General features: G+C 64.4%; 53 protein-coding genes and 3 tRNA genes (1 of these 56 running past the window's edge). 48 read left to right on the top strand and 8 right to left on the bottom strand.

The genetic code is table 11. The features are described from left to right. The 4 genes from AC3LB0_RS00550 to aspS form a co-directional block, all read left to right on the top strand. On the top strand, positions 1–1,389 hold a 1,389-nt coding region (locus AC3LB0_RS00550), incomplete at its 5' end, for a Mur ligase family protein (RefSeq protein WP_488649230.1). Then, on the top strand, positions 1,386–3,641 hold the full coding sequence (locus AC3LB0_RS00555; protein ID WP_488649231.1) for a RelA/SpoT family protein: 2,256 nt from the start codon (positions 1,386–1,388) through the stop codon (positions 3,639–3,641). The genes AC3LB0_RS00550 and AC3LB0_RS00555, both read left to right, overlap by 4 nt. Then, positions 3,638–4,912: a histidine--tRNA ligase gene (gene hisS, locus AC3LB0_RS00560; RefSeq protein ID WP_488649232.1), complete on the top strand. Its 1,275-nt coding sequence runs from the start codon at positions 3,638–3,640 to the stop codon at positions 4,910–4,912. Before AC3LB0_RS00555 ends, hisS begins: the two co-directional genes overlap by 4 nt. 1 nt (position 4,913) lies before the next feature. After that, entirely contained in the window at positions 4,914–6,770 is a 1,857-nt protein-coding gene (gene aspS / locus AC3LB0_RS00565) for an aspartate--tRNA ligase (RefSeq protein ID WP_488649233.1), read from the top strand. Here the strand turns inward: aspS and AC3LB0_RS00570 are convergent. Then, positions 6,767–7,297: a hypothetical protein gene (locus AC3LB0_RS00570; protein WP_488649234.1), complete on the bottom strand. Its 531-nt coding sequence runs from the start codon at positions 7,295–7,297 to the stop codon at positions 6,767–6,769. The genes aspS and AC3LB0_RS00570 overlap by 4 nt on opposite strands. Before the next feature lie 43 nt (positions 7,298–7,340). On the opposite strand from AC3LB0_RS00570, the gene typA reads away from it, so the two are divergent. The 25 genes from typA (at position 7,341) to AC3LB0_RS00695 (ending at position 32,947) form a co-directional block, all read left to right on the top strand. Beyond that, a complete protein-coding gene (gene typA / locus AC3LB0_RS00575) occupies positions 7,341–9,203 on the top strand; it encodes a translational GTPase TypA (RefSeq protein ID WP_488649235.1) in 1,863 nt (620 codons plus the stop codon). A gap of 10 nt (positions 9,204–9,213) precedes the next feature. Beyond that, a complete protein-coding gene (locus tag AC3LB0_RS00580; protein ID WP_488649236.1) occupies positions 9,214–10,368 on the top strand; it encodes an aminotransferase class V-fold PLP-dependent enzyme in 1,155 nt (384 codons plus the stop codon). Between the two features lie 2 nt (positions 10,369–10,370). Beyond that, positions 10,371–11,525: a tRNA 2-thiouridine(34) synthase MnmA gene (gene mnmA / locus AC3LB0_RS00585; protein WP_488649237.1), complete on the top strand. Its 1,155-nt coding sequence runs from the start codon at positions 10,371–10,373 to the stop codon at positions 11,523–11,525. Then, positions 11,522–11,791, top strand: a complete 270-nt coding sequence (locus tag AC3LB0_RS00590; RefSeq protein ID WP_488649238.1) for a hypothetical protein — start codon at positions 11,522–11,524, stop codon at positions 11,789–11,791. The genes mnmA and AC3LB0_RS00590 overlap by 4 nt, the downstream gene beginning before the upstream one ends. A gap of 30 nt (positions 11,792–11,821) precedes the next feature. Next, positions 11,822–14,551 (top strand): alanine--tRNA ligase, encoded by a 2,730-nt coding sequence (alaS, locus tag AC3LB0_RS00595; protein ID WP_488649239.1) that lies wholly within the window; start codon positions 11,822–11,824, stop codon positions 14,549–14,551. Continuing rightward, a complete protein-coding gene (gene ruvX, locus AC3LB0_RS00600) occupies positions 14,548–15,054 on the top strand; it encodes a Holliday junction resolvase RuvX (protein WP_488649240.1) in 507 nt (168 codons plus the stop codon). The genes alaS and ruvX overlap by 4 nt, the downstream gene beginning before the upstream one ends. Next, positions 15,051–16,238 carry an endolytic transglycosylase MltG gene (gene mltG / locus AC3LB0_RS00605; RefSeq protein WP_488649241.1) on the top strand — a complete coding sequence of 396 codons (1,188 nt, stop codon included), beginning with the start codon at positions 15,051–15,053 and terminating at the stop codon, positions 16,236–16,238. The genes ruvX and mltG overlap by 4 nt, the downstream gene beginning before the upstream one ends. Then, positions 16,238–17,458, top strand: coding sequence for a M24 family metallopeptidase (locus tag AC3LB0_RS00610; RefSeq protein WP_488649242.1), 1,221 nt, complete (start codon positions 16,238–16,240; stop codon positions 17,456–17,458). Before mltG ends, AC3LB0_RS00610 begins: the two co-directional genes overlap by 1 nt. Positions 17,459–17,521: 63 nt before the next feature. Then, positions 17,522–18,079 (top strand): elongation factor P, encoded by a 558-nt coding sequence (efp, locus tag AC3LB0_RS00615; protein ID WP_488649243.1) that lies wholly within the window; start codon positions 17,522–17,524, stop codon positions 18,077–18,079. Then, entirely contained in the window at positions 18,076–19,347 is a 1,272-nt protein-coding gene (xseA, locus tag AC3LB0_RS00620) for an exodeoxyribonuclease VII large subunit (protein WP_488649425.1), read from the top strand. The genes efp and xseA overlap by 4 nt, the downstream gene beginning before the upstream one ends. Then, positions 19,334–19,621 carry an exodeoxyribonuclease VII small subunit gene (xseB, locus tag AC3LB0_RS00625; RefSeq protein WP_488649244.1) on the top strand — a complete coding sequence of 96 codons (288 nt, stop codon included), beginning with the start codon at positions 19,334–19,336 and terminating at the stop codon, positions 19,619–19,621. The genes xseA and xseB overlap by 14 nt, the downstream gene beginning before the upstream one ends. Beyond that, on the top strand, positions 19,614–21,584 hold the full coding sequence (gene dxs / locus AC3LB0_RS00630; protein ID WP_488649245.1) for a 1-deoxy-D-xylulose-5-phosphate synthase: 1,971 nt from the start codon (positions 19,614–19,616) through the stop codon (positions 21,582–21,584). Before xseB ends, dxs begins: the two co-directional genes overlap by 8 nt. A gap of 57 nt (positions 21,585–21,641) precedes the next feature. Continuing rightward, positions 21,642–22,493: an NAD(+)/NADH kinase gene (locus AC3LB0_RS00635; protein WP_488649246.1), complete on the top strand. Its 852-nt coding sequence runs from the start codon at positions 21,642–21,644 to the stop codon at positions 22,491–22,493. Further along, positions 22,490–24,166: a DNA repair protein RecN gene (locus tag AC3LB0_RS00640; protein ID WP_488649247.1), complete on the top strand. Its 1,677-nt coding sequence runs from the start codon at positions 22,490–22,492 to the stop codon at positions 24,164–24,166. Before AC3LB0_RS00635 ends, AC3LB0_RS00640 begins: the two co-directional genes overlap by 4 nt. Continuing rightward, positions 24,166–25,104: a tyrosine-type recombinase/integrase gene (locus AC3LB0_RS00645; RefSeq protein ID WP_488649248.1), complete on the top strand. Its 939-nt coding sequence runs from the start codon at positions 24,166–24,168 to the stop codon at positions 25,102–25,104. The genes AC3LB0_RS00640 and AC3LB0_RS00645 overlap by 1 nt, the downstream gene beginning before the upstream one ends. Positions 25,105–25,132: 28 nt before the next feature. Further along, positions 25,133–25,690, top strand: coding sequence for a hypothetical protein (locus AC3LB0_RS00650; RefSeq protein WP_488649249.1), 558 nt, complete (start codon positions 25,133–25,135; stop codon positions 25,688–25,690). Beyond that, entirely contained in the window at positions 25,687–26,544 is an 858-nt protein-coding gene (locus AC3LB0_RS00655; RefSeq protein ID WP_488649250.1) for a segregation and condensation protein A, read from the top strand. Before AC3LB0_RS00650 ends, AC3LB0_RS00655 begins: the two co-directional genes overlap by 4 nt. Further along, positions 26,541–27,200, top strand: coding sequence for an SMC-Scp complex subunit ScpB (gene scpB / locus AC3LB0_RS00660; protein ID WP_488649251.1), 660 nt, complete (start codon positions 26,541–26,543; stop codon positions 27,198–27,200). Before AC3LB0_RS00655 ends, scpB begins: the two co-directional genes overlap by 4 nt. Further along, the gene (locus AC3LB0_RS00665; protein ID WP_488649252.1) at positions 27,145–28,041 is read left to right on the top strand and encodes a pseudouridine synthase; all 897 of its coding nucleotides are present in this window, start codon (positions 27,145–27,147) and stop codon (positions 28,039–28,041) included. Before scpB ends, AC3LB0_RS00665 begins: the two co-directional genes overlap by 56 nt. After that, positions 28,041–28,742: a (d)CMP kinase gene (gene cmk / locus AC3LB0_RS00670; RefSeq protein ID WP_488649253.1), complete on the top strand. Its 702-nt coding sequence runs from the start codon at positions 28,041–28,043 to the stop codon at positions 28,740–28,742. Before AC3LB0_RS00665 ends, cmk begins: the two co-directional genes overlap by 1 nt. Then, positions 28,739–29,389, top strand: a complete 651-nt coding sequence (locus AC3LB0_RS00675) for a lysophospholipid acyltransferase family protein (RefSeq protein WP_488649254.1) — start codon at positions 28,739–28,741, stop codon at positions 29,387–29,389. The genes cmk and AC3LB0_RS00675 overlap by 4 nt, the downstream gene beginning before the upstream one ends. 25 nt (positions 29,390–29,414) lie before the next feature. Further along, positions 29,415–30,371, top strand: coding sequence for a 4-hydroxy-3-methylbut-2-enyl diphosphate reductase (ispH, locus tag AC3LB0_RS00680; RefSeq protein ID WP_488649255.1), 957 nt, complete (start codon positions 29,415–29,417; stop codon positions 30,369–30,371). Further along, positions 30,368–31,825, top strand: coding sequence for a ribosome biogenesis GTPase Der (gene der / locus AC3LB0_RS00685; protein ID WP_488649256.1), 1,458 nt, complete (start codon positions 30,368–30,370; stop codon positions 31,823–31,825). Before ispH ends, der begins: the two co-directional genes overlap by 4 nt. Next, entirely contained in the window at positions 31,822–32,838 is a 1,017-nt protein-coding gene (locus AC3LB0_RS00690) for an NAD(P)H-dependent glycerol-3-phosphate dehydrogenase (RefSeq protein ID WP_488649257.1), read from the top strand. Before der ends, AC3LB0_RS00690 begins: the two co-directional genes overlap by 4 nt. A 35-nt stretch (positions 32,839–32,873) precedes the next feature. Next, positions 32,874–32,947, top strand: a tRNA-Pro gene (locus AC3LB0_RS00695). A gap of 83 nt (positions 32,948–33,030) precedes the next feature. On the opposite strand, the gene AC3LB0_RS00700 is transcribed toward AC3LB0_RS00695, so the two are convergent. Next, a complete protein-coding gene (locus AC3LB0_RS00700) occupies positions 33,031–33,768 on the bottom strand; it encodes a bacteriorhodopsin (RefSeq protein ID WP_488649258.1) in 738 nt (245 codons plus the stop codon). Between the two features lie 180 nt (positions 33,769–33,948). On the opposite strand from AC3LB0_RS00700, the gene AC3LB0_RS00705 reads away from it, so the two are divergent. The 7 genes from AC3LB0_RS00705 to AC3LB0_RS00735 all read left to right on the top strand — a co-directional run bounded on the left by AC3LB0_RS00705 (position 33,949) and on the right by AC3LB0_RS00735 (position 39,061). Further along, positions 33,949–34,338, top strand: a complete 390-nt coding sequence (locus tag AC3LB0_RS00705) for a DUF4332 domain-containing protein (RefSeq protein ID WP_488649259.1) — start codon at positions 33,949–33,951, stop codon at positions 34,336–34,338. Beyond that, positions 34,335–34,964: a lipoprotein intramolecular transacylase Lit gene (locus AC3LB0_RS00710; RefSeq protein ID WP_488649260.1), complete on the top strand. Its 630-nt coding sequence runs from the start codon at positions 34,335–34,337 to the stop codon at positions 34,962–34,964. The genes AC3LB0_RS00705 and AC3LB0_RS00710 overlap by 4 nt, the downstream gene beginning before the upstream one ends. Beyond that, a complete protein-coding gene (locus AC3LB0_RS00715) occupies positions 34,964–36,514 on the top strand; it encodes a prenyltransferase (RefSeq protein WP_488649426.1) in 1,551 nt (516 codons plus the stop codon). The genes AC3LB0_RS00710 and AC3LB0_RS00715 overlap by 1 nt, the downstream gene beginning before the upstream one ends. Positions 36,515–36,529: 15 nt before the next feature. Beyond that, positions 36,530–37,012, top strand: a complete 483-nt coding sequence (locus tag AC3LB0_RS00720; RefSeq protein ID WP_488649261.1) for a MogA/MoaB family molybdenum cofactor biosynthesis protein — start codon at positions 36,530–36,532, stop codon at positions 37,010–37,012. Positions 37,013–37,117: 105 nt separating this feature from the next. Then, complete coding sequence (nrdR, locus tag AC3LB0_RS00725) at positions 37,118–37,621, top strand: transcriptional regulator NrdR (protein ID WP_488649262.1); 504 nt, start codon at positions 37,118–37,120, stop codon at positions 37,619–37,621. Beyond that, complete coding sequence (gene dcd / locus AC3LB0_RS00730) at positions 37,618–38,232, top strand: dCTP deaminase (protein ID WP_488649263.1); 615 nt, start codon at positions 37,618–37,620, stop codon at positions 38,230–38,232. The genes nrdR and dcd overlap by 4 nt, the downstream gene beginning before the upstream one ends. Further along, the gene (locus AC3LB0_RS00735) at positions 38,225–39,061 is read left to right on the top strand and encodes an MBL fold metallo-hydrolase (RefSeq protein ID WP_488649264.1); all 837 of its coding nucleotides are present in this window, start codon (positions 38,225–38,227) and stop codon (positions 39,059–39,061) included. Before dcd ends, AC3LB0_RS00735 begins: the two co-directional genes overlap by 8 nt. On the opposite strand, the gene AC3LB0_RS00740 is transcribed toward AC3LB0_RS00735, so the two are convergent. Genes AC3LB0_RS00740 through AC3LB0_RS00750 form a run of 3 tightly spaced genes read right to left on the bottom strand, consistent with a single transcriptional unit; the run spans position 39,051 to position 40,586 of the window. Further along, positions 39,051–39,638, bottom strand: coding sequence for a TlpA family protein disulfide reductase (locus tag AC3LB0_RS00740; protein ID WP_488649265.1), 588 nt, complete (start codon positions 39,636–39,638; stop codon positions 39,051–39,053). The two genes, AC3LB0_RS00735 and AC3LB0_RS00740, sit on opposite strands and share 11 nt — an antisense overlap. Beyond that, complete coding sequence (locus AC3LB0_RS00745; protein WP_488649266.1) at positions 39,635–40,327, bottom strand: cytochrome c biogenesis CcdA family protein; 693 nt, start codon at positions 40,325–40,327, stop codon at positions 39,635–39,637. The genes AC3LB0_RS00740 and AC3LB0_RS00745 overlap by 4 nt, the downstream gene beginning before the upstream one ends. Continuing rightward, entirely contained in the window at positions 40,314–40,586 is a 273-nt protein-coding gene (locus AC3LB0_RS00750; protein WP_488649267.1) for a glutaredoxin family protein, read from the bottom strand. Before AC3LB0_RS00750 ends, AC3LB0_RS00745 begins: the two co-directional genes overlap by 14 nt. A 41-nt stretch (positions 40,587–40,627) precedes the next feature. Between AC3LB0_RS00750 and AC3LB0_RS00755 the strand changes: the two genes are divergently transcribed. Both AC3LB0_RS00755 and AC3LB0_RS00760 read left to right on the top strand, forming a co-directional pair. After that, a tRNA-Arg gene (locus tag AC3LB0_RS00755) sits at positions 40,628–40,703 on the top strand. 26 nt (positions 40,704–40,729) lie between these two features. Further along, the gene (locus tag AC3LB0_RS00760) at positions 40,730–42,070 is read left to right on the top strand and encodes an MFS transporter (RefSeq protein ID WP_488649268.1); all 1,341 of its coding nucleotides are present in this window, start codon (positions 40,730–40,732) and stop codon (positions 42,068–42,070) included. A 13-nt stretch (positions 42,071–42,083) separates the two neighbouring features. On the opposite strand, the gene AC3LB0_RS00765 is transcribed toward AC3LB0_RS00760, so the two are convergent. Both AC3LB0_RS00765 and AC3LB0_RS00770 read right to left on the bottom strand, forming a co-directional pair. Then, a complete protein-coding gene (locus AC3LB0_RS00765; RefSeq protein WP_488649269.1) occupies positions 42,084–42,986 on the bottom strand; it encodes a pseudouridine-5'-phosphate glycosidase in 903 nt (300 codons plus the stop codon). Beyond that, positions 42,983–43,888: a carbohydrate kinase family protein gene (locus AC3LB0_RS00770; RefSeq protein ID WP_488649270.1), complete on the bottom strand. Its 906-nt coding sequence runs from the start codon at positions 43,886–43,888 to the stop codon at positions 42,983–42,985. The genes AC3LB0_RS00765 and AC3LB0_RS00770 overlap by 4 nt, the downstream gene beginning before the upstream one ends. 34 nt (positions 43,889–43,922) lie before the next feature. Here AC3LB0_RS00770 and AC3LB0_RS00775 point away from each other — a divergent pair. The 9 genes from AC3LB0_RS00775 to AC3LB0_RS00815 all read left to right on the top strand — a co-directional run bounded on the left by AC3LB0_RS00775 (position 43,923) and on the right by AC3LB0_RS00815 (position 53,487). Continuing rightward, positions 43,923–43,999, top strand: a tRNA-Val gene (locus AC3LB0_RS00775). 31 nt (positions 44,000–44,030) lie between these two features. Next, positions 44,031–45,872, top strand: a complete 1,842-nt coding sequence (thrS, locus tag AC3LB0_RS00780; RefSeq protein ID WP_488649271.1) for a threonine--tRNA ligase — start codon at positions 44,031–44,033, stop codon at positions 45,870–45,872. Between the two features lie 88 nt (positions 45,873–45,960). After that, positions 45,961–46,521, top strand: a complete 561-nt coding sequence (gene infC, locus AC3LB0_RS00785) for a translation initiation factor IF-3 (protein ID WP_488648677.1) — start codon at positions 45,961–45,963, stop codon at positions 46,519–46,521. 2 nt (positions 46,522–46,523) lie between these two features. Further along, positions 46,524–46,724: a 50S ribosomal protein L35 gene (rpmI, locus tag AC3LB0_RS00790; protein WP_488649272.1), complete on the top strand. Its 201-nt coding sequence runs from the start codon at positions 46,524–46,526 to the stop codon at positions 46,722–46,724. 22 nt (positions 46,725–46,746) lie between these two features. Continuing rightward, positions 46,747–47,097, top strand: coding sequence for a 50S ribosomal protein L20 (gene rplT / locus AC3LB0_RS00795; RefSeq protein ID WP_488649273.1), 351 nt, complete (start codon positions 46,747–46,749; stop codon positions 47,095–47,097). 18 nt (positions 47,098–47,115) lie between these two features. Continuing rightward, a complete protein-coding gene (gene pheS / locus AC3LB0_RS00800; protein ID WP_488649274.1) occupies positions 47,116–48,129 on the top strand; it encodes a phenylalanine--tRNA ligase subunit alpha in 1,014 nt (337 codons plus the stop codon). Beyond that, positions 48,126–50,603: a phenylalanine--tRNA ligase subunit beta gene (gene pheT, locus AC3LB0_RS00805; protein WP_488649275.1), complete on the top strand. Its 2,478-nt coding sequence runs from the start codon at positions 48,126–48,128 to the stop codon at positions 50,601–50,603. The genes pheS and pheT overlap by 4 nt, the downstream gene beginning before the upstream one ends. Next, complete coding sequence (locus AC3LB0_RS00810; protein WP_488649276.1) at positions 50,600–51,151, top strand: CvpA family protein; 552 nt, start codon at positions 50,600–50,602, stop codon at positions 51,149–51,151. Before pheT ends, AC3LB0_RS00810 begins: the two co-directional genes overlap by 4 nt. Next, positions 51,148–53,487, top strand: coding sequence for an endonuclease MutS2 (locus AC3LB0_RS00815; protein ID WP_488649277.1), 2,340 nt, complete (start codon positions 51,148–51,150; stop codon positions 53,485–53,487). The genes AC3LB0_RS00810 and AC3LB0_RS00815 overlap by 4 nt, the downstream gene beginning before the upstream one ends. Before the next feature lie 5 nt (positions 53,488–53,492). On the opposite strand, the gene AC3LB0_RS00820 is transcribed toward AC3LB0_RS00815, so the two are convergent. Next, the gene (locus AC3LB0_RS00820) at positions 53,493–56,081 is read right to left on the bottom strand and encodes a transglycosylase domain-containing protein (protein WP_488649278.1); all 2,589 of its coding nucleotides are present in this window, start codon (positions 56,079–56,081) and stop codon (positions 53,493–53,495) included. Between the two features lie 24 nt (positions 56,082–56,105). On the opposite strand from AC3LB0_RS00820, the gene tyrS reads away from it, so the two are divergent. Then, positions 56,106–57,197: the 5' portion of a tyrosine--tRNA ligase gene (tyrS, locus tag AC3LB0_RS00825; RefSeq protein WP_488649279.1), read on the top strand. 216 nt of this gene lie beyond the right edge of the window; 1,092 of the gene's 1,308 nt are visible here — the first part of the coding sequence; its start codon is at positions 56,106–56,108; its stop codon lies off the right edge, out of view.

Below are 57,197 nucleotides of genomic sequence, written 5' to 3' on the forward strand. Positions count from 1 at the left end.
TCGCGGCTGGTCACGACTGGTGGCATCTTTGTTGCGATCCCTGGTCGCACCGCAGATGGCGCAACGTTTATCACGAGCGCTGCTGAGCGTGGCGCAGCCGCGGTGTTGAGTGAGCAAGAGGGTGTCGCGATCGTGCCGCTCGTCGTGGTTCGCGATGCTCGCGCCGCCCTTGCCGTTGCGGCGGCGTGGTGGGAGGGCGATCCGGCCGAAGAGCTCATTGCGATCGGCGTGACGGGAACCGACGGCAAGACCACCACGTCAACGTTCCTCTCAACCGCACTCACCGCCGCTGGGCTGCGCACTGGCCTGATCTCAACGGCGATCAGCCGCGTTGGTGGCACCCAGCGAGCGGCCGCTGCGCATCAGACCACGCCAGAGTCTCCCGCCTTGCAGCGCGCGCTGCGTGAGATGGTGGAGGCTGGCGATGAGGCGGCGGTCGTTGAGAGCACCAGTCACGGGTTGCAGCTAGAGCGCGTCGGCGCGATTAACTTCGCGTCAGCGATCTACACGACCTTCTCACCGGACCATCTCGACTTCCATGCGAGCCTCGATGCGTATCGCGCCGCCAAGGCGAAGCTCGTGGCGAGAACAGTGGGCAGCGCAGCGAGTCGCGCACGCCAACTGCCGCGTGTGGTGGTGGTGCATGCCAGCGACCCAGCGGTGCAGCCATTCGCCGATGCTGCTGCCGCTGCCGGGTTGCAGGTGGCCCGCTTCGATGCCTACTCGGATCACGAGGTGCTGATCAACGGCGTGAAGGCGGAGTTGCGCCTCATGATGCCTGGACGCATCAATGCCGCGAACGCGGCCGCAGCGCTCACCCTCGTCGCCGCATGGGGCCTGCCACTCCCCGCCGCGATTGCGGCGGTTGAGGCAGAGGTCGGACCCCCTGGCCGAAGCCAGCTGATTGGCGGCACGCAGCCGTTCCGCGTCATCGTTGATTTCGCCCATACGGGCCCGTCGCTGACAGCGTCGGTGGCGGTGGCGCGCGAGCTGTGCAGCCCCGAAGGGCGCCTGCTGCTCGTTACCGGTGCTGCAGGTGAGCGCGATCCTGGCCGACGTACGGCGGTCGGGCAAGCCGCAACGGATGCTGACTTGGTGTGGATCGCCGACGAAGACCCGCGGGGCGAGGATCCTGATCGCATCGCGGAAGCGATCCGGGCCGCGCTCCTTGCCGCCTCTCCGACCCCAGGTAGCAGCGTTGAGATCCTCCACGACCGGGCGGCCGCCATTCGTGCGGCGATCAGCGCTGCCCGGCCGGGCGACGTCGTGCTTCTGGCAGGGAAGGGGCATGAGCGAACGATTGAACGCCTCGGCGTTGACGAGGCCTGGGATGAGGCGGCGGCGGCACGTAGCGCGCTCTCGTCGCTCGGCTATTCTCCAAAACTATGAGCATTGAGCCGCAGCCAGTAGAGAAGACGCCTCGGGCCAAGCGCCCCGCCGCGGATCCGATCGCCAAGGTCCGCGCACTGGCGCGACCGGTCGAGTCACTCCGCGAGGCGCTGCGCGACAAGGTGGCCGCGGGGATCGGCACGGCGGAGGCGGCACGCCTTGTTGATGATGCCTTCCTCTTCGCCGTTGAGGCACACGGCGCACAGGTGCGTGCCTCAGGTGAGCCGTATGTGACCCACCCCGCTGAGGCGGCGCTGATTCTTGCCGACCTCGGCCTTGATGCGGCAACCCTCGTGGCCGCGCTACTCCATGACGTCCCAGAGGACACATCGGTCACCACCGCCGAGATCGCAGAGCGCTTCGGCGATGAGGTTGGCACCCTCGTTGATGGCGTCACCAAACTGAGCAAGTTCTCGGCAATGAGTGCCGAAGAGCAGCACGCCGAGAACATTCGCAAGATGTTCCTTGCCATGTCGCAAGACATCCGCGTGGTGCTGATCAAACTCGGCGATCGGCTACACAACATGCGAACGCTTGCTGCGCTCCCAGCAGAGAAGCAGCGCCGCATCGCCCGACAGACGCTTGAGATCTACGCGCCACTCGCAGAGCGTCTCGGTATCTGGCAGATGAAGTGGGAGCTCGAGGATCTCGCCTTCAAGGCGCTCGAGCCTGAGCGGTATCACGAACTGGCGAGCTTGGTTGAGCTGCGACGGGACTTGCGCGCTGACTATGTTGAGCGCGCGATCACAGTTCTTAAGCCAGAACTTGAACGCGCTGGGATTGAGGCGGAGTTCTCCGGCCGCGCGAAGCACCTCTACTCGATCCACAAGAAGATGGCGCGGCGATCAAGCGACTTCTCGGAGATCTATGACGTCTACGCCATTCGCGTGATTGTCGAGAACCTCCGCGATTGCTACGCCGCACTCGGTGCGGTCCATAGCGTGTGGCGACCGATTCCGAATCAATTCGACGACTACATCGCCGTGCCGAAGAACAACCTCTATCAGAGCCTCCACACTGCGGTCGTGGCGCTTGACGGGCGCCCACTTGAGGTGCAGATCCGCACTCGGTCGATGCATGAGGTCGCCGAGGTCGGCATTGCGGCGCACTGGCGTTATAAGGATGGAACGCAACCAGACGCCGCCTATGACGCAAAGCTCGCCTGGTTGCGCCAACTACTGGAGTGGCAGCGTGACGTTACCGACGCCTCAGAGTTCCTTGAGGGCGTCCGGCTTGATGTGTTCCAGGATCAGGTCTATGTCTTTACGCCGAAGGGTGACGTGAAAGAGCTTCCGGCCGGCGCAACGCCGCTCGACTTCGCCTATCTCGTGCATACCGACATCGGCCACCGCTGCATTGGTGCGAAGGTCAACAATCGCCTGGTGCCGCTAGAGTATCGATTGAAGTCGGGCGACATCATCGAGGTGGTGACGGCGCGCGGGAAGCATGGGCCGAGTCGCGACTGGCTCAATGTGGCCACTACGCGACAGGCGCGCAACAAGATTCGACAGTGGTTCAAGCACCAGGAGCGCGACGAGAACGTCCTGCACGGTCGTGAGTCCTTGGAGCGCGAGCTTCGCCGCCTCGCCCGCACCACCCTTGAGTCGATCGGCCGAGATCGCCTCGAGGAGGTCGCTAAGCAGATGAACCAGGGGAGCGTTGATGACCTGTACGCGGCGATCGGCTACGGCGCCGTTGGCCCACAGCAGGTGGTCTCACGGCTCGGCGTTGCCTCCGACGACGCGAAGTCACTCTTGCCGCTGAGCACGAGCGCCGCGGCGGTCGCCCCGGCTGAGCGAACCGGCGGGATCCGCGTAAAGGGTGTGCCCGACCTCTTGACGCGATTCGGTCGCTGCTGCCGCCCACTCCCGGGCGATCCCATTGTTGGCTTCATTACCCGTGGCAAGGGGGTCACCGTGCACCTCGCCAGCTGCGACGCCTCGACCTCCGCCCGAGAGGCATCGCGCCTCATCGATGTGGAGTGGGAGATGACGCCAGCCACCAAGGAGAGCTACCCAGTGACGATTCGCGTGGAGGGACTCGACCGCACCGGCCTCTTGACGGAGATCACCCAGGTGGTTGCGGAGCAGAAGGTGAACATCCTGTCCGCTACTGTTCAGACGACAGGCCAAACGAATGCGGAGATGTTGATGACCCTTGCCGTCGGCTCCATTAGCGAACTTGCCAGGCTGATGGCGCGACTTGAGCGCGTCCGCGGTGTTCGGAGCGTCTCGCGGGAGCAGCACCAGTGAGCGGCTTCCAGTCTCCTCGCGGACTTCGCGACCTGCTTGAGCCACTCGCGTCAGCGCACGGTTGGGTCACGGATCGCGCCTGGGCCGCCGCAGACGCCGCCGGGTACGCACGCATCGAGTTGCCGATCGCCGAGGAGAGCGCGCTCTTTGAACGCGCCGTTGGTGGCACCTCGGACATCGTCGCGAAAGAGCTCTATCGGCTAGAGCCTCGTGGTGACGATGCGATCACCTTGGCGCTTCGACCCGAGGCAACCGCCGGCGCCGTTCGGGCCTACATCCAACACGGCATGCGCTCTCAGCCGCAGCCCGTGCGCATTGCAACTGTTGCGCAGCTCTTCCGCTACGACCGTCCACAGAAGGGGCGCTATCGCCAGTTCACGCAATTTGATATTGAGGCCATCGGTGATGGTGGACCAGGGATTGACCTCGAGGTGATCGAGCTCGGCGCCGCGTACCTGCGTGAACTCGGCCTCACCGATGTGCAGGTGCATCTGAACTCTGTTGGCTGTGCCGCCTGCCGCCCGGCGTACGTCGAAACGTTGCGCGCCCACTTCACGCCGGTGTCCCAGGAGCTCAGCGCGGTGGATCAGTCACGACTCGCCACGAACCCGCTGCGCCTGCTCGACTCCAAAGAGTCAGCGGCGGTGAAGCGCGCAGCGAGCGCACCGGCCATTACCGATCACCTCTGCGTCGAGTGCGCGGCGCATTACGCGGCGGTCGCCGCGGGACTGGCAACGATCGGCACCACCGTTCTCCCTGAGCCGCGACTGGTACGCGGCCTCGACTACTACACCCGCACCGCGTGGGAGTACCTCCTCCCGGGGGAGCAGGGCCAGCAGGGGGCACTCGGCGGCGGTGGACGCTATGACGGACTCGTCGAACTGCTCGGCGGAACTCCCACACCTGCGATCGGTTTCGCCATCGGCATCGACCGTGTCGTGCTCGCGCTGGAGGCGCGCGGACTCTTGCCCGCAGTGTCGGGCGGCCCAGCAATTGTGGTCGCGGGCATTGAGCCCGATTCGGTGGCGAGCCGCGTGGCGATCGCCGGCGAACTGCGAGCTGCGGGGGCGAGCGCACGTGCCGACGTCAGCACACGCAAGATCGGCAAGCAGCTGGAGGGCGCCGTGCGCGATGGCGCGTTGGCGGTCATCATCGTTGAGCCAGATGGGCGCCTCACCTTGCGAGATCTTGTCAAGGCGAGTCAGGCGGAGCCAGCGGAGCGTGGCGGCGTGATCGCCGCGGCACTCCGCCTGGTGCAGAACGAGGGGTAGCATGACCGACGCGGCAAAGCTGACCACGAGCCTCCGGAGCGATGTCTGCGGCGCACTGCGCCCAAGCGACGTTGGTCGACGCGTACGGCTCGCCGGTTGGGTCCACCGCCGACGCGACCACGGCAGCCTCGTCTTCATCGACCTTCGCGATCGCTACGGCATCGTGCAGGTGGTCGTTGACGCCGCCGTCGCCCCCGAAGCGCATGCCGCCCTCACCGACGCCCGGAGTGAGTGGGTGATCGCCGTTGAGGGGAGCGTCGCAGCACGACGTGCCGGTACCGAGAACGAGAAGCTCGCCACCGGCGGCATTGAGGTCGTGGGTGAGAGCGTGACCGTGCTCTCACAGGCCAAGACCCCACCCTTCTATATCAATGACACCGAGGCCCCCGTGGACGAGAGCCTGCGGCTGAAGTACCGCTACCTTGACCTGCGCCGTGAGCCACTGCGCGACCGAATCCTTCTGCGCAGCACGATGGTGCAGGCGATCCGCGAAGTGCATCATGAACACGGCTTTGTTGAGGTGGAGACACCGATCCTGATCAAGTCGACCCCTGAGGGTGCGCGCGACTTCATCGTGCCGTCACGACTACAGCAGGGGAGCGTCTACGCCTTGCCGCAGTCGCCGCAGCAGATGAAGCAGCTCCTGATGGTCGCGGGCTTTGACCGCTACTTCCAGATCGCCCGCTGCTTCCGCGACGAGGACCTGCGCGGCGATCGTCAGCCAGAGTTCACCCAACTTGACATCGAGATGAGCTTCGTTGACGAGGCGAGCGTGCGCGCCTATGTCGAAGCGATGGTGATCCAGGTGACGAAGCGCATCCGACCCGATCGCCCAATTCAGCAGCTGCCCCTGCCAACCTTCACCTACGACGAGGCAATGGAGCGCTACGGCTCTGACAAGCCCGACATTCGCTTTGCGATGGAGTTGATCGATCTCGGTGCTGCGCTCTCTGAGAGCACCGGGTTCAAGGTGTTCGACGAGACGCGCGCCAGTGGTGGACGCATCCGTGCCATGCGTGTTGCCGGCCGCGGTGCGATCACTCGCTCAGACGTCGACGACCTGACCGAACGCTCCAAGCGCTACGGCGCGAATGGTCTTGTGTGGATCGCGTTGCAGCCGGATGGTGAGGTTCGTTCGCCGATTGCAAAGTTCCTCTCCCCAGAAGCGACGGCCGCGCTCTGGTCGGCAACGGGCGGCAAAGTAACGCATGCCGATGGTGACCTGCTCCTGATCGTCGCTGGTCCGCGCATCCTCTCTGCTGAGGTGCTCGGTCGCCTGCGCGTTGAGGTAGCGCTCGAGATGGGACTCGCCGATCCCGATGTGCTCGCCTTCTGCTGGGTGCACCGCTTCCCGATGTATCAGTGGGAGGCTGAGTCGGGTCGCTGGGATGCAACGCACAACCCGTTCTCCGCGCCTGTTCCCGAGCATCTCAACCTGCTCGCCACCACGTCGGGCGATCTTGCAAAGCGCAGTGAGGGCGATCCCGCTGCGGGAGCGCTCGCGCAGCAGTACGACATTGTGCTGAACGGTTGGGAGCTTGGTGGTGGCTCGATTCGCATCCACGACCGCGCGCTCCTTGAGCGTTCCTTCGCACTGATGGGCCACTCACTTGAAGATGCACGAGCCAAATTTGGCGCGCTGCTCGATGCGTTTGAATACGGCGCACCGCCACACGGCGGCATCGCCATCGGCGTTGAGCGCTGGGCGGCGCTGCTCGCCGGCCAGATCAACATTCGCGAAGTGATGGCCTTCCCGAAGACGCAGTCGGGGAGCGACCTGATGCTCGAAGCACCATCAGAGCCAGATGCGAAGCAGTGGGCCGAACTCGGCCTCTCGGTGCGCCCAGTTAAGAGCTAGCGCTCCTCGGCCTGGGAGCCGCGCTGCTCCCACGGGTCAACAGCGTTCGTATCTGCGGGCGGCGCTTCGTAGGCGAGTGATGCACGACCATCAGAGGGGCTAACCGCGCCTTCATCGCCGCACTCCAACTGGATTTCTGGTGCATCGGCGTGATCGATGGGTGTTAGACGAATCGGGCCAGCCTCGCCATTTCGCGATGCGACGAGTACCTGCTCGCTCTGTCGGCCATGCCCCGAAATGAGCGCTGTGATCGTCTCTGGGTCAACGCCCGCATGGCTCAGCGGCAGGGTGATGACGGCCGTCGTTCCTGCAACCTCACCGAACGCATCGGCAGCCACTGCGGCGAACTCCACCGAGGAGGTGGCACGGCTCAAGGTAGGTGCAACTTCGCCCGTCGTAAGGCCCGAAATAAGGATCGGATGTGCGCCGCCAGACCAGGCGGCCTCAACCAGTCGCGAGAGCTCTGGGCGGGCGACCCCAGGGGCTGCCGGAGGGCCTGAAATGATGATGTGCGCAGCAACGGTCATGCCCAGAAGTATACGGGTCGGCGAAGCGTGCGAGAATCTCTCGATGACCACAGTTAATCCACCCGCAGGTCTCGTCGCGCAAACCGGCATCCGCACGGTCGGTATCGTCGCGCACGTTGACCATGGCAAGACCACCCTGGTCGATAGCCTCCTTCGCCAGAACGGCGCCTTCCGGGCCAATGCAGAGCTCATTGAGCGCGTCATGGATAGCGGTGACCTTGAGCGCGAGAAGGGGATCACGATCCTCGCCAAGGAGACCGCCATCGACTTCAAGGGGGTCCGCGTGGTCATTGTCGACACCCCAGGGCACGCCGACTTCGGCGGAGAGGTGGAGCGAAGCCTTCTCGCCGTAGATGCCGTCCTCCTCTTGGTGGATGCCTCCGAGGGGCCACTCCCACAGACGCGCTACGTCCTCTCGAAGGCACTGGCACGATCGCTCCCCGTCATCCTCGTCATCAACAAGATCGACCGCCCCGATGCGCGCATCAAGGAGGTGATCGACGAGGTCTACGAGCTCTTCTTGGATCTCGGTGCGAACGAGCAGCAGATCGACTTCCCAATCGTCTATACGAATGCCCGTGCCGGTACCGCCACGCGTGACATGGAGCAGCCTGGCACCGACCTGATCCCACTCCTCGATTGCGTTCTCGTTACCGCCCCCGCACCGATGCACGAGCCAGGCCACCCACTGCAGGTGCTGATCACCAACCTCGCCGCCAACGACTTCGTCGGCCGTATCGCTGTCGGTCGCATTCGCAACGGTATTGTCCGCAAGGGTGCCAAGATCACCATCATTCGCGAGGGGAGCGCCGTCAGCGGCACCGTCACCAGCCTCACCCTGCCGCAGGGGATCGAGCGCGTCGAAGTGGCTGAGGCCGGCCCTGGCGAAATCGTTGGCATTGCCGGGCTCGCCGACGTTGAGATTGGTGAGACGATCACCGACCCAGCTGATCCGCGCCCACTTGAGCGACTCCACGTTGATCCGCCAACGCTGCAGATGACCTTCGGCGTCAATACGAGCCCGATCGGTGGCAAGGACGGAAAGTTCCTCACCTCACGACAGTTGAAGGCCCGACTCGAAAAAGAGGTGCTCGGCAACCCTGCGATTGAGGTCAGCCCTACCGACTCAGGCGAAGCATTCCAGGTGCGCGGCCGCGGCGAACTTCAGCTCGCGATCCTCGTTGAGCAGATGCGTCGCGAGGGATTTGAGGTCGAGGTCTCACGACCAGAGGTGCTGCTTCATCGAACCGAGAACGGCATTGAGGAGCCATTTGAGCAGCTCACGATCGACGTGCCAGTCGACTTCGTTGGTGTGATCACCGGCATCATGGCCGAGCGTCGTGCGCGCATGGAGAACATTTCACACGGTGCAGACAGTCGCGCCCGCGTCGACTTCTTGATTCCAACGCGCGGCCTGATCGGCGTACGCGGTCGCATCCTCACCGAGACGCGCGGCACCGCACTGATCCATCAGCTCTCCGCCGGCTACAAGCCGTGGGTTGGCGAGATCCCACATCGAACGAACGGCTGCCTGATCTCCGACCGCACAGGTATGACCACCGGCTATGCGCTCTATGGCATTCAGGAGCGCGGCGAACTCTTCGTCAATGAGGGCGAGCAGACCTATGAGGGGCAGATCATTGGCGAGAGCGCGAAGCCTGGCGACATGGATGTGAACGCGGTCCGCGAGAAGAAGCTCACCAACATGCGCACCCACTCGCACGACGAGGCGATTCGCTTGACCCCGCCGCGCCGCATGGCGCTGGAGAACGCCCTCGAGTTCATCGGCCCTGATGAGCTCATTGAGGTGACCCCTTCAGCGCTGCGCCTGCGCAAGCGCCTGTTGAACGAGAACGACCGACGCCGTGATGCGGGCCGCCGCGCCGAGATGCGGGAGTCTCAGTAGCCTTCGTCTGATGACGCCAACCCGACTCTTCTTGGATCACGCGGCGGGATCGCCGACGCTCCCAGAGGTCGTGGATTTAATGGCTGATCTGCAGCGCGCCGGCATCGGCAATCCGAATGGCGGACATATCGAGGCTCGTCGTGCACGAGCGATCCTTGACGACGCACGGGCTAGTCTCGCCGAGGATTTCAGCGTGGAGCCACGACAGATCACCTTCACGGCGACCGCCTCTGAGGCGCTCGCCCTCGGCCTCCACTCCGCCTTGACGCCGACCCTCACCCTCGTCACGACCGCGGGGGAGCACCGCGGATCCCGCGCCCTGGCGATGCAGCATGCTGCCGCGGGCGGCGCTGTGGAGCTGCTCGCCCTCGACGCCCACGGTGTGATGCAGGCTGCAGCGCTTCGCGCTGATCACCCTGGAGCGGTGGGGCTCTTCGCCCTCGCCTCGGGCGAGGTCGGCACGATCCAGCCGTGGGCGACTTTCGCTACCGCCTGGCGCACATCCGGCGGCGGCGCACTCGTGGTTGACGCGGTGCAGGCGGCATACCACCACGAACTGAACGCCCAAGCGACCGGAGCTGCGCATCTTGTTGTTGGCTCCGCTAAGGTCGGCGGACCGTTCGGCATCGCCGCGCTGATCAGTGCGGCAGATGCCAAGGTGCGACCACTTGTCGTTGGTGGCGGTCAGGAGCGCGGCCGTCGCGGTGGCACAGAGGCGGTTTTCCTTGCCGCCGGATTCGCCGCCGCGTATCGCGCGCACCGGCTCCACTCTGCACAGACACGCCAGCACCTCACCACCATCACAACCGCCTTCGATGATGCCCTCGGCTCACTCACTTCGCTCCGGTTGGTGCCGACTGGCACACCATTTTCCAGCGACACACGCCTCGCTGGGCATCGTTCGTATGCCGCCGACTGGGCGCTCGGCGATGACCTGGTTGCGGCACTTGACCATGCAGGGATCGCCGCTTCGACAGGTTCCGCGTGCATCAGCGGATCACGAGAACCATCTGAAGCACTCCGCGCCATGGGGCATAGCGAAGGTGAATCCCGTGGCGGTCTCCGCCTCACCTTTGGGCGCGCATCAACAGTGGAGGAGGCGCGCCATGCGGCAACGGTGGTGCGCTCGGTGCTAGAGCGTGTGCGCACGGCTGTGCCAGCATGACGGTGACAACAACACCGCTCGGCGATCTCCCGATCGGTTGGCAGGCGGCACCGGAGGCAACCGCACCAGAACGCGTGCTGGTTGCACTCTCAGGTGGCGTTGACTCATCGGTCGCCGCCGCACTCTTGGTTGAGGCCGGCCATGAAGTGGTGGGCGTGTGGATGCGACTGCACAGCGTGGCCGATCAGCGTGACGGACATCGCAAGAGCTGCTGCACCCTTGATGCCGCCGATGATGCGCGTCGCGTTGCCGACCACCTCGGCATCCCGTTCCATATTCAAAACCTAGAACAAGAGTTCGCCGATGCCGTCTTGGAGCCATTTGTGGCGGCGTATCAGAGCGGTGAGACGCCGAGCCCTTGCGTTGGCTGCAATACGGCGGTGAAGTTCGGCGCGCTCGTTGGCAAGGGGAGTGCGCTCTTTGGGTGTGACGCGGTTGCTACAGGGCACTATGCCCGCCGCGCCGTCTCTGATGATGGGCACTCCTGGCGACTGCGTGCCGCCGTCGACACTGAGAAGGACCAGACCTACTTCCTGCATGGACTCGACAGTGCCGCAATTGCGCGGGCGCGTTTCCCACTCGGTGGCATGACGAAGCCCGAAGTTCGTGAGGTAGCCCGATCACGCGGCCTCGTCACGGCAGAGAAGCCCGAGAGCCAAGAGATCTGCTTCGTGCCCGATGGTGACTACCGCAGCCTGCTGCGCGAACGCGGTGCCGCACGCGGCGAGGGTGACGTCGTTGACGAGTCGGGCGCCGTCGTCGGAACGCATGCCGGAAGCGAAGGGTTCACCATTGGGCAGCGCAGGGGTCTCCCAGGGAGTGGTGTCTCGGCGCGCTATGTCAGCTCGGTGGATCCTGTGACGAATCGCATCACCATTGCGCCACGTGCAGCGCTCGACGCGCGTAGCATTCCACTCGTAGAAGCGGCAACACCAGAGGGGCTCATCGCCCAGGGTGTGCAGGTGCAGGGCTTGGCGCGGATTCGACATCGCGGTGCCCTGGCCCAGGGCACGGTGACGGGCCTTGGTGGCGGTGTTGCAACGCTCGCGCTGAACGACCCGCTCTGGGCGCCGTCGCCAGGGCAGACGGTGGTGCTCTACGACGGGGAGACACTCGTCGCTGGCGCGCGCATTGCCCGGCCGCAACGTTCCGCATGATTGAGCCGGCGCCGCTCCTCATCGCCCTCTCTGTCGGGGTGGCACTGCTCACCGGGAGGCTCCTCTCCGCGCGCGCATCCCTCCCTGTCGGGCTCCTCGGTGCGGTCGTTGGCGCCCTGGTGCTGCAGGTGGCGGCGGAGCGCCTGCTGGGCGGCCTCTACCCCGTGGGTGGCACGGCGTGGCCAGCTCCGCTGATTGGTGCGCTCCTTGGCGAGCGGTTCACCGCACGGATTGCGACCGATTGGGAGCGAGGGCAGCGACCCTAAGGCGGCGATCCCCTCGGGTACACTCCGAGCGTGGAACGCGATCCTCGAATCCCAACGCAGAGCGCCGCCGACCTTCGGTCTCGGTTCGTGGCGTTCTTTGAGGCGCGTGGACACACCCAGGTGCCGAGCGCCTCGCTCGTCCCCGCTGGCGACGCGACCCTCCTCTTCACGAACTCGGGGATGGTGCAGTTCAAGGAGCTCTTCAGTGGTGCCGAGACTCGCTCGTATCGCCGCGCCGTCGACTATCAACGCTGCCTACGTGTTGCCGGCAAACACAACGACTTTGAAGAGGTCGGCCGAACACCACGGCACCACACCCTCTTTGAGATGCTCGGCTCCTGGTCGTTCGGGGACTACTTCAAGCGCGATGCGATCCTCTGGGCCTGGGAGTTCCTCACCGTCGAGGTCGGGATCCCCGCCGATCGCCTCGCCGTTACGGTCTACAGCGATGACGATGAGTCGGCCGACATCTGGCTGAAGGAGGTTGGCGTTCCCGCCGGTCGACTCGCGCGCTGGGGCGACGTTGACAAGGGGAACGATGCGAACTTCTGGCGCATGGCGGAGACGGGCCCATGCGGCCCCTGCTCCGAGATCCACTTCGATCGTGGCGCAGATCTCTCGTGCGGCGCCGACTGTCTCCCAGACCACTCCGAGCACTGCCCGCGTTGGCTGGAGGTGTGGAATCTCGTCTTCATGCAGTACGAGCAGCACCCTGATGGCCGACGCACCGAACTCCCATTCAAGAGCGTCGATACCGGCATGGGCCTGGAGCGCCTCGCCAGCGTCTCGCAGCAGGTGCTCTCCAACTACGACACCGACCTCTTCCTACCGATCCACGCGGCGATGCGCAAGATCACGAAGCACTCCATGGCCGAGTTCGACGTGCAGCGCTTCAGCTATCAGGTGATTGCCGATCACTCGCGCGCCGTCACCTTCTTGCTCGCCGACGGGGTGCGACCGGGGAATGAGGGGCGTGGCTACGTCTTGCGCCGCATCATTCGCCGCGCGGTGCGTCACGCACGTCTGCTCGGCATCACCAGGCCGTTCCTTGGCGCTATCGCTCACGAGGTTGTGGCAATCATGGGGCCTTCGTATCCGTACCTGCGTGATGGAGAGACGGCGATCCTCGAAGGGATCGAGCGGGAAGAGGCGCAGTTCGCACGAACGCTCGATGCCGGTTCGAGCCTGCTCGGCGATGCGCTCGCCGAACTTGGTGCAGGGGAGAGCGTCGTTGGCCGTCGCGCCGATGATCTACCCGCTGCAAGTCCAAGGCTCGGCGGCGAGATTGCCTTCAAGTTGCACGACACCTACGGCTTCCCGATTGATCTCACCGTTGAACTCGCCGCTGAGCGCGGCGTCGCCGTTGACCGCGCCGGTTTCGAGAGCGCTCTTGCCGAGCAGCGTGAACGCAGCCGCGGCGGCAAGAAGGCCGCCCTTGCGGAGATCGCCGTGACCACCGCCCTCTATGAAGAGATCCTGCGACGCCTAGGTGAGACGGAGTTCGTTGGCTACGAACAACTTGAGGCTGAGAGCACGATCTTGGCTCTCCTTTGCGACGGTGCCGAGGTCCCTGCGCTAGCGGCGGGCGACGAGGGGCAACTGATCGTTGGTCGCACCCCGTTCTACTCGGAGCGCGGCGGACAGGTTGGTGATGCGGGACAGATCCTTGATGCGCGCGGGAAGATCCTCGCCGAGGTGAGCGATACGCAGCGTCCAGTTGGCGCGCTCACCGTTCATACCGTTCGCGCCGCGGCACCCCTCAAGGTGGGAGATGCCGTCGCCATGCGCGTCGAGCCGGTGCGTCGCGCCGCCACGATGCGCAACCACACGGCGACGCACGTCCTCCACCGAGCGATTCGTATTGTTGCGGGGGCAGATGCGAAGCAGCGTGGCTCGCTCGTGCACCCCGACTACCTGCGCTTTGACTACCCCCTCGAGCGCTCACTCACACGAGATGAACGCGATCAGACGGAGGCCGAGGTGCGACGAGCCATCCGAGAGGATATGGCGGTTGTCGTCGCGCAGATGAGCATGGGCGAGGCGGTCAAGGCTGGCGCCGACGCCTTCTTCGATGAGAAGTACGGCGAAACTGTGCGCACCGTGCGCATGGAGGAGTACTCGCACGAGCTCTGTGGTGGCACCCACTGTCGCGCCACCGGTCAGATCGGGAGCTTCGTGATCACCAGCGAGCGGAGCATCGGCTCTGGGCTGCGCCGTATCGAGGCGCTCACCGGAGCAACCGCTGACGAATACCTGCGACAGCAGTCGCGCACCCTTGAGGCGAGCGCTGAGGCGGCAGGTGCCCAAGATGCCCACACGGTGCCGCAGCGCATTGCCGCCCTGCAGGTGGAGTTGAAAGAGGCGAAGCGTCGCGCGAAGGCTGGTGGCTCAGCCCGCATTGACCTCGCCGCTCTCGCAGCACAGGCGACCAAGCAGGGCGCGCTCTCGATGCTCGTTGCGATGCTTGATGTTGAAGATGATGAGGCCTTGAAGGAGGCGGCGAAGCAGCTCCGAAAGAAGATGGGTCCTGGTGTCCTTGCGCTCGTGCGCCCCGCCGAAAGCTCGGAGATCTTCGTCTCTGTTGAGGGGAGTACCGAGCATGACGCTGGCGCACTCGCCGCCGCTGCGGCAACCGCGCTCGGTGGGCGCGGAGGCGGACGACCAGCGATGGGGCAGGGTCGCGGCGCCGTTGGCAGCAGCGCTGACGAGGCGGCCAACGCACTCGCGAAGGCACTCGGCGTCGCGGTGACACGTTCATGAGCGCTACGCCGCCACGCCGCTCCCTCGGCATCGATCTCGGCGAACGGCGCATCGGCCTCGCCATTCGAGAAGATTCCGCGGCACCACGTGGGCTCCCAACGATGATGCGTCGCCCTACCGCGTCAGCTGACGCCGAACGACTACGCACCATCGCCGCTGAGGGGCGCGTGACGGAACTTGTGGTGGGCCTACCACTCAACAGTGATGGGAGCGTCGGTCCCCAGGCGACCGCGACCCTGCGCTGGGCGACCGAGGTGGCTCATGCGTTGCAGCTGCCGATCACCTTCGTTGATGAGCGCTACTCGTCTCAGCGCGCCGAGGCATCGCTCGGCCGAGCGGCACGGGGGAGCAACGGTGGCGCACCAGGCCCAGCCCGACGCGAGGCCCGCCGCGCCGCTGTCGACCGCGAAGCGGCGCGATTGATTCTTGAAGATGCTCTCAATCCAGAGCTGCTCGTCGATCCAACCACGCTGGCCGTTGACCTGAGTGAGTCAGCGACATGAAGCGCCCTGCCCTGGTGAAGATTGCAGCAGGGCTCGCGCTCACTCTCGTTCTACTCCGCGTTGTCGCCCCATCACTGATCGGTGACGCACTCGTCACAGCGGGCGTGCGCTCCCCAGGGATCGCCACGCTGCCGATCATCAGCGACATCATCCAGGAGCGCCTCGGCACCCGCACAACCGAACCTGCAGGAAGTGACACCACCTTGGTAACGGTGGAGATTGCCGCAGGAACGGGGACCGCCGCCATCGCCAGCCAGCTGCGCGATGCTGGGCTGATCGCTGACGAGGTTGGCTTTATCTATGCAGTGCGCGCCGCCGGTCTCGACGGAAAGCTACAGGCGGGAACCTTCAAGGTTGCAGCCTCCATGACCCCCACCGAGGTTGCCACCGCGCTGACGGATCCGTATCGTGAGCCAACGATTGGCGTCGATATTCGTGCCGGGCTTCGCATTGAGCAGATCGTTGCGAAGCTCACCACGCTCGAACTGCCGTTTGAGCCAGCAGATGTGCTGTCCATCCTGCGCACGCCGAGCGCCGCACTCATCGCTGATTACCCGTGGCTCGAACTGCCGAAGGGGGGAACCCTGGAGGGCCGCCTCGGCTCCGGCTCCTTGAGCGTTCCCGTATCGGCGTCCGCGGAGACGTTCGTGCGCATCCTGCTTGATCGCTTCGCAGAGCAGGTGCCCGAGCAGTATCGGGGGAGCTCTGGTGGTTACTCGTTTAACGAGATCCTGACGATCGCCTCTATCGTGGAGAAGGAGGCCGCCGTTGATGACGAGCGGCCGCGTATGGCCGGTGTGTACACCTATCGTCTGCAGCTCGGGCAGGGACTCTTTGCTGACCCGTCCATCATCTGGGTTGCCGACTCGGCGGCGCTGCGCAAACTAAATTTGTCAAAGTGGGCGAGTTACGAGTTCTGGAGGTTCCCAGCGAAGCCGTACTCGGGGCTGATTCCGCCGCGCGTCCCAGCAGATCTCGTGCCGTGGAACACGTTCGTGCGAGGGGGGGTTCCGCCAGCGCCGTTCTGTTCCCCAACGCTCGCCTCCATCATCGCGGCTCGAGAGCCCGATTCAAGCCGTAAGGAGCTCTACTTCGTGTTGATCCCAGATAGCGGCGGCCGACATGATTTCAGTAAGACCCTCGCCGAGCACGAGGCGAAGGCCCGAAACTACGGCTGGAAGTGATGCGCGCGCGCACAGCGCTGCCGCTGCCTGCAGAGTTTGCTCTGGCCCCAACAGCGCACGACCTTGAGCGATGGCGCGCGGCCGATCATGCGGCGCGACCTGGTCGGCTGACCACGCTCCGTGCCCGTGCCGCTGATGAGCGCCTCGATGCGCTGCTGCTGACCTCGCACGCCGATGCCCGCTACTTCTCGGGGATGGAGTTCGGGCCGAACGAGGAGCCCGTTTCCGGCTCTAGCGGCTGGCTCTTGGTGAGCGACGACGATCTCGCCGTGCTTGTTGACTCGCGCTACACGGTGCAGGCGCGACGCGAGGCTCCACTGGCGACCGCACTTGACTACGGCAGTGACGCGGGCGAAACAATTGGGCACTGGCTGGTGGCGCACGGCGTGCGACGCTGCGGGCTCGATCCACAGGCGGTGCGACACGCCGTCTGGGAGCGCATCGCTGCAACCGCATCTGGCGTAGAGCTGGTGCCTGTGAAGGGGTTCGGCGGCGTCCAGCGTGCGCGCAAGGAGCCAGCAGAGATCGAGCGAATCACCGCCGCCTGTGCCGTGGCTGACCGTGCGCTCGCTCGACTCTTGCCGCAGATTCAGCCCGGTGTCACCGAGGCGGCACTGGCGTGGTCACTGGAGCGCGGCATGCGCGAGGACGGCGCCGAGGCACTCGCATTCGACGTGGCTGCGCTGGCTGGCGGCAACGCCGCGCTGCCGCACGGGAGCCCAAGCGCACGTGCGCTAGCACGCGGCGAGGTGATCCTCTTTGATTTCGGCGCACAAGTGGGCGGCTATCGGAGCGACATGACCCGGACCCTCTTTGTGGGGGCCGCGAGTGATGCAGACCTCGCACTTTATGAGCAGGTACATCGTGGTCAGGCTGCAACCTTTGACCTGCTGCGCCGCGCCATCGCGGAGCCCAGCGCCGCCATGCCCTCCGGCCGCAGCTGCGACGAAGAGACGCGACGGGCCATGGGCTCTGGGGTCGGCATCTACGACCACGGCCTCGGCCACGGCATTGGGCTGCAGACGCACGAGGCCCCCAGCCTCTCCCGTGCCGCAAGCGCGGATCCGCTCCCGTCGCCAACGGTCTTCAGCGTTGAGCCTGGCATCTATCTCGAGGATCGGATCGGCATACGTATTGAAGACCTCGTTGCCGTTGATGCCACGAAGGGAACGCTGGAACTCCTGACGTGCTTCCCGTCCGATCCCATAGTCGTCGGCTGACGGCTAGAATGCAGAAGATGCACACGGCGCCGCAGCGTTCGGCCGAGTAGAGGGGAGTTCGACATGATCTCAACCGGTGAACTGAAGAAGGGCGTCGTGATTGAGCTTGAGGGTGACCTCTGGCAGATCCTTGACTATCACCACATCAAGATGGGGCGTGGCTCTGCGCAGGTTCGCATTAAGTTCCGCAACGTTCGCAAGCAGTCCATCGTTGAGAAGACCTTCCAGGCGGGCGAGAAGTTCCCGCGCGCCACGATGGAGCGCCGCACGGCACAGTTCCTCTTCTCCGAGGGCGACGACTACACCTTCATGGATACAGAGACCTACGACCAGTTCGTGATCACCGCTACGCAGCTTGGAGATGCCAAGGACTACATCAAGGACGGCCTGCAGCTCGACCGCATCAGCTACGAGGGCGAGACGCTCGGCGTTGAGCTGCCGATCAACCTTGATCTCAAGGTCGCGGAAACCGATCCCGGCTTCGCTGGCGACACGGCGACTGGCACACGAAAGCCGGCAACCCTCGAGACAGGTCTGGTCGTCCAGGTACCGCTCTTCGTTAGCGTGGGTGACGTCATTCGCGTTGATACACGAACGGGCGAGTACCAGACGCGCGTCTGAACCAGTTTGACGCTCCCGTCGAGGCGCTCAGCGTCTCCGATGTCGCCGCCCGCATTAAGGAGCGCATCAGCGCCGACCCGTCGTTAACCGATTGTGTTGTCGTTGGCGAGGTGCAGAGTGCCATGCGCAGCTCCGCTGGACATGAGTACCTCACCCTTCGAGATGAAGAGTCCACACTCGATGTAGTTCGCTTCCGCGGAGCGATTCGTCCCGGTGAAGAGACGCCAGCGGTCGGCGAGATTGTTGTTGTCCGTGGCCGCATCGATCTCTATAGCCCGCGGAGCCGCTATCAGCTGGTCGCCACAACCGTGGAGCGAGCGGGTGGGATGGGCCTCCTCTCGCGAGAGCTTGAGGCACTGAAGCGCACGCTGCAGGCAGAGGGCCTCTTTGATACGGCCCGTAAGCGGCCGATCCCGCATGCGCCACGCGGCATTGGTCTGATCACCTCCACCTCTGGCGCTGTGCTGCACGACGTGTTGCGGGTGCTACGCCGCGAGGCGCCACTGGCTCGCTTGGTCGTTGTGCACACCGCGGTGCAAGGGGCTGGCGCACCCGAAGAGATCGCCAAGGCGATCGCACGAATTGACGCCTGCGCTGTGAAGGAGCGACGCAGCGGTCGCCCCGACGCGATCAGCGTGCTGCTCTTGGCGCGTGGTGGCGGATCGAGTGACGATCTTGGTGCCTTCAATGTTGAGGGGGTGCTGCGTGCCATCGCCGCCGCTGCAACCCCAATCGTCTCTGCGGTCGGGCACGAATCGGATGTGACCCTTGCTGATCTGGTGGCGGATCTGCGCGCTGGCACACCGAGCATCGGCGCCGCCGCACTTTCGAGTGATCTGCTGCAGTCGCGGCATGACGTCGCGCGGCTGCGTGATCGCGGCGGTAGAGCGCTGGCGTTTGCTGTCGACCGTGCCGAGCGTCGCCTGCACGAGGTGGCGCGAGCCCTTGATGATGTCAGTCCGCTCGACCGGATCGAGCGAGCGCAAGAGCGCGTCGCGCAGCTCTCCGATGACCTGACGCGCGCAGCCCTCGCGAGCCTCCAGGGGTCGGCGAACGCTCTCGGGCAGCTGAACCTCCTTCTCGGTGCCCTCTCACCCCTGCGGGTTCTCGCACGCGGATACGCGATTGTGGCGGGGGATGGGGGAAGGGCGGTACGCTCTTGGCGAGATGCTCCCCTTGGGGCGTCGTTACATATCCGCCTGGCCAAGGGTGCCGTTCGGGCAACCGTGACAGAGCGAGCGAAGGGGGTGGCAGATGGCGAAGCGTAAGGTCACCCCAGCACGTGGCGCCCGCCATGCAGACGCGAACGCCGCGCTTCCGGCGACCTTCGAGGCGACCGTTGCGGAACTTCGCTCCATCGTTGATGATCTTGAGACGAAAGATGCAGATCTTGAGGCTGCAGTAGGGCAGTACGAACGGGGCGTCACGCTCCAGAAGCACGCTGAGGCGCAGTTGCAGGCTGCACGCCTGCGAGTCGAAGAGCTGCTCCCAGATGGATCAACGGCGCTGACTGATGACGAAGAGGAGGACGAGGATGCCTGACGAAGGGGTCGCACTGCGCGCCGTTGGCGCCGACTCACTGCTCGCTCGCCTCGACGGCCCCGCCGGACTCAAGTCGCTCTCAAGCGCAGAGCTCGACCAGATCGCAGAGCAGCTTCGCACCGCCATCATCGCCACGACCGCCGTTACGGGCGGACACCTCGGGCCGAGCCTCGGCGTTGTGGAATTGACGGTCGCCCTTCACCGGGTGATGAACTCGCCGGTGGACCGCATCGTCTTTGACACCGGACACCAGGCGTACCCACATAAGTTGCTGACTGGCCGCCTTGCGCGGTTCGGTACGCTGCGACAACTCGGCGGCATCGGTGGCTTCCCACGACGCACCGAGTCTCCACACGATGTGTTTGATGGCGGGCATGCTGGCACCGGAATTTCGATCGGCCAGGGGCTGGCGTTAGCGCGCGATGTTCGCGGCAGCAACGAGAAGGTCGCGGTCATCGTTGGCGACGCGGCACTGATGAGCGGCCTCAGCCTGGAGGCACTCAACGATATTGGCGATCGCGGCACACCGCTGCTGATCGTGCTCAACGACAACGAGATGTCCATCTCGCCAACCGTCGGGGCAATCTCCACCTATCTCTCAAAGGTGAAGCTCTCAGGACGTTGGCGCGAGAGTAAGGGCTGGTACGACCGCACCATCTCGCGCGTGCCGCTCGTTGGCACGCAACTTGCTGCATGGTCGAAGAGCCTGCGCCGCTCCGTCGTCTCCTTCGTGCAAGAGCCAGGGCGCCTCTTTGAAGACCTCGGTATCACCTACGTCGGCGTGCTTGATGGGCACAACCGAGCGCAACTCGAAGAGGCGTTCGCGAAGGCCTTCACCATGAACGGCCCAGTGATCGTGCATGTGCGCACGCAGAAGGGTCGCGGCTATCGCCCAGCGGAGGTCGATCCAATCACCTTCCACGGCGCAGCACTCCCCAAGGTTCCGGTTGGCGCCACCGATAGCTACGGCAAGGCGGGTGCGGATCCAATCGCGACGCCGGCCAAGGTACCGAACTACACCTCATTCTTCGCCGCTGAGGTGGTTGCCGCCGCTGCGACCGACCGGCGCATTGTGGCCATTACGGCAGGGATGCCGACGGGGACCGGGCTCGACAAGTTCGCCACCGCCTATCCAGATCGCTTCTACGACGTGGGCATTGCCGAGCAGCACGCAATTGCTGCGGCGACCGGTATTGCCATGGGTGGTGGTCGTCCGGTGGTCGCGATCTACTCAACCTTCCTGCAGCGAGCGTGGGACCAGATCGTGCACGACGTCTGCCAGAACGATCAGCCGGTGTTGATCGGGGTGGACCGTGCGGGCCTGGTTGGCGAAGATGGCACGAGCCATCAGGGCATGTTCATGCTTACCGCCCAGCGTCAGATTCCACGGCTCCTTGTTGCATCGCCGAAGGATGAGCAGCAGCTGCGCTCGCTTGTTCGCACCGCGCTGGCACAAGATCACCCATTCGCCCTGCACTACCCACGCGACAGCGTGGTGGGCGTTCCAGAGGTAGCGCCAACGATCCTGCCTGTTGGGGTTTCAGAGGTGCTCGAAGAGGGGAACCAGATCGCGATCATGGCCTTTGGGCCAATCATTCAGCGCGTCGCGCCGATCGCCGCACGCCTGCGCGCCGAGGGAATCTCCGTCGCGCTCGTGAACGCCATCTGGGCAAACCCGCTTGATCACGCAATGGTGCGCCGCTACGGCGAGACCGCTGACTTGATCGTGACGCTTGAAGAGAGCGTTGAGGCTGGTGGATTCGGTAGTGCCGTTGTGGAGTCGCTCGCAGCGCACGAAGCGGCAACTGGCCGCCGCGTCAAGGCTTCTATCGCCACGATCGGGATCCCGGCTGGCAGCTTCGTTGACCACGGCAGCGTTGCCGATCTCCGCACGCTGATCGGCCTCGACGAGGCTGGGATTGAGCGCCGTATTCGGGCCGCCTGGAGCGCGCGCAACCAGTAACCCCCGCCGTTCGCTGTGCCGAGTGGACCCCTGCAGGGAACGCGAACGCTGTTTCCCATGTGCGATGATGTAGCCATGCGCCGCTTCGGTTTTGTCTACAACCCGACCAACGACCTTGCCCAAGAGGCGTGGGATGAGGCCGCCGGTTGGTGTGCCGCAAACGGCGTTGAGTGCTGGGGGCACGCGGCCGAAGAGGTTGCCGCTGTACGGTCAGCGCTCCCTGGCACCGAGGTCCTGATCTCATTCGGTGGTGACGGTACCTTCTTGCGTGCCGCCTCTTCCGTTGCCGGTACCACCACCCCGCTGCTCGGCGTCAACCTTGGCAAGATCGGATTCCTTGCGCGCGCTGAGGCGTTTCAGATTGAGCCGACCCTCGACGCCCTCCATGCCAAGCGTTGGACGACGCAGCCCCGCATGGCACTCCGCGCGACCATTCACCATGGTGACGGTCGCACCGAACAGCTCGATGCCCTGAACGACGTGGTCGTCGCTCGCGGTCGCCTTCCACGCGTCCTTCGGCTCGATGTCGCCGTTGGTGAGAGCCACCTGGCCACCTACATCGCTGACGGCGTGATCGTCTCCTCGCCAACTGGCTCAACCGGCTACTCATTCTCAGCCGGCGGTCCAATCCTTGAGCCTACGAGTCGAAACCTCATCGTGACGCCGATTGCCGCGTATCTTGCAACGCTGCGCTCCGTCACCGTCTCTGCAACACAAACCGTAACTTGTACGGTGGTGCAGGGCGAAGATGCGGTGGTCTCTATTGACGGTTGGATCGATCAGCCACTCAAGATTGGCGATCGCGTCTCCGTGACTGAAGCAGAGCAGCCAATCAACTTTGTTGAACTGCAGGGCGCCGCCCCATTCTGGGATCTTGTCCGCCAGAAGGTCGACCTCCTCCCACGGTGAGTGCGCCGAAGGGTTCGCATATTCGCGAGCTTGGCGTGGCGGGCCTCGCGATCATCGATGCGGTTCGTGTGGAATTTGGGCTCGGCCTCACCGTGCTCACCGGCGAGACTGGGGCGGGGAAGTCACTCCTCGTTGACGCTCTCGCGCTCGCGCGCGGTGGCCGCGGAGACTCAGGGGCCGTACGCGCCGGATCCGACCGCCTCCGTGTCGATCTGCAAATTTCAGCGCAGGGTCGCGACCAGCTCGCCGTTCGTGAGGTGTACGCCGAGGGGCGCTCCGTTGCCCGCATTGACGACGAGTTGGTGACAATCGGCCGCCTCGCTGGCGAGATCGGCCCACTCATTGATATTCATGGCCAACATGACCAGCAGCGCCTCGGTGACCCTGGGCGGCAGCGCGAGCTGCTCGACCGATGGTCGAAGGCCGAGGGGCATCGTGCCGAGGTCGCCAGCCTCATTCAGCAGCGCGGCACCCTGCACGAGGAGCTCCAAGGCCTCGGTGGCGATGACGCGCGTCGTCTCGCCCTTTTGGAAGTTGCGCGCACGGAGCGAGACGATCTTGAGGCCGCCGAGGTTCGCGAGGGCGAAGAGGCGGAGCTCAAGGAGGAGTTGCGTCGCGCCTCAAATAGCGAGCGCATCTCTGCCTTGCATGACGAGCTACGGGAGGCGTTGAACGAGGACCGCAGCGGCTTGCGAGCCCGCGCGGCGATCGCTGAACGGATTGCGCGAGAGTTGGCTCGGCTTGATGGCGACGCCGCAGCGCTGCAAGAGCGGGTCAGCGCACTCTCCATTGAGATCGACGACCTTGGGCGCGAAGCGGCGGGACTCACACCCTTCGCGGGAGGTGCGCGCAGCCTGGGTGAGCTTGAAGACCGGCTAGCTCTCCTGCTGGCGCTGCAGCGACGCTTCCGCACCGACGAGGCGGGTCTCCTTGTCGCGCTCACGCGTGCACGCGAAGAGGTGTCGCGTCTCGATGGCGCAGAGGAGCGCCGGAGCGAGATTACCGAGCAGCTCACTGCGCTCAACGCACGCATCGGCGAGGCCGCCACCGCACTTCGAACGGTGCGACGGGCGGGCGCCGCAACGCTGGCATCGGCGGTGAACGCAGCACTGACTGCGCTCGACCTGCCGTCAAGCTTCGCGATCCCGCTTGCGCCCCGCGGCGGCACAGATGGCGATCCACTCGTTGAGGGGGTGCCATGCGCCGTCGATCAGGGCGGCGGAGACGACGTTTCGTTCATGTTTGCCCCGAATGCGGGCGAGCCAGCCGGCCCCATTGCCAAGATTGCCTCTGGCGGCGAGTTGAGTCGAGTCTCGCTCGCGATTGAAGAGGCGCTCAGTGATGCAAGTGAGGCGCGCACCCTGGTCTTTGATGAGATTGACGCTGGACTTGGCGGGCGGGCGGGGGAGACTCTCGGGCGAAGCCTGCGTCGCATCTCTGCGCAGCACCAGGTCCTCTGCGTCACGCACCTGCCGCAGGTGGCGGCGCAAGCCGACATTCACCTGCGCGTCTCAAAGCGTGAGGTGGATGGTCGCACCCTGACGCAGGTGCAGCGCCTTACCGACGAGGAGCGGGTGGTAGAGCTTGCCGCAATGCTGGCCGGCGAAGGGGCTGGCAGCGGCGCAACCGCCGCCGCCAACGAACTCTTGGCCAACGCACGTCGCGGCCGCTAATGCCCACGGCGTCACGGAGCGAGATTGATCGCCTGATTGACTCCTGCATCCTCTATCTCGGAGTAGAACGAAACCTCGCGCCTCGCACCCTTGCTGCCTACCGCGGGGACTACCAGTCGTTTGCGGAATCACTCGGTGCGAGCGGTGCCTGGAAGAGTTCGGCCAAGGCGGCGCAGGAGTGGATCGCCCAGCCTGGCAACGCACTCTCCACCATGCGGCGGCGAGCTGCAGCGCTGCGCGTTCTCTATCGATTCGCTGAGGGCGAAGGGATCATCGCGCGCTCCATCAGTGATGAGATCGATCTGCCGCGATCGCGACGTACCCTGCCAACGGTGTTGGGCGTAGAAGAGGTTGAATGTCTACTGACGGCGCTGGGCACTCCCGCCGATGAGAGCGACATCGCTCGTGCGAATGCGGCGCGGAACCGCGCACTCGGTGAACTCCTCTACGGGTCGGGTGGTCGCGTCAGTGAGATCGTTGATCTGGACCTGGACTCCGTGGATCTAGATGATGGATCAGTCCGTCTCTTCGGTAAGGGTCGACGGGAGCGGATCGTGCCCATTGGGGAGCCAGCCCTCGATTCGATTCAGGCCTACCTCGGCCACTGGCGTGCGATTCATCAGCAGGCGCTGAGCCGTGCGAGCGGATCTGCCCCAGAGCCGAAGGCGCTCCTCTTGGCACGCGGCGGCGTGCGCTTGCGTAGAGAGTCGGCCTGGTCTGCGATTCGTACTGCTGCCGTGGCGGCAAGCCTCGGACGTGAGATCCACCCCCACACGCTGCGCCACTCGTTTGCGACGCACCTCCTCGATGGCGGGGCAGACCTCCGTGTGGTGCAGGAACTCCTCGGCCATGCTGATATCGCAACGACTCAGCTCTACACCCACCTGCTCGGGAGCCACGTGCGAGATTCGTATCGGAAGGCCCACCCGCGGGCCTAGGCAGCCCGCGAGGCGGTAGGATTCAGGGGTGAACGCTGTGACTAGTGCCCACCGACTCCAGCAGGTGCTTTCGCACCTTCAGGCGGTCGGCCGTCAGCAGGTGGCCCGCCTCGGCCTCGTCAAGCCGGTCGGCGCAGAGGGCGAGGCGCACCTCCGAGCCCTACGAGCGACACCGCGAGCGCGCCGCGCCTTCGCCGCTGCGCACCCAGCCGACCAGGCCTCTGCAACCCGTACCGCAGCCAGCCTTCGGCGCCTCGGCGCGAAAGGCGATGACCAGCTCGCAGCGCTCCTTCACGACCTTCCGAAGGGAGCGGTAGGACTTCTGCCCCGTGTGATCCATGTGCTTGAGGGCTCACCGGTAACAGGGCGGGCACGCGGCCCCTTCGCACGCGCGCGACAGACGTTGCGCCTCCACGCATCGGTCGCACCTACGCACGCAGCCAAGCTCGGCGCTTCGAGGGGCACCATCGCGATCTTGCGAGAGCTGGCGCGCCAGGAGTCAAGCTCTGCTCATCGAGGGCGGGCCGCTGGAATTGATGCACGCGTTCGTCTGCTCCTTGATCTTGATAGCGGTGTGACGCGATGAGTGGTCGCGGCATCGCAGAGGGCTTCGAGCTCCCTGACCCATCGGTCCCCGACATTGAGGGGGTTATCTTCCGCAGGGAGCAGGGCGGGCTCTTCGGACGAACGCGCTCATACGTGGCGCTCGGGGAGTTCAGCGGTCCGTACGGTCTACTGCTCGCCCTGATTGAGCGCGATGAGTTGGATGTGCGTCGTGTTCCGCTCGCGGGGTTTGCTGATGAGTTCCTGCGCTACTTCGCGGAGATCCCTGATGATCGACTAGAGACACTCTCGTCGTTCGTCTCGGTGGCGGCGCAGCTCATTGTGCTTAAGAGCCGCGCACTCTTGCCACGTCCGATCGCTGCCGCTCCAGATCTGGTGAATGATCTCGACGTTGAGGATGAGGCCGATACGCTACGCATTCGGTTGTTGCGTTACCGGGTCTTCCGTGATGCGGCGCGGGTCTTGGGTGATCGTCTGACGCAGCCGCTCTGGTACCGCGAGCCCCCAACGCGCCAGCTGTCTGGCCCGAAGGCGGCGCCAGTAGAGCCAATCGTGCCAACGAAGTCAGACCCGAAGCGGCTCCTACGCGCGATGGTGCGCATCGCCCTGCGACGCAAGCCGCTCGCCGCCCTCTCCACAGTTCCTGTCGGAATAAAGATCTCCATTGGCGAACGCCTGTCGGCCATCCGTGAGGCGGTCCGGCTGAGCGGCGAGGTGGGGGTGGATCTTGAGACCCTTCTCGGCGACCGGCAGGACCGATCGCTCATCGCCGTGACATTCTTAGCCCTCCTAGAACTCGCCAAGCGGCGAGAAGTCGAGGTGCGTCAGGATGCGCTGTGGGGACCAATCACAATTCTGCAGGGGGTGAGCGAATGAGCGATGAACGAGAGAGCGTTGCCGCAGCGCCTTGGGTGGCCACGGTCGAAGATCTTGAGGCACTCCTCTTCGTCGTTGATCGTCCTATCACCCGGCGAGAGGCTGCGAAGCTCCTTGAGGCGTCGAAGAGCGATCTCGATCGTCTCGTAACGGCGCTCACCACGAACCTTGCGCAGCGCGGTATCACCCTGATCACCCATGGCGACGAGCTGCAGCTGGCTAGTGGCGCAGATCAGGCGCGAGCGGTGCTCGCCTGGGTCGGCACCGGAGGCTCTGACCTCACGGCCGCCCCGCTAGAGACGCTCGCCGTCATCGCCTATCGCCAGCCGGTCACCAAGGGCGGCATCGAAGAGATTCGTGGCGTCGATGCAGACTACGCCCTTCGCGTGCTCCTTGAGCGAGGGCTCATCGAAGAGGCCGGGCGCTTGGAGACTGCCGGGCGTCCGATTCGCTACGCAACGACGCTTGAGTTCCTCCGCCGATTCGGTCTCGGCTCGCTGGCCGATCTTCCGGCGCTTGAGGGCGATGCCGAGGCACTTCGTCACCTTGATCTGCGCAGTGAGGCCCTCGACTCTTCAACAGCGCGTGGCGACGAAGCTGATGTCGATACCGGAGCACCGAGCACCCCTGCGCAAGAGGACGCCGCAACTGACTGATCTGATTCGGGTCAACGTCCTTGTTGCCGAACGCTCTGGCCTCTCTCGTCGCGGTGCCGACACGGCCATCGCCGGAAATCGCGTCACTACGGCGGGGCGCGCCGTGGCGCTGGGGGAGCGACTGGACGCCCTTGCCCCCCTTGAGCTCGATGGCAAGGTCCTCGTAGCGAAGCCGCGCCCCTCGGTGGAGAGTGGGGACGAGTTGGGTGGCGCAGAGGTGTTCGCCTGGTATAAACCGGTGGGCGTCACCACCACGCACGCCGACCTGTACGCCACAGTGACCCTGCCACAAGCGTTAACGCCTGCGCTTGGCGCCGAGCGCGCCGCGCGCATGCTCTCAATCGGGCGACTCGATCGAGAGAGCGAAGGGCTGCTGCTGCTCACAGAGGAGCGTCGCGTCGTCTCGCCACTCGCGCACCCTCGTGCCGGCCTGCGTCGAGCTTATGCCGCGGCAACCAAGGCGATGGTTGCGGAGGCCGAGTTTCAACGGCTGCGCGCAGGCATCCGACTCACCGATGGCTGGGCGCATGCGATCGAGGCGCGTGGCGTTCACCGTGATGACGATCTTCCAGAAGATGTGCGCGGTGGTGACATGGACCCGGGCCAGTGGAGCTTCATCTCGATTGGGGAGGGGCGACACCATGAGGTTCGCCGTCTGTATGGCGCGATCAGTCACCCCGTCCTGCGCCTGATCCGTGTCGGATACGGGCCGGTACGCCTCGGCGGGCTGACTCCCGGCGAACTGCGCCTAATCACCGCATCTGAACGACAGGAGCTCACGCGCGCGCTCGTCGCAGCGCCAAAGAGCAAGGCGCGACCGGTCGCACCCACGAGCAGATAGTGCGCATCGCTATTGACGGCCCAGCCTCGAGTGGGAAGAGCAGTGTCGGTCGGCTCGTAGCGGAGGAGCTCGGCATTGGATTTCTTGACACGGGCCTGCTCTATCGTGCAATTACCCGACGCGCCATTGATCTCGGTTGGTTGACGGCTCCCGTTACGGCGGCTGATGTGGATGGCGCCGCCTACGAGCAGGTGCGACGCGACCTCACAGAGTTAGCCCGCACCACCGACGTACAGGGGAGCGGGTTGAGTTTCACCATGGTGGTTCACGGCGTGACCCTTGCAGATTCTCAGCTTGAAGCGGCAGACGTTGAGCTCTACGTTCCGGCGGTCGCATCAATCGCGAGCGTGCGAGATGCCCTTCGTGCGGTGCAGCGAAACGTTGCGAGTCGTGGCGGGTCAGTCCTTGTTGGCCGTGACATCGGCACGGTGGTGCTCCCCGACGCAGAGTGCAAGATTTTCCTCGATGCGACCGCGGAGGAACGGGCAAGGCGGCGTGCCCTGCAGCGCAGCTTTGCGGTTGGCTCGTCGGAGCACCAGGCGATCCTCACCAGCCTGATTGCGCGCGACGCCGAGGATCGGGCTCGCCCCGTCGCCCCACTGGTTGCGGCGGCTGATGCCATCACCATTCACACCGATCAGATGGCGCTCGCCGATGTGGTGCAGCGGGTCGTGGCTGAGGCACGCAAGGTCGCGCGATGACGAGTGAGCGCATCCCGCTCGGCATGCGCCTATCGGAACGATTTGGCCGGTGGGCGATTCAGCGTCTGGCTGGCGAGATTGTGGTGAGCGGCCTCGAGCGAATCCCCGCGACAGGGGCGGTGTTGCTCGCCTCAAATCACATCTCGTGGGTTGATCCAGTCCTACTCGCCTGCTGGCTCACCCCCGCGATCGGTCGCCCGATGACCTGGATGGGGAAGGCGGAGGCGATGCGCTGGCCGCTGGTCGGCTGGTTCCTGCGGGTGAACGGTGTCTTTGGGGTTCGACGCGGCGCCGCCGACCTCGAGGCGTTCCGGTTGGCCGAACGCATCCTCAGCGAAGGGCGGATCCTCGGCATCTATCCAGAGGGGACACGCTCGCCCGACGGCATCCTGCGCCCGTTTCGTGATGGGGCGGCGCTCCTCGCACTACGGAGCGGCGTCCCCGTACTGCCAGTTGCGGTCACGGGCACAGACGGCCTCTGGCGGAAGGGCTCCCTGATCCCGCGTCGCGTCCCCCGCGTCACCCTGACCATTGGGGAGCCTGTGGAGATTCCTCGCGCGGAAGGGTCACGGCCCGAGCTCGCCGCGGTGAGTGGCGCCATCCACGGTGCCGTCGCAGCCCTCCTTCCTCAGGCGAATCGGCCCTAGGGGCGGGGTGCGCGATAATGCCCAGGTGGGAAGTGTTGAGAACATTGTTATCGCGAAGCGCACCGGCGTCTGCTATGGCGTCCGTGAGGCCATAGATAAAGCCAAGATCGCCAGCGCCTCCGGAAAAGATACCCATACCCTCGGGCATGTCGTTCACAACGAGGGGCTGATTGCCGACCTGCGTGCCCGCGGCATAAAGAACGTTGACCACCTTGATGAGGTCGCTTCGGGCACCGCCGTTGTCATTCGCGCACATGGGGTAACCCCCGAGGTACTCGGGCGTGCGGCAGAGCGCGGGCTTGAGGTGATTGACGGCACCTGCACCTGGGTGACGCAAGAGCACCGCGAACTCGCTCGACTCGTTGAAGAGGGGTACGACATCGTTCTCCTTGGCACGCCGAATCACCCAGAGGTTGTCGGCCTCCTCGGGTTTGCACCAAACGCCATTCTGGTCGACGAAGAGGAGGACTGGGCCTCCATTCCGCGTCGGAAGCGCATGGCCCTGATCACCCAATCCACCCAGCCACCATGGAAGTTTGAGCGCCTGGCAGCATTCCTAGTCTCACGATGCCATGAACTCAAGGTGATCAACACGGTCTGCCCCGTCACGATTCGCCGCCAGGAGGACACCATTGCGATCGCGCGCGAGGTGCAGCTGATGATCGTCGTCGGCGGCACACGGAGCGCCAACACGAAGGAGCTCACGCGCCTTTGTGAGATCAGTGGCACGCACGCCGTTCAAATCGAGTCTGCGCAGGGACTCACTGACCCTGACCTGTTTGCAAACATCCACACCGTTGGCATCACCGGCGGCACCAGCACCCCGATTGAGGATCTTGAGCGAGTCGCACTCAAGATTGCCGAACTCGGGGGCACCGATCACGTCCGCACAAATGCGGCATCCATCGCCCGCGCAGCCCTGGAGGCTGCCGCGACGCCGCAATACCGCACCACCTCTATTTCGAGCGGCGCACCAGGATGAATGAGGATGAGCTCGAGCCAGAGGTCGAGGTTGAGTCTTTGCCGCGTCGTCTGCCACTTGTCGCACTGGTTGGTCGCCCGAACGTAGGGAAGAGCACCCTCTTCAATCGCTTTGTTGGTGAGCGCCGTGCGGTCGTTGAGGATCGCGCCGGTACCACCCGCGATCGACTCATCGGCATCGTCGAATGGAATGGGATGCGCTTTCGTGTGGTGGATACGGGCGGTATGCAGCCCGCCGTTGGTGATCCGATTGAGATTGGGGTGCAAGACCAGGCGCGCATCGCCGTGGCCGCTGCCGACCTGATTCTGCTGCTCGTGGATGCAGCGACTGGCCCGAATCCTGGCGACGCCGAAGTGGCGCAGCTGCTACGCCGCAGTGGCAAGCCGATCATCCTTGTAGCGAACAAGGCGGACAACATTGAGCGCGATCGCGCCGCCCAGGAGTTCTCAATCCTCGGGTTCGACCGCCTTCATACGGTCAGCGCGCAGCATGGGATCGGTTCGGGTGATCTGCTTGACGTGATCGTTGAGCGACTTGAAGCGCTCCCAGAAGATGCGGGAACCCCCTATATCGAGGGCGATGTGACTGTCGCGATCGTGGGACGGCCGAACGTCGGCAAGTCGAGCCTCCTCAACAAACTTATCGGTAGTGAACGCACGGTAGTGAGCGAGGTCGCCGGCACCACTCGCGACGCCATTGATGAGACGCTGCTGCACGCAGGGCGTCAGGTCACCCTCGTTGACACTGCGGGCATTCGAAAGCGTGGCAAGGTCGCCTCTGGGCCTTCGGCAGACAAGTGGGCAACCGTGCGCTCTGTGCGCGCGCTCGACCGCGCCGACGTCGCGCTGCTCCTCATCGACGCCTCGACCGGCCTCCAGGCGCAAGATCTACACATTGCAGGCTCAGTGATCGACGCCGGGAAGGGTCTCGTGCTGGTGTTGAACAAGTGGGACTTGATTGAGAAGGACGGCTTCACCTTCGACGAGATCGAGGGGAAGCTTCGTCGCCAGGCACCATTCCTCGATTTTGCTCCGCTCGTCTCCATCTCAGCGGTGACTGGGTTGCGAGCGACGAAGGTGCTGGACGCTGCGGTTGCCGCCGCCGACGCGCGGAATTTGCGCATCCCGACCGGGGTGCTGAACCGCCTGATCGCTGAGGCGGTGGCCCGCCAGGAGCCGGCCCATAGCGGCAGCAAGCGACCGAAGATTCTCTACGCAGCCCAGGCCTCGACACCACCCCCAACATTCGTGGTCTTCGCACGAAATGCCGCTCAGGTGCACTTCACCTGGCAGCGCTTCCTGGAGAATCAGATCCGCGAGAAGTACCCCCTCATGGGGACGCCTATTCGTATCGTCGTCCGTGAGCGGGAGGCCGAAGAGGGGCGAGAGCGTGGTCGCTCCTCGCGCTCAACCAAGCGTGCACCTGCAAAGGCGAAGCCAGCCTCACGCGAATGAGCACCATCCGCATTCTCGGCGCTGGAGCATGGGGGACCGCACTTGCGCTCCTCTGGAGCCAGGAGCAGGGTGAGGGTCGGCCAGTCCCCGCCATTGAACTACTCGCACGAACCACTGACGAAGCGGCGCTCCTGCGCAGCGCACGCGTCAACGCACGACGCCTCCCCGGTGTTGCGTTGCCAGCCTCGATCAACATCTTCAGCACCACCGATCTGCTTGCCACGTTGAGTGCCGAAGACACCTTCGTGGTCACCATCCCTTCCACGGAGCTCGATCTAGAGACAAGCAAGCGAATTGTGGGGGCTGCCGGAAACGCACCAACGGTGATCGCTTCGAAAGGACTGTCACTGAACGGTGCTCGCCCCTCAGAACTGCTGATCGCGGCAGGTGCGGACTCGGAGCGCCTCGCCGTCTTGTCTGGCCCCAACCTCGCCAGCGAGATCGCTTTTGGGAGGCCTGCTGCGGCCGTACTCGCTGGGCCAACCCATCTTGTGGAGTCGCTGCGCACACGGCTGTTTCGACCGACGCTGCGTCTCTACCTTACGGACGACGTGATTGGTGTTGAGATCAGTGGGGCACTCAAGAACGTTATCGCCATCGCTGTGAGTGCTGTCCGTGCGCTGGGGTATGGCGAGAACGCCGCAGCGGCGCTCCTTTCGCGGGGCGTTGCTGAGATGGCACGCCTGGCTGAAGCGTGCGGCGGTCGCACAGAGACCGCCTGCGGACTCGCTGGCGTTGGTGACCTAGTTGTCACCTCATCAAACACCGGTTCGCGCAATGCAAAGCTCGGCGCGCTCCTCGCGAGCGGCATGAGCGTGCAGGCTGCGGTCGACAAGATTGGCGCAACGGTGGAGGGGATCGGCACTGCGCACGGTGCCCTGCAACTTGCAGCTGCGCACAAGTTAGAGATGCCGATTACGGCAGCGGTTGTTGCGGCGATCAGCGGAGGGACGACCATAGAGGTGATTGCACGCGCGCTGCTCGGTCGCTCACCAGCGGGGGAGTGGCGCTAGGCTTCCTGATAGACTGCCAAAAGTTTGGGCTCGCTCGGGGAGTGGCGCATCTTGGCAGCGCGCTTGCATGGGGTGCAAGAGGTCGTTGGGTCGAATCCAGTTGCCCCGACTACATTTGCAATAGAAAAGGCCCGGGGTTTCCCCCGGGCCTTTTCCTGTATCCGAACCCGGCGGATGCCCGCCGGAAGGGGATTACTTCGAAGAACCGTTCTTCAGGGTTGCGATCTTCCAAATGAGGAGACCGTAGCCCGGCTTGGCCAGGATGTCGGCAATCGTGTAACCAATCTCCTTGATCACAACTCCGTCACCAACGGTCAGGCCGATGCTGGTTGCGATCGTTGGGATCAGATACGCGATTGGGTAGACGCCCCACGTGGCGATCAAGACAACGCGCAGGATCTTGAAGATTCCCTGAATCTCCTTGGTCTGCTTCTTGACCGACACCGCCAGTGCGCCGAAGAGATCTCGCAAGATCAGGACAAAGAAGACCGTGCTAATTGCGCCCCAAATGGTGCGGTCTGAGGTCAGGACTACGGTGGTCTGCTTGTCCATTTCGCCGATGTAGCCTGTCGCGATCATCAAGAACGCGTAGACGACGTTGCGAGTAATGAGCTTGCTCTCAACGTTCTTGTCGAGACGCAATACGATGATGAGCTCTGCAACGAGGAGTGGCACGGTGAGGAGCCAGTCAACGTAACGGTATGACTCGTTGAAGGCAGATCCTGCCGCCTGTGCTACCCAGCTGTCATAGAGGCGCACGTAGTGGTAGAGCGCGATCAGCACAATGGTTGCGCCGATCGTGACTGCCATCCGGTTTCCTTCCTTCAACGATCCGCGAACGGATACGAAGAAGAAGAAGCTTGCGCCCATCGCCGCAATGGCGAGGGACATAAAGTTTGCTACCAATTGATATGCGTCCTGCGGACTCATCAATGGACCTCCACTATTGTTTTGCGACCTCTTCGGATCGCTGTGGATAAGTATCGCAAATTTTTGGCGGCATGTTGTGATATCTCAATATATCGCAACTGTTACACTTTTCTGTAACAAATGCGACTCTCCACAGGCTCGTAGGAGGCGCTAGGCTGCGGGGGAGCGAAAGGGGGAGCCATGCCAGCAATTTCAGAGCTCACGCGCATCGAGCCGGTCCATCTGGCGCGCCTCGAGGCGCAGGGGATCTTCACCACGGGGCTGCTTTTGGAGCGCACGGAGACCCCCACCCGCCGCCAAACCCTGGCAGACCAGACCGACGCCTCGACCGCCGACGTAGCCGAGTGGCGCGATGAGGCGCTCCTGCTCAATCTCGCCTTCTTTGGGCCGGCTGAGCACGAACTCCTGGCCCAGGCGGGCTATGGCGGCGTCGAAACCCTTGCCGCAGCCCCGTGGGAACAGTTCCAGGCTGTCGTGATGACGACAGCAGAGACGTATGGCCTGCCACTCCCTGACCCGCTCTCCCTCCGCTCGTGGTGGGAGCAGGGGCAGGTCCTCGCCGACGCGTGAAGCCCCTCCGCCGCCTCTTGCGGCGGGCGCTCCTTGCCCTCGCCGCTGCAGCCCTGACGATTGCCGCGACGACGGCGATCTTCCTCACGCCCCCCGTCGTGCACCTCTTGTTGCGGGTGAGCGACGCCCCAGCGGTGCTCGGGGTGGAGCCAGCCGTGGCCGACGCGCTCTCAGACGCTCTGGTCGGGGATCTGCTCACCGACGGCGCCTTAGACGTCCCGCTTGGCGATGACCCCCTCCTCTCCGCCGGGGAGCGCTCGCACCTGGTTGATGTCGGAGGCCTCCTTCGGGCAGTGCTCGTTGCTGGGCTCGGTGGGCTGCTCGTTTTGACTCTCGCTCGCCTTCGCCGCCGTGCCTGGCTACGGGTGGCGATTCGCGACGGCGCGGCGCTCATTGTCGGCGGTGCCCTCGTTGCCGCCGCCGCCTTCACGCTCGCCTTTGATGCAACGTTCTCCCTCTTCCACGGACTCTTCTTTGCCGCGGGAACATGGACCTTCAATCCCGCGACGGACCGACTGGTGCAGCTCTACCCAGAGTCCTTCTGGATTTTGGCGGCGCTCCTCTTCTGCCTCGCTCTCGCGGCGATCTCGCTCATCTCGTATCGGATCACGGCGCGCACACGGTGATGGGCGCCGCCTACCTCGCCCTTATCGCACTCTCAGCCATCGGGGTGCACGGCCTCGTCAAGCGATTCGCCCTCCCAGTGACGCGCCAGGTGCTCCTGCCAGTGGCAGCCATCACCACGGTGGCCTTCCTGCTCGTTGATGCCGTCGGCATTTGGCGCGGCTGGTTTGTCACGCCACTCTCCGCAACACTGCTGATGCTCCCCGGTCGTGGTGCGCTTGATGCAGGGCTGCCGATCGAAGAGGCCCCACTTCTCGCTGCGCTCGCCGCCCTCGTCGTGGTGCTCATGAGCATCGGCGAGCCTCGCGGAGGAGGGCGGGAGGCGAAGCTTTCAGCAAGTCGGATCGGCGCGGCAATCCTGTTTGGGCTCTTCGTATCAGGGGGAGCGCTCCTCGCGGATATTGGTGGCGAATACACGGCGGCAACTGCAGGACTCGCGGCTGGGGCGCTGCTCCTTGCTGCGCCACTTCTTGCCCGCAGCCAGGCGAGTCGTTGGAGCGTCGCCATATTCCTCGGGCTGACGCTGATCTTTGACAACGCTATGTGCGCCGCAGGTTTGTTTGATTATCCAAGCGGGCCGCGTTCGGGGGTGATGCTCGGGTTTGCACCCATCGAAGATCTGCTCTACGCAGCAGCGTTTGCCCTGTTCGCTGCGCAACTGACGGCATCAGCTCGCGCAACGAAGGATCGCTGGTGGCGGCTGCTCTTAGCTTCGCGCCCAGTTTCGTGGATCAACACCGCGCTACCGTTCGCCGGTGGCGCGCTCGCCGCTGGGGCGGGGGAGGCGGTCGGGGCATGGTTCTTGCCGCTCGTCCTCTGGTGGGGCGTCGCCTACAACCTCTATCTCTATGGCATCAACGATCTCTACGATTTGGCTACCGATCGAAAGAACCCGCGCAAGGGTGGTGCCGAGGGTGCGCTGCTGCAGAACGGCGATCTGCCAACGCTGCGACGCCTCCTCCTCTTTGCGTCAGGCACAGCTGCGCTCTTCCTGCTAACGGGCACCACCACCGTTCCAATCATGTGCCTGATCGGCATCGCCTTCGCGACGGCGTACAGCGCGCCATGGTTCGTCCGCGCTCGTGCTGTCCCGATCTTGGATGCGGCGATCTCTGCTACGCACTTCGTGATCCCTGCAGTTGCCGGTCTCGCACTCGGCGGTGCGTTTGATCAGTCCTGGGTTGCGCCGCTGGCGGCCTTCTTCTTCTGGAACATGGGGAGCCATGTAGTGGGAGCGTTGCAGGATGTTGATGCGGATCGACGGAGTCGGATTGCGACGGTCGGAACTCTTCTTGGCGTTCGTGGCGGGGGGTGGTTCGCCATCTCGCTCTACGCCGTGGCGGGGCTCCTCCTGCTCGCTCAAGGCGAACCGCTTCAGCGCATTGCGGCGCTCTTGCCGCTGGCGAGCATCCTCTCGCTTCTGCCGCTGATCGCCGGCCGCCCAACGCATCAGGCGGCGCGCTCCGCATGGCGCCGATTCATGTTGCTGAACCTCTTCCTCGGTGCCGGAGCCGCTATGCTGATCATCCGCAGCCTCGTTGGCGCCGCGTAGCAGTAGTATGCGCAGATGAGTGATACGCCGCGATCAATACTGGTGCTCACCGTCAGCGACTCGATTCATGCCGGCGAACGAGAAGATAAGGCGGGTACGCTTGCCGCCGCAGCCCTTGTCGCTCACGGCTGGGAGGTGCAGCGGGCACAGGCCCCCGACGAGCTTGATGCCATCCGCGCAGTTCTTGAGCAGCACATCGGCACCGTCGACGTGATCTTGACCGCTGGCGGAACGGGGCTGAGCTCGCGTGATGTAACCCCAGACGCAACCGCGCCGCTTCTGGAGCGGGTGATTCCAGGGATCCCTGATGCGATTCGCATGCTGGGGCGCTCCCAGACGCCTGCTGCGATCCTCTCCCGCGGCCTTGCCGGCGTGGCGAAGGGAACGCTGATCGTGAACCTCCCCGGCGGGAGTGGTGCGGTGCGCGACGGGCTGGCCATCCTGCTCCCCGTGCTTGAGCACGCCAGTGACGCGATCGGAGAGCGCGACCGCTCCTAGCCCCCGCCATTCGGCTTCGCACACAAGATCGTGTGTAGACTCTCCCCGAGACCGCAACCTGCGGTGGTTCCGCGCATAGCTGCGCGAAGGTGAGGAGGAGCGAGGGTGCGTTGCCCATCATGTAAGGAGCCGGATACGCGCGTCGTTGATTCGCGCGACCTTGATGACGGCTCGGTCATTCGTCGCCGTCGCGCCTGTCGCATCTGTGGCACACGCGTCACCACCTACGAGCGCGCCGAACTTGCCAAGCTCTACGTCATCAAGCGTTCGGGCGATCGTCAGGAGTACGACTCTCAGAAGCTCCTGGAAGGGCTGCGCCGCGCGCTCACCCGTCGCCCGGTGCCAGTCGATGCCCCCGAGCGCGCAGTTGAGGCGATCGAAGCACAGATTCGAGCCAGCGGCGCAACAGAGCTCTCCTCTGCCCGCATTGGTGCGTTGACGATGGCGGCGCTTCGCGAGATCGACCAGATCGCCTACATCCGCTTTGCGAGCGTCTACCAGTCGTTTGAAGACCTCGAAACGCTCAAGCGGGAAGTAGACGAGCTGCTCACCGAGAAAGGCGCAGGGAAGGGGAAGCGTCGAGTTCGCGCCGTAGAGGCCGAGGCATGAGCGTTCTCTCTGACCGCGACATTCTGACCGCGCTCGCAGCGGGCGAGATCGCGATTACACCGTTTGACGCAGTGGATGTGCAGCCGGCCTCGGTCGACCTCCACCTCGACGGCACGTTCCGCGTCTTTCGCAATAATCGGTACGGCTTCATTGATCCGCGCGTAGAGCAGCCGGACCTCACCGAAATTGAGCGCGTTGCTGATGGCGAACAGTTCATGCTGCACCCTGGAGAGTTTGTGCTCGGTCAAACTCGCGAGAAGATTTCGTTGGGGAACTCGCTGCTCGGACGCCTTGACGGGAAGTCATCACTCGGACGGCTCGGGCTGTTGATCCACTCCACCGCTGGTTACGTTGATCCAGGCTGGGTGGGGAACCTGACGCTAGAACTCGGCAACGTTGCCCGTCTGCCAATCGCGCTCTACCCGGGGATGCGCATTGGCCAGATCTCGTTCCACCGCATGTCCTCCGAGGTCGAACGGCCGTATGGGAGCAGCGAGCTACGCAGCCGGTATCAGGGCCAAACGGAGCCAACGGCGTCCGCAGCGCACGTTGGATTTGATGCTGAACAGCAGGCGCATGACGGAGCGAGGGTCGCCAAGCCTCGTGACTGAACGTCGCAGCATTAATCTCGGGGGGATCACGGTTGACCTGCTTCGCATCGGAACCTTCTGGAGCGATGCAGGGGCGATATTTGGTCCAGTACCCCAGGAGACCTGGGCGCCGATGGTTGCGGACGAACTCGATGCACGATCCCGCCTCTTGCAGGCACTCAACATCTTGCACATCAGTGATGCCAGCGGTGCGGTGCTTTTAGAGACTGGTGCGGTGCCAGCCGGCACGCAGGTCAGCGACGCAGATACAGATTCGCGCTCCGCCCGCGAAGCGCTGGCCGGCGCGGGGATCGATGTGGAGCGCATCGCCAGCATTGTGCCGAGCCACCTACATCGAGATCATGCTGGTGGACTCGTTGACCAGCATGGCGCCGCCGCCTTCCCCAACGCCCAGATCGTTGCCCCCGACCGTGAGATCGCAGCCGTCGCGAGCGGTTCGCTTCGTGCCCGTGCGGCGTATGACGTCCCCGGCCTCACGCGCCTCTTCGGCGCTACTGCACCGCGCTCGTTCGACGGCACGCTGGATCTCACCCCAACGATCACGCTGCGTCGACTCGGCGGTCACACCCCAGGCTCCCAGGCCACCATCGTGCGCGGTCGCGAGCGCACCCTCCTCTTTCTCGGTGACCTCTTCATGCGCCCCTGGCAGGCGAACCCGCGGTGGGTGACGGCATACGACGACGAGGCGTGGGTCTCCGTCGACGCGAAGGCCTCAATCTTCGCCGAGGCGGCGGCGGGCGAGTGGCTGGTCGTCATGAGTCATGAGGTACAGGCGCCCGCTGGTCGCATCGTGGCTGAACGCGATCGCTTCCGTTTCGTTAGCGAGTAGGCAGCAGCTCCTCGACCAGTGCGGCTGCCGCTTCGCGCGTTAGCGGCCCCGTAACCACGCGTAGGACACGACCATCGGCGTCAAGAATCAGTTTCGTTGGGATGCCACCAGCGCCAGCGGCGCGAAAGAGTTCACTGTTGACGTCGACCAGGAGTAGGTAGCCGAGCTGATAGCGCTCCCCATACGCCGCAACGGTTGATGAGAGTTCGCCGACCGAGATGCCGATCACCTGGAGGCCGCGATCGCGGTATGTGGCAGCGAGCGAGCGCAGCACGGGGGTCTCCTGCTGGCAGGGCGGGCACCAGGTGGCAAAGAGGTCAACGATCACCAGGCGTGGGGCAGGGAGCCTCGCCTGTTCGTCTGCAAAGACACCTCCACCAGCAACAGGTTGCCCTGCAGGGATCGTGAAAATTGCACCAATCTCGATCCCCGTGGCGTTCGGATCCACGATGTAGAGGTCACTCTGTGTTGAGGTTCCCGTTGGGATATTCGTTCGCGACAGCAGCAGGAGGAGAGCCAGTAGGGCAGCCGCCGCTCCGATAGCGCCGATGCTTCGTTGCGAAAATGGTCCGATCACAGGACGGGGAGCCCTGGGAGAATGCGCGAAAGCACCGTGAGTCCGCCAGTCGCAATCAGTACGCCAATGCCCGCAACGAGTAGCCCGCCAACGATGCCGGCGACGCGCGTACCGCCACGAAGCCGGCCCATGAGTCGTTGCAACGTCGCGGGGCTGCGATCAGCTAAGGCTGCGAGGGCCAAGAAGGGGAGTGCGAGGCCGAGGCTGTAGAGCGCCAGCAGCAGCGCCGCGCCAGCCACGTTGCTCCCAGCGGCTGCGATGCCGAGGGTCGCACCAAGGACGATACCGATGCAGGGTGTCCAGGCGATGGAGAAGGCGGCGCCCAGTAGGAGGCTGCCGAGGTAGCCGCCGCGCAGAATCGGCGTTGGTGCACGCATGCGGTCGAGCTGTGGGATGCGCAGGATGCCAGCAAGGTGCAGGCCACCGATCGTCACAGCAACGCCCACGGGAATCTGCAAGATCGGCAGAAGGCGTCCGGTGGCGCCGCCAACGTAGCCGGCGCTGATGCCGAGGGCGATGAAGATCGCGCTAAAGCCACAGGTGAAGAGGAGGGCGTGAGGCATTCGTGATGTGCCGGTGCCCAGCGCGGCGAGTCGACCGAGATAGGCGGGGACGATCGGGAGGACGCAGGGCGAGAGGAAACTCAGCACGCCCGCGAGCAGTGCGGTGAGGGCGTTAACGCTCTCCATCGACCTGGCCTACGGCACTGCGCACGAATGCGGCGATCTGCATCGGGCTGACGGCGAGCGGTAAAAGCTTCCCCGCAACCTCAAGTGCCGGGATCTGTTCAAGAAGTCGCGCATGCACCGCTGGGTCCTCCTCGATGTTCACCATGCTGAGCGTAAGGCGCGATCCCCCCTCAGTGATGAGTGTGCGCACGATCGCCTCTGTTCTCTCGCAGAGTTCGCACCCTGGGCGACCGTAGAGCGTGATCAGGGGCTGCTCCATGCGGGTATTCTCCCACGCCGCGTTCAGATACCCTACAGGGGGCCCCTGTAGCTCAGTGGATAGAGCGCCGCCGTCCTAAGGCGGGCGTCGTCGGTTCGATTCCGGCCGGGGGCACCATGAGGCGAGCAGGAGAGGAGGGCACGATGGGCGAAGCGTCACGGATGCAGAAAGAGATCCCTGACTTTCAGCAGCCGCCCGATGTTGGGGTGCTGCGCAATGGTGCGTTCCTGCGCCTCTGGATCGCCCAGCTCTTCACCCAGATCGGTGGCAACGTTGTGCTCTACGGTCTCACGGTGCTCGTTGCCGAGCGCAGTGGCTCCACCTCAACGCTCAGCGCCCTCTTCTTGAGCTTCCTTGTCCCAGCCGTCCTCCTTTCGCCAATTGCAGGCGTATGGGTGGATCGTCTCGACAAGCGGCTGGTGCTAATCGTCGCCAACCTGACCCGTGCCGGCGCATTCTTCCTGATGCTTGGCAGTGTCGATACGCTCGGCATCGTGCTCTTGCTCAATATCTTTGCGAGCATCATGACGACGCTCTTCGCCCCCGCCGAACTCGCGATGATCCCGCTGCTTGTTCGTCGCGAACAGCTCGTCTCAGCGAACGGGCTCTTCACCTTCACCCTGAATGCCGCATTCGCGCTGGGCTTCGCGCTCCTTGGACCTGCCGTGGTGCGCATTGCCGGCCCTGAGGCGTCCATCATTCTGGTTGCTGTTCTCTTCCTGCTTGCCGGTCTGCTCTGCTTTGGGCTCCCATCGGCGCCACCCGTCAAAATTGCCGGAAACATGCGCTCCAATACGACGCAAGCTACTCGGACCACCACCAGTGAGCTCGTCGAAGGGCTGCGCTTCATGTGGCGCCACAGTTCTGTCCTCTGGTCGTTGGCCTACCTTGCGATCGCTGCCAGCGTTGTGGGGGTCATGGGGGTCCTCGGACCCGACTACGTGCGTGACTCTCTCGGTCTCGATGCGCGCGATTTCTGGTTGGTCGTTTTGCCGATCGGCCTTGGCGTCGTGACCGGCATCCTTGCGCTCAACAGTTGGGGTTCGAGTCTTCCGCGCCGCCGCCTGATCGAAGGGGGGCTCTTCGGCGTCGGTGCAGGCTTGGCGCTGCTCGCCCTCGCCGTTCCGATCAGCCGCGCGATCTCCGATGGCGCACAACTCTTGGGCGAGCTCCCACTCGACGCGGGCGCCTCGACTCTCGCAACGGTGATCTTTGTCGCCTATTTCGCGGGCGTCTCGTACGGTCTCGTGGCGATCCCTGCGCAAACGGCCCTTCAGGAGGAGCTGCCGGAGGAGGTGCGTGGGCGTGTCTTTGGCGTCTTGAACATGCTCGTCAGCCTCGGCAGCTTTGTGCCGATCATCGCTGTGGGCCCGATCGCTGATGCCGTTGGGGCAACGAACACGCTCCTGGGCGTTGGTGTCGTCATTGTTCTCGTGGCGATTTCCTCAATCGTGCGTGGACCACAGCGAACGGCGCGGCCGTAACGCCTGGTGCTCGCTAGCCGCGCAGCAGGGCGACGGCGATCTCTCCCGCGAGGCGGGCGTTGGACTCCGCCAGTGCGAGGTTGGCGGGGATTGATCGCGAATCTGTAGCCGCGGCAATCGCCGCCAAGATCTTAGGCGTGGCCTTCGGGCCAGTTGCTCCAGCTCGCTCAGCCTCAGCGAGCCCAGCGGCAATGGCATCGGCGATCTCTGCTGCGGGGATCTCAGCTTCGAGCGGGATTGGGTTTGCAACCAGCATGCCGCCAGGCCAGCCAAGTGCCGTGTTCGCCTTGGCAATCGCGGCAATTTCCGTGGCGCTCTCAACGCGATGGTTGAGTGCGAGGCCACTGCTGCGACTCCAGAAGGCGGGGAAGGTGCTCGTCTGGTAGCCGATCACGGGGACACTCAGCGTCTCAAGCACCTCGAGGGTCTTTGGCAGATCGAGGAATGCCTTAGCGCCGGCACTCACCACGATGACCGGGTGGCGCGACATCGCACCGAGATCCGACGACACATCAAAGCTCAGCTCGGCGCCGCGATGCACACCGCCGATGCCACCAGTCGCAAAGACACGAATGCCGGCGAGTCCAGCGATCGTGACCGTTGCGGAGACCGTGGTGACGCCAGTGCGCTTCGCCGCGATTGCAAAAGGTAGATCGCGCTCGGCGAGCTTCTCGTCGGCGGCGAGGACGAGCGCCTCATGATGTGGCTCGATGCCCGCCCAGAGTTCGCCATCGATCACGGCGGTGACGGCGGGGATTGCACCAGCCGCGCGAATCGCCGCGTTGACTCGATCAAAACACTCGCGGTTGTAGGGGGCGGGGAGGCCCATCTTTGATGTGATGGTGGACTCGAGGGCGACGACGGGCATACCAGAGGCGAGTGCAGCGGCTACTTCGGCAGACTGGCGAATGTTCACGAAGCCTCCCTCTGGTCGCTCTCGGTCGCCTGTCGCTGCAGATGACCCGCCGCAGCTGTGTGTCCAGCGGCAAGCGCATCCTCCCATGATTCGCCGCGTGCTCGCGCAACGAGGAGGCCGCCGGCGAATGCGTCACCTGCACCCGTGCTGTCGATCCCCGGTGGGAGTGGATGCGCGGGGAGTGCGGCAACGTGCTCACCCTCTGGTGAGCGCACCTCAGCGATCCCTGCACCATGTTTCGCGATGAGGATGGACCCAGGGAGTGGGCGATTAATTAGATCGAGATAGGCACACTCCTCTTCGTTGACAAACAAGAGGGTGGGGGCCAGTTCAGCAAAGCGACGACGACTCTCCTCGGGACCCCAGGCGCTCAGCGCACCAACCGAGGAGGCATCGAGCGATGTGGGGATCCCCGCGTCACGTGCGTGGGCGAAGAGTCGACGTGTGGTCTCGCCGAGTGGCTCGCCGAGGAGCGAGTAGGCGGGGGCGTGGAGCCACGATCCGCCCGTCACGGCCGCAGGACCCGGGTCGCGCAGGGAGAGGGCGGCGGCGCGGTCGGGGAGCATGGTCCGCTCACCATCTGGTTCAACCACCACCACGATGCTGGCGCTGCGGCCACCGCGCTGCAGGAGCGGCTCCACCCCAGCTCGCAGGAGGGCCGCCTCAAGAGCCTCGGCGGTGGCGTCGTCACCGACAGCGCCGATGAAGCGCGCTGCGCCGCCGGCGGCCACGGCGGCCACGGCAACGTTGGCGGCGCTCCCGCCGCGTCGTCGCGTGATCTGGGCAGCGGCATCTGAGCCGCGCCGCCACGGTGCGTCCAGCCGCACGGCAATCTCGTCGATCAGGTCGCCCACGCAGACGATCAGTGGGGTTGGGGTCGCTCGGTTCGCTCGGTCGATCATGCGGGGGAGTGTATCGGCTATTCTCTGGCTCCTTGGGCGGTTAGCTCAGTTGGTTAGAGCGCAGCCTTGACATGGCTGAGGTCACAGGTTCGAGTCCTGTACCGCCCACCAGTACCGAGAGGCGCGGAGAGGGGTCCAAGGGATGGCAGACGAGGTAGCGGCAGCAGAGGTCGTCGAGATCGACGAGATCCTTGAGGCACCCGCGCGCGGCTCTGCCGAGGAGCTTCTCGATGCCGGTGCGAGCGACAACCTCAGCCGCATGCGGCACTCCGCCGCTCACGTCATGGCCGAAGCGGTCGCGCGCCTCTTCCCGGGCGCAAAGCTCGGCATTGGCCCGGCGATCACCGATGGTTTCTACTACGACTTCCTACTAGAGCGCGCCATCACCCCCGACGATCTGGCCGCCATTGAGGCCGAGATGTCCAAGAGCATCGCCGCGAACCATAGGTTCACTCTTTCCGAGCACACCTTCGACGATGAGCGTGCCGCACTGGTGCGCGGGGATCAACCCTTCAAGGTTGAGATCATGGACGACCTCGCCAAGGCTGCCGCAGCGGAGGGGAAGCCTGCCCCGAGCGTCACGACCTACCAGCACGGCGCATTCCAAGATCTCTGCCGCGGTCCACATGTGGAGAGCACGGGCAAGATCGGTCCGTTTAAGTTGCTCTCTATTGCGGGAGCGTATTGGCGCGGGAAGAGTGATCGGCCGATGCTGCAGCGCATCTATGGCACCGCGTGGGAGACGCAAGAGCAGATCGACCAGTACCTGTGGCGCCGTGATGAGGCGCGCAGGCGCGATCATCGCAAGCTCGGCGTAGCGCTCGACCTCTTCTCGTTCCACGACGTCTCGCCCGGGAGTGCCTTCTGGCACCCGAAGGGGCAACGACTCTGGCGCACGCTCGAAGGTGCGATGCGTGAGATGCAGGAGCGCCGCGGCTATCAGGAGATCTCCACGCCGATCGTCGTCAGCAAGCACCTCTGGGAGCAGTCGGGACACTGGGATCTCTATCGCGAGAATATGTTCATCATCGAATCCGAGGGTGAAGAGTTCAGCCTCAAGCCGATGAACTGCCCCGAGAGCACCGTGATCTATCGCACGCGCACGCGCAGCTACCGTGATCTGCCGCTGCGACTCTCCGAATACGGTCGACTGCATCGCAACGAACTGTCGGGAACACTGAGTGGACTCACCCGAGTACGTCACTTCATCCAAGATGATGGCCACATCTACGTACGTCCAGACCAGATTGAATCTGAAGTCGCAGCGCTGTTAGAAGAGGTTCGTGAGGTGTATGCCTGGTTCGATCTCCCAGTGGAGTTTGTATTCTCAACCAAGCCTGCGAAGGCACTTGGCGACCCCAAGCTCTGGGAGAAGGCGGAGTCGATGATCGAGAAGGCGCTGCGCGACTCTGGCGCTAAATGGCAGCTCAAGCCTGGTGACGGTGCCTTCTATGCGCCGAAGATCGACATCATTGTGCGCGACGCGCTTGGACGTGAGTGGCAGACGGCAACCGTGCAGGTTGACCTTGTGATGCTCCCGGAGCGATTCGACCTTACGTATACCGATGAGGCGGGGGAGCGCGTCCGCCCGATCGCCATTCACCGTGCGATCTACGGCTCGCTGGAGCGCTTCATCGGCATCTTGGTCGAACACTACGCTGGGGCCTTCCCGTTCTGGCTGGCCCCTGAGCAGGTTGTCATCATCCCGATTGCCGACCGCCACCTTGAATTCGTTACGGCGGGTGCCGCAGTGCTGCGCGCCGCCGGCATTCGCGTCAGCATCGATGACTCGTCGAACCGCATGCAGAATAAGATCCGTTTGGCTCAGGAGCAGAAGGTGCCGTTGATGCTCGTCGTGGGCGATAAGGAGATTGAGGCTGGCGGGGCCGCGCCACGTTGGCGCGATGGCACCCAGGAGCCTGCAACCAGCTGGGAGGCTCTCGCAGCCACCCTCGCGGCGCGCGCGGCCGCTCGCACCGCGTGAGGGTGCTACGCTCCCTACCCCCGCAAGGACGCTGTCCTCGGGTCCAAGGCTGATGATCGTGAGGGTCTGACCGATTAAGGATCTACGCATCAATACCCAGATCCGCGTTCCACAGGTGCGCGTTCTGGATGAAGAGGGGAACCAGCTCGGCGTTCTCGCTACCCCCGAAGCCCTGCGACAGGCACAGGAGCGCGGCCTTGACCTCGTAGAGATCGCCCCAACCTCGGCCCCCCCTGTCTGCAAATACCTCGACTACGGCAAGTTCAAGTACGAGGCCCAGAAGAAGGAGCAGGACGCCCGCAAGCGTCAGAAGGTTGCCGACCTGAAGGAGCTTCGCTGCACCCCCAAGATCGGGGATGCCGACCTGCAGACCAAGATCCGCCAGGCTCATAAGTTCCTCTCGGGGGGCGACCGGGTGAAATTCTCGGTCAAGTTCCGTGGCCGCGAGATGACCCACCCTGAGATTGGGCGGGCGATTTTGGACCGGGTTGTGAAGGGATTGGCCGATGTGGCCCAGCTCGAGCGCCCCTCACTCCTCGAGGGACGCTTCCTCTCCATCCAACTGGTAGCATTACCCCGACAGAAGGGTCAGACGGCCCCGGCACCCGGCACCGATGAGCCGGCCGTACCAGCCCTTGAAGGGGAGTAACCATGCCAAAGATGAAGACACACAAGGGCGCGCAGAAGCGCATCGGATTCACGGGCTCAGGGAAGCCGATCCGCGTGAAGTCGTGGCGTGGCCATCACCTTGAAATCAAATCGTCCCGACGCATCCGCCGCTACGCGGGGAAGACCGTCCTCGGAACCACGCACAAGAATCAGATTTCACGCCTGCTGCCGTACGGCGGCTGAGCGACAACGAGAGGAGTAGAAGATGGCACGAGTTAAGCGCGGAGTTGCCGGTCACAAGCGCCACAAGCGCCTGCTTCAGGCTGCTGAGGGGCGACGTGGCTCACGCCACAAGCTCATTCGTCCGGCGCGTGAGGCCCTGCTCCACGCCCTTGCCTACGCAACGCGAGACCGACAGCAGCGCAAGCGCCAGATGCGTGAGCTGTGGATCCACCGCGTTAACGCAGCGGCTCGCCTCAACGGCGTCTCCTACTCACAGTTCATCGCCGGCCTCAAGCGCAACAACATTGCGATTGACCGCAAGATGTTGGCCGACCTCGCTGTTCGCGATGCCGCGGCATTCACGGCGGTCGCGGTCGCAGCGAAGCGCGCCTAGCCCCTTCGGTCCGCGGTAGTGGACCTCGCAGCGCTCGAGAAACAGCTCCGCACATTGCAGGCTGACGCCGCAACGCGAATTGCCGCCGCCGCTTCGACCGCTGATCTCGACGAGCTTGGCTCATCGCTCCTCGGGAAGCGTGGTGCCATCACCGAGATCCTTCGCGGCATCGGCGCCCTCCCTGCGGACGATCGCCCCAAGATCGGTGTCGTTGCGAATGAGGTGCGCGCCGCGATCGATGCGTCAGTCACCGCCCGGCGCGTCGCCCTCTCAGCGGGTGAGCTTCTGGAGCGCATCGAACGAGAACGAGTTGACGCAACCACCCCAGGCCCAGCTCCGCGGATCGGCTCGCTCCATCCAATCCCAGAGACGATCGCCGCGATTGCCGAGATCATGGCCTCGTTCGGCTTCGTCGTTGCCGAAGGTGAGGAGATTGAAGACGACGTCACCAACTTTCAGTTGCTGAACATTCCAGAGGATCACCCGTCGCGCGACCTTTGGGACACGCTCTATTTGCAAGAGCCAGGGCGACTGCTCCGCACACACACGTCGCCGGGGCAGATCCGCACCATGCAGGCCGGTGGTCCGCCGATTCGCGTCATCCTCCCTGGGCGCTGCTTCCGCTACGAGGCGGTCGATGCGAGCCATGGCTTTGAGTTTCATCAGGTTGAAGGGCTGCTTGTTGACCGCGGCGCGACGCTCGCCGACCTCAAGGGGATCCTGGACGAGTTGGCGAAGGGCCTCTTCGGCTCAGCGGCACGCACCAGGTTTAGGCCAGGGTATTACCCGTTCACCGAGCCATCCGTCGCAGTTGACGTTTCGTGGCCCGGGAGCAAGGACGGCTGGATGACGATTCTCGGTGCTGGGATGGTGCACCCAGTGGTGCTTGAGAATGGCGGCATCGATGCAGAGACACATCAAGGGTTCGCCTTCGGTCTCGGCGTTGAGCGCATCGCAATGTTGCGCCATGACATTCCTGACCTCCGCGCCTTCCTTGAGAACGACCTGCGCTTCTTGGCGGGATTCCGATGAAGATTCCGCTCTCCTGGCTTCGTGAGTTCACCGATGTCCAGCTGACCGCCGAGCAGTTGGCCGAAGCGCTCACCCTGCGTGGCCTTGAGGTTCGCGGCGTGGAGCGTTGGGGGGCCAACTGGAGCAAGATGGTCGTTGGCGAGCTCCTTGAGGTGGGACCGCATCCGAAGGCCGATCGACTGCAACTAACGAAGGTGCGCATCGGCGATGGTCCAATCCTCAACATTGTCTGCGGTGCTCGCAACATTGCTGCTGGGCAGCGCATCCCGGTAGCGCTCGTTGGCGCGCAAATGCCCGATGGTCGACAGATTGAGCGCGCCGAGAAGATGGGGGTCGCATCTGAAGGGATGCTCTGCTCCGGGCAGGAGCTCGACGCAACCGACGACGGTGACGGCATCCTGATCCTTGATCCATCGGCCCCCCTCGGGGTGCCTCTTGTTGATTACCTGGGCGAGGATGTCATTGACGTCGACGTCAAGCCGAACCGCGGCGATCTCCTCTCGATCTTGGGGCTCGCCCGCGAGGTGGGGGCGATCACGGGAGCACCGGTGGCCTACGCAGCGCGACCGCTCAAAGAGGGGGGCGATGCCGTAGCTGCGGGGCTGGCCCTGCGCGTTGCGGATGAGGCGCTCGCACCGCACGTTGTTCTGCGCGTGGTCGACGGACTGAACGTTGCCGCATCGCCTGATCGAGTGCAGATGCGCCTGAAGGCGGCCGGCCTCCGCTCGATCTCGAACGTTGTTGATGCCACCAACTACATCATGTTGGAGCTCGGCAAGCCGACGCACGCGTTTGATCGTGCCAAGGTGGGCAACACCGTGCAGATTCGCCTCGCCAAGAAGGGGGAGAGCCTCGAGACGCTCGACCACGAGGTGCGCAGCCTCGATGCAACAGACCTGGTGGTCGCCGACGAACGCACCGCCCTCGCCCTTGCCGGTGTGATGGGGGGCGCGAGCAGCGAAGTTACGCCGTCCACCACGAGCGTGATCATCGAGAGCGCCATCTTCGCCCCAACGTCGGTTCGCCGCACCGCACAGCGGCACAGCCTGCGCTCTGAGGCGTCACATCGCTTTGAGCGCGGCCAAGAGCGCCGCCTTGCCGTACTTGGCGCCGATCAGGTAGCCGCACTCCTCACAGAGTGGGCTGGCGGTGTGGCCCGATCAGGACGCCTGGTAAGCGGTGCCGGTGAGGTCCCCGCAGCAACGCTGAACTTCCGACCTGCGCGTGTTCGCGCGCTGCTCGGAGTCGCCCTCACCGACGATGAGCAGGTTGCACTACTCGGCACAATCGGCATCAGCGCAGAGGCTGCCGCCGATGCAACGAAGATCGTCGTCACGCCGAAGCGCTCTCTCTCCGTCGCGAAGGGGAGCGCGCGGTCCGTGCGTGTGCCAAGTTGGCGTAGTGATCTTGAGATTGAAGCCGATCTCGCCGAAGAGGTTGCGCGCCTGTACGGCTATGAGCGCATCCCAACCTCAATCCCGAGCGCCGACCTTCCGCCGCATCGGCCAAGCCCGACGCTGCTCCGTGATCGTGTGCGCCGTCTCCTTGCGGATGCAGGGCTGCACGAAGTTGTGACCCACGCACTCGTGTCGGCCGCACAGGCTGAGCTCTGGAGCGAACCCACTGCACTGGTTACGGGTTCGCTTGCGGCATCGGAGGGTGCCGCAGGTGGTGCGTCGATTGTCTTGAAGAATCCGCTCTCGGCGGATCACGACCGACTCCGTCAGTCCCTCCTGCCGAGCTTGCTCGATCGAGTTGATGCCAATCTCCGCTACGGAGCAACCTCGGGTGCCATCTTTGAGGTCGGTCGTGGCTACGGCAGCACGAAGGGTGTCCCATCGGAGTGGACCCGCCTTGCCATCGCGGTATGGGGGGAGCGTGAGCAGGGTGCCCCGAGCGCAGGCGCAACGACGTGGAACCTCGACGAACTCAAGCGCCTCCTCGCGCAGGTTGCGCACCTCGTCGGCGAGCGACCAGCGTACGGCGCGTCAATCGACTCGGCAGTGCTTCACCCTGGCATCAACGCGGGGATTACCGGTGACCGTTTCGCGGGCCTCCTCGGAGAGCTCCATCCCGCATCGCCGACCTGGCGTGATGAGCCGCGCGTCTTGCTCGCTGAGGTGGCGATCGCCGGCCTTCGGTCGGGGCGCCTTGACGTTGCGCAGGTGTCGCTGCCACCGACAACGCCACCAGTAACGCGCGATACTGCGCTCCTCATCCCCGCCGCGACCACCGTCGGTCACGTCGTTGATGTCGCACGAAAGAGCGTTTCGCGAGCCACGGCTGTTGAGCTTTTCGACCTCTTCGCTGGAGCACCTCTGGCCCCAGGTGAGCGTTCAGCCGGGCTGCGCTTCACCTTCCAGCCAAGCGCAACCGGAGCGGATGATGAGGCGATTACTGCCGAGCTAGCCGCCTTTGAGGGTGCTGTGCTCCGCGCCTGTGGCGCACGTATTCGCAGCGTCGAGGGGCAATGAGCGCGACCGTACTCGTCGATCTCATTGTTGTGGTGCTTCTCGTCCTCGCGGCGTGGAGCGGCGGACGTACCGGCGCGGCACGCAGCGCAGTCTCACTTCTGGCGCTCGCCCTCGGCCTCATCATCAGCGCACAAGGGCAGGGTGCAATAACCCAGTTCGTCGCCCAGCTCCTCCCCAGTGTCGACACGCGCCTTATTGGGCTCGGCATCTTTATCGGTGGGATCTGGATCCTCTTGGCCATCGCCTCGTATCTGATCGGCCGCCTTCTACAGGCGTCACTGCGCGCTATTCACCTCGGGCCGGTCGACACGGCGCTTGGGGCGGTCTTCGGTTTGCTGCAGTGGAGTGTGGCGGTTGCCGCCCTCGTCTTCGTGCTTGACGCCGCGCTCTCGGTGCGCTTCACCCTGCCGTCGCCACTAAGTGAGATCGCAGCAGCGATTACGGCTGCGCAATCCTCTGAGGTGATTCGTGGCCTGATCTATCCGATCGCAGGCCAGCTGTTCGGCGAACTCCTTCCAGAAGGCCTGCGCGCGCTGCTCGTTCCGTGAGGCGCGCAGCGGCGCGGCCGTACGACGAACGCTCCCTGACACGCCTTGAGTGGGCGGCGCTCCTCGACATACTCATCGAAGCATGTGCATTTGCCCCTTCACGTTTACTCGCGGTGGAGCTGCGCCCTACCGCTGGCGGCGGCAGCCTGCCAACCCTGCGAGCCCTCGGTCGTGAGATTGCGGAGCTGCGACGAGATGGGGGAGACCCGCACATTGGCGGCGCGAGCGACCTGGAGCCAGCCGCAGAGCGTGGCGCTAAGGGGGGCACGCTCGATGGCTCCGCACTCTTTGCGATCAGCGAGACGCTCCGCGTCGTCGAGCGCATCTCCAGTGATCTAGCTGGGTCGGGCCCAACGCTCAGCGCCCTTGGGGCCGCCCTTGCCCCGCTTCGTCCGCTGCGTAGTTCGATTGAGCGTGCGATCGCTCCCGATGGGTCCATTCTCGATGCGGCATCACCGCTTCTTGCTGGGCTGCGCGCGCTCCATCGCACTAGTCTTGAGCGACTCCGCACCCGTCTCGAGACGCTGGCACATGCAAAAAACTACAGCCCCTACCTGCAGGAGCCAATCGTTACGGTACGAAACGGGCGCTACGTGCTGCCGGTCCGCTCGGAGTGGAAGTCCCGTGTCCCAGGGATCGTGCACGACGCGAGTGCCACCGGCCAAACGCTGTGGATCGAGCCACTAGAGGTTGTTGAGCTCGGCAACGCTGCACGAGAGTCTGAGGCGGCGGTCGCCACCGAAGAGGCGCGGATCCTCGGAGCGCTCTCTGCACTCGTTGGCGCAGATGCGGCGGCGCTCCGTTCCAACGGTGCAGGTCTCGCGCTCTTTGATCTGGCCCGCGCAGTTGCCGACGTTGGGCGTGATCGAAACTGGCTCTATGCCGACGATGCGCCAGATGGCGATCTGCTCCTGACAGAGGCGAGCCACCCACTGCTCACGCCGCCAGTGGTGCCGATGAGCCTGCATCTTGACGTTGAGCGACGAGTGCTCGTGATCACCGGACCCAACACCGGCGGCAAGACGGTGGCACTCAAGGCGGTGGGGCTACTTACGGCGATGCATCACGCCGGTCTACCCATTCCGAGCGGGTTTGGGTCGGCGGTGCCCCCAACGGGGAACGTCTGGGCTGACATTGGCGACGATCAGTCCATCGCACAGAGCCTCAGCACCTTCTCTGGCCACCTGACCTCGATTCAGCGCATCTTGCTCGGTGCGGTCTCGGGCGACGTCGTGCTCCTTGATGAGGCGGGGGCGGGGACCGACCCGGCGGAAGGGGCTGCCCTGGCCGCCGCAATCATTGACGAGCTGCGACTTCGCGGCTGTCGCGTGTTGGCCACCAGCCACTACGCGGAACTTAAGCAGTACGCACATGTCACACCGGGTGTCGTGAACGGTTCTGTGGCATTTGATCTTGCCACCCTTGCACCAACCTATCGCCTAGAGGTTGGCGCTCCTGGAGGGTCGCAGGCGTTCGCGATTGCCGCGCGCCTCGGTCTGCCACAGCCGCTGCTCGATGCGGCGCAGGCACGTCGCAGCGACCAAGGGGCCACGCTCGATGCAGCGCTCGCTGCGGCTGCGGATGCCGAGCGAGCCGCGCGCGAAGCACGCCAGGTAGCGGAGGGGCTGCAAGAGCGCGCTGCAGACTCACTTGCACAAGCGGTGGAGCTGCGCCGCGCCACGGAGCGAGGGGCCATCGAAGCGCGCCAAACGGCAACAGCAGAGGCGCGCGAGGCCGCGACGGCGATCTTGCTTCGTGTTGAGCAGTTGCGGGCGGCGCTTGAGTCGGGGAGCCTGACACCGGAGGCTCTAGCGATGGCGACGGATCTGCAGCAGGCAGTAGCCGCTGGCGCAGCCTCGTCGCTGCACGAAGAGCAAGATGCGAGCGGGGGGCTCTCTTCCACGGCGCTGGCGGCGGCTGTCGGTAGCGATGTGCTGCTGCGATCGGGGGCCCGCGGCACGCTGCTTGCGGTGGATGGCGCGAACGCGACGATCGCCCTCGGTCGGATGCACAGCTCACTACCAGTCACGGAGATCAGCAAGATCCTGGTATCAGCGAAGTCAACACCTCAGTCTGCAGTTCGACCGACAGGCTCCCTCTCCGCGGCGAAGCTCGATCTGCGTGGTGCGCGCGTTGAAGATGCGCTGGCAGCGCTAGAGGCACGAATCAGCGCCGTGCTGCTGGCAGGCGGCGATCAGCTGGAGATCATCCACGGGGTTGGCACCGGTGCACTTCGCGATGTGGTGCGTCGCAAGCTGCGAGAGCTACCTGAGGTTCGCGAAGTACGTTCGGCTGATGAGCCTGGCCGCGAAGGGGTGACCCTCGCCCTCCTCTAGTCGACCTAAGGCGTTGGTGGGCTCGGGGAAATCGAAGGGTCTGGCGTAGGCGAAGGACTTGCTGTCGCCGAGAGGCAGGAGAGGGTCGGGGCGATCGTGCCGCCCCACGTGGCGCCATTCGGTTGCCAGAAGGGCGCGTAGAAGTACGTTGTCTTCCCGCCTCGCACGCCGCCAACGATCCCGGCGCCTAGCCGCGCACGTTCAATCCACTCGAGGTTGGCAGCCTGCCACTTCGGCCACTGTGCTTCGAGCGAGCTCAGATCGAGGTAGTTCGCTTCGATGCGCGTTCCCACGCAGCCATCAGCCCAGAGCAGCCCGGTGGCGCTATCAATGGCAAGGAGGCGCGTCGTGCTGCACGACGTCGTTGGGGCCGTCCCCGGCAAGAAGTATTCGCTCGTGGTGAGCGTGGTGCAGGCACCAGGAAGCTCTCCTGTGTGCGCATCGATCGTGACCTCCTCGAGGCCAGTCGGCTTAGCAAATTTTGCGACCGGAAGTTTTGATGAAATCTCGGTGAAGTAGGACTGCCAGAGCCCGCCCGCGGAGTCGAGGGAGTAGACCGTGGCGGGGGTCGAGTCTGAGTTGCCCATCCAGACACCGGTGACGAGATGCTGCGCGGTTGGATCGCTCGGTGCGGCGAGATAGCCGAACGCGGCGAGGTCCTTGGTCCCTTCGGTGGTTCCTGTCTTTAACGCCGCTGGGCGACGCTTCCCGCTGCTAGCAATGATCTTCCGCTTTGACCATGGGCGATTGACTGCAGGGTCTGTGTTCCCCGCGATGATGTCGGTCATCAGCTCGGCGGTCTCCTTGGCAAACGCTTGCTTGGCGCTCTCAACAGGGGCGGGAGCCTCCCAGATGACTGCGCCGTCACGATCCTCAATACGCAGGATATAGCGGCGGCCGACCGCTGTTCCCTCGTTGGCGAGGGCGCCGTAGGCGGAGAGCAGGTCGACGTAGCGCACCTCGAGGGTGCCGATCGCGAGTGAGGCACCAGCAACGTTCTCGCTGTTGTTCTGGAAGTCGAAACCGCTATCGCGCATCTGGCGCCAGACGCGATCTTGCCCCGCACGAATGATCGCCTTAATCGCGGGGACGTTCAGCGATCCCTGCAAGGCTTGGCGCATGCGTACTGGACCATGCTCACTCCCCTCGGAGCTTGCCGGTGTCCAGCCCACACCGAAGTCGACGGGGACATCCATCAGGATCGTTGCTGGTGTGACCGCGCGGTTTTCAAGTGCGTAGCCATAGACGATCGGCTTGATCGAACTACCAGGCTGGCGGTACCCGCTCAGCACGTCGTATTCAGGCTGGAAGACGGTGCCGTCGGCTTCGCCGTAATAGTCCGCCGACCCGGCATAGGCGAGAATGTCGCCTGTGCGCGCATCAAGCGTTGCGACGGCGGCATTGTTGATTTCGAGCCCGTGGATCGTCTTCAGCCAGTCTGTTGTCTTTACGCCGATGCTCTTCAAATACGCCTGGTACTCCTTGATCTGCGTTGAGCGAACGGCGAGGGCCCACTTCTCTGCGGCCTGCTGCATCCCCCAATCGAGCGAGGTGACAACCTTGTAGCCACTGGTGTCGAGCTGCTGCTGGCAGCCTTCGGTGCTGGTGCAGAGGATGCTTGAGAGGGCGTCACGCACGCGATTCACAAAGTGCGGGGCGCTCATCTTGCTGAGCGGGGAGGTGATCAGGATGATCTCTTCGGTGCGCGCAGCCTCGATCTCCGCATCGGTGATGGTGGCGGTCTCCTGCGGGATACCGCTCGCTCGGGCGGACTTGAGTAGATCCAAAACGACGCTGCGACGGTTCGCCACAGCAGAATCAAGTGGTACGCGGATCACGCCGTCTTCGCCGACGACTGCGTTTTCACGAAGGTCGTAGGTGCTCGGCGCCTGGGGGATAGCGGCAAGGATGGCCGCCTCGCCTAGGGTGAGCTGGTCGAGTGTCTTGCCGAAGTACTGCTGCGACGCGGTGAGAATGCCGTACGAGCGCGAGCCGTAGTAGTTGTTGTTGAGGTACTTGGCAATGACCTTCTCCTTGCCAACTCGCCCTGGGAACTCTTTGGTCAGTCGGATCGCCTGGATGATCTCTTTCACCTTGCGCTCGTAGACGCTCCCTGCGAAGGCAGAGTCTGGGAGCAACACGCTACGGACGAGCTGCTGGGTGATGGTCGAGCCACCACGGCCAGAGCCGCCCAAGGTGTCGAGCGCGGCGGCCACGAAGCCGAGCGGATCAAAGCCAGAGTTCTCCCAGTAGGTCTTATCCTCGATGGCGGTGGTGGTGTCCAGGACAATGCTGGGGATGTCGGAAAACTCCATCTCGGTGCGGCGGTCTGAGCCAAATGCAGCGAGCTGGACCGTGCCGGTGCGGTCGTACACGGTGGTGTTCTGGTCGAGCACGATGGTGTCGAGGTCCTTCGGGTCGGGGAGATCGTCAACCACGACGCTGTAGATGGCGATGGTGCCGCCATAGGCGATCGCGGCGATCAGCAGGCAGGCGCCCAGCAGGGCGACTGGCAGGAGGGCGAAGAGCCCCCCAAGAAGGCGTTTTCGGGGGCGGCCGCTCCGCTGGGTTGAGTTTCCCGAGGCCATGTCCATCGCTGTGAAGGTAGCATAGGGCGCATGACGAACCCTCTGGCCTCTGAGCTCCTCCGCGACTTCACCGAGCGAGGTCTGGTTCATGACGTGACCGCAGGCCTCGATCAACGCCTCGTGGCTGACCCGGCGATCAGCGCCTATATCGGCTTCGATCCGAGCGCCGACTCACTCCATGTTGGGCACCTGATGGGTGTCCTTGCGCTGCGACGACTCCAACTGCACGGTGGGCGCCCCGTTGCACTGGTTGGCGGAGGGACCGGCATGATCGGCGACCCCTCGGGTCGATCGGCCGAACGCAATCTTCTGGATCGAGCGACGCTGGATCACAATCGCGCAGCGATTGGTGCGCAGCTCGCTAATCTCGTCGACTTCTCGGGGAAGGGTGGCGCCCTCCTGCTTGATAACTTGAGCTGGCTCGGCGACCTTGGGCTGATCGATTTCCTTCGCGACACAGGGAAGCACCTCACCGTCGGCTACATGCTCGCCAAGGAGAGCGTAAAGGCGCGGCTTGAGGGCGGTCTCTCGTTCACGGAGTTCAGCTACATGTTGCTGCAGAGCTACGACTTTATGATGTTGCGGAAGCTGCACGGTGTGGAGCTCCAGATGGGTGGCTCTGACCAGTGGGGGAACATCACCGCCGGCACGGAGCTAATTCGTCGCACCGAGGGCGAGCGCGCCGATGGTGCGCCGCAAGCCTTCGGGCTCTGCTACCCGCTCCTGCTCGCCAAGAGCGGCGCGAAGTTCGGCAAGACGGCAGAGGGTGCCGTCTGGCTCGATCCGGCCCGGACAAGTCCGTTCGCCTTCCGCCAGTTCTGGATGGAGCAGGACGACGAGTCGATCGCATCGCTCTTGCATCGCTTCACCCTCGACAGCGTTGCCGAGACCACAGCGCTGATGGCACGACACGCCGAGAACCCTGCCGCCCGTCGAGCGCAGCGCCACCTCGCCCGAACTGTGACCAGCATGGTGCACGGGGCCGATGTGGAGGCTCGCGCCGCAACCGTTGCCGATGCGTTGTTTGGCGACGGCGAGGGTGGCACCCCAGACCTTCGAGCGCTGACGCCTGAGGCCCTGGCGATGCTGGCGGATGAGCTGCCGACAAGCGGCCTACCAGTT

The organism is Candidatus Limnocylindrus sp. (assembly GCF_040397235.1).
Lineage (GTDB): Bacteria > Chloroflexota > Limnocylindria > Limnocylindrales > Limnocylindraceae > Limnocylindrus.

Excerpts from the sequence above, each read along its gene's own strand:
- xseB (WP_488649244.1), top strand. The coding sequence starts at position 19,334 with ATGGCGAAGCGTAAGGTCACCCCAGCACGTGGCGCCCGCCATGCAGAC.
- AC3LB0_RS00675 (WP_488649254.1), top strand. The coding sequence starts at position 28,739 with ATGACGAGTGAGCGCATCCCGCTCGGCATGCGCCTATCGGAACGATTT.
- typA (WP_488649235.1), top strand. The coding sequence starts at position 7,341 with ATGACCACAGTTAATCCACCCGCAGGTCTCGTCGCGCAAACCGGCATC.
- AC3LB0_RS00665 (WP_488649252.1), top strand. The coding sequence starts at position 27,145 with ATGTCGATACCGGAGCACCGAGCACCCCTGCGCAAGAGGACGCCGCAA.
- AC3LB0_RS00750 (WP_488649267.1), bottom strand. The coding sequence starts at position 40,586 with ATGGAGCAGCCCCTGATCACGCTCTACGGTCGCCCAGGGTGCGAACTC.
- AC3LB0_RS00590 (WP_488649238.1), top strand. The coding sequence starts at position 11,522 with ATGATTGAGCCGGCGCCGCTCCTCATCGCCCTCTCTGTCGGGGTGGCA.
- AC3LB0_RS00555 (WP_488649231.1), top strand. The coding sequence starts at position 1,386 with ATGAGCATTGAGCCGCAGCCAGTAGAGAAGACGCCTCGGGCCAAGCGC.
- AC3LB0_RS00580 (WP_488649236.1), top strand. The coding sequence starts at position 9,214 with ATGACGCCAACCCGACTCTTCTTGGATCACGCGGCGGGATCGCCGACG.
- efp (WP_488649243.1), top strand. The coding sequence starts at position 17,522 with ATGATCTCAACCGGTGAACTGAAGAAGGGCGTCGTGATTGAGCTTGAG.
- rpmI (WP_488649272.1), top strand. The coding sequence starts at position 46,524 with ATGCCAAAGATGAAGACACACAAGGGCGCGCAGAAGCGCATCGGATTC.
- thrS (WP_488649271.1), top strand. The coding sequence starts at position 44,031 with ATGGCAGACGAGGTAGCGGCAGCAGAGGTCGTCGAGATCGACGAGATC.
- der (WP_488649256.1), top strand. The coding sequence starts at position 30,368 with ATGAATGAGGATGAGCTCGAGCCAGAGGTCGAGGTTGAGTCTTTGCCG.
- AC3LB0_RS00715 (WP_488649426.1), top strand. The coding sequence starts at position 34,964 with ATGGGCGCCGCCTACCTCGCCCTTATCGCACTCTCAGCCATCGGGGTG.
- AC3LB0_RS00820 (WP_488649278.1), bottom strand. The coding sequence starts at position 56,081 with ATGGACATGGCCTCGGGAAACTCAACCCAGCGGAGCGGCCGCCCCCGA.
- AC3LB0_RS00760 (WP_488649268.1), top strand. The coding sequence starts at position 40,730 with ATGGGCGAAGCGTCACGGATGCAGAAAGAGATCCCTGACTTTCAGCAG.
- AC3LB0_RS00705 (WP_488649259.1), top strand. The coding sequence starts at position 33,949 with ATGCCAGCAATTTCAGAGCTCACGCGCATCGAGCCGGTCCATCTGGCG.
- pheT (WP_488649275.1), top strand. The coding sequence starts at position 48,126 with ATGAAGATTCCGCTCTCCTGGCTTCGTGAGTTCACCGATGTCCAGCTG.
- dxs (WP_488649245.1), top strand. The coding sequence starts at position 19,614 with ATGCCTGACGAAGGGGTCGCACTGCGCGCCGTTGGCGCCGACTCACTG.
- AC3LB0_RS00745 (WP_488649266.1), bottom strand. The coding sequence starts at position 40,327 with ATGGAGAGCGTTAACGCCCTCACCGCACTGCTCGCGGGCGTGCTGAGT.
- AC3LB0_RS00690 (WP_488649257.1), top strand. The coding sequence starts at position 31,822 with ATGAGCACCATCCGCATTCTCGGCGCTGGAGCATGGGGGACCGCACTT.
- mltG (WP_488649241.1), top strand. The coding sequence starts at position 15,051 with ATGAAGCGCCCTGCCCTGGTGAAGATTGCAGCAGGGCTCGCGCTCACT.
- AC3LB0_RS00700 (WP_488649258.1), bottom strand. The coding sequence starts at position 33,768 with ATGAGTCCGCAGGACGCATATCAATTGGTAGCAAACTTTATGTCCCTC.
- AC3LB0_RS00810 (WP_488649276.1), top strand. The coding sequence starts at position 50,600 with ATGAGCGCGACCGTACTCGTCGATCTCATTGTTGTGGTGCTTCTCGTC.
- aspS (WP_488649233.1), top strand. The coding sequence starts at position 4,914 with ATGACCGACGCGGCAAAGCTGACCACGAGCCTCCGGAGCGATGTCTGC.
- AC3LB0_RS00720 (WP_488649261.1), top strand. The coding sequence starts at position 36,530 with ATGAGTGATACGCCGCGATCAATACTGGTGCTCACCGTCAGCGACTCG.
- dcd (WP_488649263.1), top strand. The coding sequence starts at position 37,618 with ATGAGCGTTCTCTCTGACCGCGACATTCTGACCGCGCTCGCAGCGGGC.
- rplT (WP_488649273.1), top strand. The coding sequence starts at position 46,747 with ATGGCACGAGTTAAGCGCGGAGTTGCCGGTCACAAGCGCCACAAGCGC.
- scpB (WP_488649251.1), top strand. The coding sequence starts at position 26,541 with ATGAGCGATGAACGAGAGAGCGTTGCCGCAGCGCCTTGGGTGGCCACG.
- AC3LB0_RS00610 (WP_488649242.1), top strand. The coding sequence starts at position 16,238 with ATGCGCGCGCGCACAGCGCTGCCGCTGCCTGCAGAGTTTGCTCTGGCC.
- AC3LB0_RS00570 (WP_488649234.1), bottom strand. The coding sequence starts at position 7,297 with ATGACCGTTGCTGCGCACATCATCATTTCAGGCCCTCCGGCAGCCCCT.
- ruvX (WP_488649240.1), top strand. The coding sequence starts at position 14,548 with ATGAGCGCTACGCCGCCACGCCGCTCCCTCGGCATCGATCTCGGCGAA.
- AC3LB0_RS00770 (WP_488649270.1), bottom strand. The coding sequence starts at position 43,888 with ATGATCGACCGAGCGAACCGAGCGACCCCAACCCCACTGATCGTCTGC.
- AC3LB0_RS00635 (WP_488649246.1), top strand. The coding sequence starts at position 21,642 with ATGTGCGATGATGTAGCCATGCGCCGCTTCGGTTTTGTCTACAACCCG.
- AC3LB0_RS00655 (WP_488649250.1), top strand. The coding sequence starts at position 25,687 with ATGAGTGGTCGCGGCATCGCAGAGGGCTTCGAGCTCCCTGACCCATCG.
- AC3LB0_RS00645 (WP_488649248.1), top strand. The coding sequence starts at position 24,166 with ATGCCCACGGCGTCACGGAGCGAGATTGATCGCCTGATTGACTCCTGC.